This is a genomic window from Pseudomonas gorinensis (assembly GCF_042015035.1).
Lineage (GTDB): Bacteria > Pseudomonadota > Gammaproteobacteria > Pseudomonadales > Pseudomonadaceae > Aquipseudomonas > Aquipseudomonas gorinensis.
On sequence record NZ_CP167125.1, the window covers coordinates 6,231,589 to 6,289,259 of the forward strand.

Sequence of the window (57,671 nt, forward strand, 5' to 3'; positions counted from 1 at the left end):
GCAGCGCTTCAGCCGCCGACAACGCCGCACTGAAGAAATGCATGGACAGCGCCAATACGACCGCAGACATGGTCAATTGCAACGCCAAGGAAGCCAAGGTGCAGGATGAGCGCCTGAACCGCGCCTACAAGACCGCCCTCGCCGCCCAGGAAGGCGCGCGTAAGCAACAATTGCAGGACGTGCAGCGCCTGTGGATCAAATACCGCGACGCCAATTGCGCCTTTGCGGGCAGCGCCACTGGCGGCACCATTGACCAGGTCAATGGCTCCGGCTGTGTGCTGGACATGACCCAGACCCGCGCCCAGGAATTGGAAGACCTGGTCGGGCCGTAATACACACCCGACCTCTGTAGGAGCGAGCTTGCTCGCGAAAAACTCACAGGCGCCGCGTTGATTCAGGAAACACGCGTTATCGTTGACGTTTTTCGCGAGCAAGCTCGCTCCTACAGGTGTGTGTGATCAATCGTGGTGAACCCTGGCACGCTTGAGCAGCTTCTTGCAGCGCTCGGACAAATGCAGCACCCGCAGATGCTTGCCGGCCTTGCTGTAGCGCTCGCGCAGGGTCATCAGCGCGGCAATCGCCGAGTAGTCGACAACGCTCAGGTGGCGGCAATCCAGGGTCACGTGCGCCGGGTCGTTGGCGGGGTCGAACTGGTTCAGGAACGGCGTGGTCGAGGCAAAGAACAACGTGCCATGCAGGCGGTAGAGCTTGCTGCCGTCGTTTTCCAGGTGTTCATCCGCATACAACTCCCGCGCCTGTTGCCAGGCGAAGTTCAGCGCTGCGATCAGAATGCCGCAGAGCACCGCCGTGGCCAGGTCGGTGAACACGGTGATCACGGTCACCGCGAGAATCACCAGCACATCATTGAGCGGCACCTTGTTGATCACCCGCAGCGACGCCCAGGCAAAGGTCTGCTGCGACACCACGAACATCACGCCCACCAGCGCCGCCAGCGGGATGCGTTCAATCAGCGGTGACAGAAACAGAATGAACAACAGGATCATTACCCCGGCAAACACGCCGGAGAAACGCCCGCGCCCGCCGGAACTGAGGTTGATCACGGTTTGCCCGATCATCGCGCAACCGCCCATGCCGCCGAACAGGCCCGAGACCATATTCGCCGCGCCCAGGGCCACGCTTTCGCGGTCCGGGTAGCCACGGGTCTCGGTGATTTCGTCGGTAAGGTTGAGGGTCAGCAGGGTTTCCAGCAGGCCGACCATGGCCATCAGGAACGCGTAAGGCGCGATGATGCCGAGGGTGTCCAGCGACCAGGGTATCTGCGGCAGCGCGAAGGTGGGCAGGCCACCGGCGATGTGGGCCATGTCGCCCAGCGTGCGTGTTGGCAAGCCCAGCAGGTACACCGCCAGGCCCACGCCAAGAATCGCCACCAGCGCAGGCGGCACGGCACGGGTGACGCGCGGCAGCAGGTAGACGATGGCCATGGTCACCAGCACCAGGCCGGTCATCACATACAGCGGCGTGCCGCTGAGCCAGCGTTCACCGCTCTTGAAATGCTCCAGTTGCGCCAAGGCAATGATGATCGCCAAACCGTTGACGAACCCCAACATCACCGGGTAGGGCACCATGCGCACCAGTTTGCCCAGGCGTAGCAGGCCGAACGCAACCATGATCAGCCCGCCCAACAACACCGTCGCCAGCAAATACTCCACGCCGTGTTGCACCACCAGCGCGACGATCACCACCGCCATCGACCCCGCCGCCCCGGAGACCATGCCCGGCCGGCCGCCGAACAACGCGGTGAGGGTGCAGATGATGAAAGCGCCGTAGAGTCCCATCAGCGGGTTGAGGTGAGCCACCAAGGCAAAGGCGATGCATTCGGGCAGCAACGCGAAAGACGTGGTGAGGCCGGCCAGTGCATCGGCGCGCAGTCGGGTGAGGTTCATGAGGTACCAGGGCATTGCGGGAGATAAGGCGGGGAATGGTACGGAATTGAGCGCGACGGGACCAGATTTTTAAGGCAGGCAACTCCCTGCGTTAAGTGGGCTTGTTGCAATGCCAGTCAGTTAAGGAGCAACACTGTCACTGTGGCGAGCGGGCTTGTTGTGGCGAGCGGGCTTGCCCCGCGTTGGGCTGCGAAGCAGCCCCTGTACATCCAGACAGAAATGCGGTGAATGGTTTTGGGGCTGCTGCGCAGCCCAACGCGGGGCAAGCCTAATGCCGTTCAGTTAAGGCTTTTTTGTAGGAGCGAGCTTGCTCGCGAAGAACTCACAGGCGCCGCGTTCACTCAGGAAACACGCGTTATCGTTGACGTTTTTCGCGAGCAAGCTCGCTCCTACAGAAGGCGATGTACGCTTAACTGAACGGCATTAGGGCTTGCCCGCTCGCCACAACAAGCCCACTGCCACAGTAAGCCTGCTGCCACAACAAGCCTGCTGCCACAGTAAGCCCGCGGCCACAACAAGCCCGCTTGCCATCAGTCAATGGCAGAAAACTCAGACCATCTCGTGGCGAATCCACTCCACCACCGACGTGCGCTTCGGTGCCCAGCCCAGCAACTCGCGGGCATGCTTGCCGCGCACGCGGCTGTTGGAGCCCAGGCCATAGTTGGCCATTTCATAGCCCCATTCGGCTTCAGCCTCGGCCAGTGGCCAATCCTGCGGCTTACCCAGGTTCAGGGCTTGGGCGATCGCGGTGGTCATGTCGATAAACGAGGCCTCGCCGCTTTCCACAAAGTAGAACGTCCCCGGCACATTCTTCGTCAGCGCCAGCAGGTACAGCGCCACCACGTCTTCAATGTGCACGTTGGACCAAATGTTTTGCCCCGTCCCCACATGGCGCACCACCCCACTCTTGCGCGCCTGCTTGAGCAAGCGCGGCAATTGCACACTGTCACGCTTCACGCCCAGGCTGTGGCCGTAGATCAGGGTGTTGCAGATCACGGCCGAATTCACGCCGTCGCGGGCAGCCGCCAGGACCAGGTTGTCGATGGCCACGCGTGCAGCCTTGTCGACGGTCGGCTCCGGCAGGTTGTCTTCGAAATAGATGACATCACTGGCCTTGCCGCCCGACGCATCGCCCACAATGCTCGAACCGCTGGTATGCAGGAATGGCTTGTTCGAGCCTTTCAGCGCAGCCAGCAGGGTTTCCACCGCGGCACGGTGGTCGCTGCTCGCGGCATTGATCACCGCATCGGCTTTGTGCGCCTGCGCGGTCAATACGGCGGCGTCATCGAGGGTACCGATCACCGGGTTGATGCCCAGGGCGGTCATTTCAGCCGCTTGCCCGGCGCTGCGTACCAGACCGGTAACCGTGTGGCCGGCCTTGACCAGGCCAGTGGCGATGGAACCGCCGATAAAACCGGCTGCGCCGGTAATGAATACGTTCATGGAGAGTGCTCCTGACGGGGTAAGTGATGGGTCCATTGTTACGGACTCATCCCTGCCGAATAAGCCCGCACCGCCCAATTCACTCTTGCGTGACGGTCACGAATCAGCAGGCATACCGCGCCAGCTTGGCTTGGATGAAGTCCAGGAAGCACTGGATGCGTAAGGCCAACTGCGAATTGCGGTAGAACACCGCATGGATCGGCTGGCGATAGCCACTGTTGAACGACTCCAGCACCGGCACCAGGCGCCCGGCATTGATGTCGTCGACGGTCATGAAGTTGGACAGGCAGCAAATGCCCTGTCCTTCCAGCGCCAGCTGCCGCAAGGTTTCACCGCTGGACGCCGCAATGCCGGGCTGGATCAGCCAGCGGTCACCTTCCACATGGCGCAGGGGCCAATGGTTGAGGGTTTCGGTCTGGGTGAAGCCGAGCAAGGTGTGGTCGGCCAGTTCGGCGACCGTCGTCGGCGCACCATGCTGCTTGAGGTAGGCGGGGCTGGCGAGGATATGCAGCGGCGACCAGCCGAGGGAGCGCGCATGCAGGGTGGAGTCGGCCAGGGCGCCAATGCGAATGGCGATGTCGGTGCTTTGCTCCAGCAGGTCGATGATCAAATCATCGCTGTTCAGCTCCAGCTGGATGTCCGGGTACAGGCTGCGAAACTCAGCGATGTACGGCACGATCCCATGCAGCATGAACGGCACGGCGGCGTTGATACGCAGGCGCCCGGCCGGATTTTTCTGGCGGGACGACAGGCGCTCCTCCAGCTCGTCCATCTGCGCCAGGATCAGCTTGGCCTGCTCGAAGAAGTACTTGCCCTCCTCGGTCAGGTCCATGCGCCGCGTGGTGCGGTTGATCAGCGTGGTCTCAAGCTTGGCTTCCAGGCGCGACAGCGTGCGGCTGACCGCTGACGGCGTCTGCCCGACCTGTTCCGCCGCCGCGGAAATCGAGCCGCACTCAATCACGCTGACGAAGATCTGTAGCTCATCGGATCGGGCTTTCACAGGCGGTCCTCATTATCGGTTCAGCGCAGCTTACACCGGGAGGTTGAACACCTGCGCCAGATGCTGCTCGTAGCGCGCCACATCGGCTTCGATGGCCGGGCGTTTCATCACGTCCACGCAGAGGAAGGTCGGCAGCCCGGTCATGCCGAGGAACTCGTTGGCTTTGTGGAACGGGAAGTACACCGCGTCCACGCCCTTGGCTTCGAAGAAGTCAGTCGGGTCGTCAAAGGCTTGCTGCGGGGCGTTCCAGGTCAGCGACAGCATGTACTGCTTGCCCTGGATGAGGCCACCGCTGCCGTATTTCTGCGAGGCGTCGGAGCGGGTGCGACCATCGCTGGCGTACAGGCTACCGTGGCCTTCGGTGAAGACTTCGTCGATGTACTTCTTGACGATCCACGGCGCGCCCATCCACCAGCCAGGCATCTGGTAAATGATCACGTCGGCCCAGAGGAATTTGGCGACCTCTTCGGCCACGTCGTAGCCGGCATCGATATGGGTGACTTTGACGTCGATACCGCCTCGGTCCAACACCGCCAAGGCGGTGTCATGCAGGGTGGTGTTGTAGCGGCCATCGGAGTGGGCGAACTTTTTGCCGCCATTGAGCAGGAGTACTTTTTTCATGGGAAGCGTCCAGAAGGTTGAAAATGTCTGGACGCAGACTATCGGCCTCGGCCCCTTGGAATAAGCCACCACTGAGCAAAATACTTTTGACCAGAAATCACGAATACCTCAATCATTGTTAACCGCTGATCAGCAGATGCCCGCCCAACAAGGCCATACCGATAAAAAACACGCGTTTGAACAACAGCGCACTGATGCGCTGGCGCACCACCTGGCCCAGCCACATACCCAGCAGCGCCGGCGCCAGCGCCAGCAACGAGGCACTGACTTCTCCACCGCCCAAGGTGCCACGCCAGGCCAATCCCGCGGCCAACGCGAGGGTCGACACGCTGAACGACAGCCCCAACGCCTGCACCAACTGATCGCGATTCAACCCCAACGCTTGCAGGTACGGCACCGCAGGGATCACGAATACGCCGGTCGCCGAGGTGATCACGCCGGTGACCAGCCCACACAGCGGGCCCAGCCAGCGCTCGGTTGGAGCGTTGACCTTGAACGTGGGCAGGAACAGTCCGCTCAGTGCATACGCCAGCAACGCCGCGCCCAACGCGCGCACCACCCATTGCCCGCCGTCCATTCCCAGCCACACCGTGCCCAGCCCGGTACCGAGGAAAATCAGCAGCAACATCGGCCACAGGCGCTTGAGCAAAGCACTCAGGTGCCCGCCGCATGCCAATTGCCACAGGTTGGTGACGGTCGAAGGGATGATCAGCAACGCCGCAGCCTGCGCCGGCAACATAGCCAGGCCGAGCATGCCCATGGCCACGGTGGGCAGGCCGAGACCGATCACGCCCTTGACGGTGCCAGCCAGCAGGAAGGTGCCGATCACCAGCAAGGTAAGGGCGGGGCCGAGGTTTTGGTAAAACGCGAGGAGGGTATTCATGGGCCGATTGTGCGACTTTTCGATAAGCTCGGAAATTCGCCATATACTGAGGCAGCCTCTTGTTTTGCATGAGGCTGAGGCCTCATCGGGAGCAAGCTCCCTCCCACACTTGGGCTGCATTTCAAATGAGGGAGGGGCGGTGCGAGGAGTCGACTTGCTCCCGATGAGGCCAGTCCTATCACCCGAGCAATCAGCCATGCACTTTGACCTGATCGACCTGCGCCTCTACCTGCACGTCCTCGACACCGGCAATATCACCGCCGGCGCGGCCCGCAGTCATTTATCCCTGGCCGCCGCCAGCGCGCGCATCCGGGCGATGGAGGCCTCGTTGGGCATCGAGTTTCTCGACCGTGGGCGTCGAGGCGTCACCCCTACGCCTGCGGGAAAAGCCTTGGCCCGTCACGCCCGCCTGCTACTGCAACAGGCCGAGCACCTGCAACAGGACCTCGCGGAATACGCCAACGGCGTCAAAGGCCAGGTGCGCCTGCTGTGCAACACCACCGCGCTCAGCGAATACCTGCCGGAACTGCTCGCGGACTTTCTGCGCGAACACCCCAACCTCGATATCGACCTGCAGGAACTGCCAAGCCTGCGCATCACCCAGGCCTTGCGCCAGGGCACGGCGGACCTGGGGATCATCTCCGACGCCGTGGACGCCCACGGCTTGCAGACCCTCGCGTTTCGCGACGATCCACTGGTGCTGATCATGCCGCTGGAGCATCCGTTGACGGCAGCCAGTACGGTGAGTTTTATCGACAGCCTGCATTACGACTATGTGGGCCTGGCCGCCCACAGCGCGCTGGCGGTGTACCTGGAAGAACAGGCGTTGCACGCGGGGTTTCGCTTGCAAACGCGCATCCGTGCCGAGGGCTTTGACGGGGTGATGCGCATGGTTGCACGCGGCGCTGGCCTGGGGATCGTGCCCCAGGCGGCGCTGGCCCGTTGGCCGTTGGAACAGCGCTTCAAGGCCCAACCGTTGCGAGAAGATTGGGCCTGTCGAACACTGCTGTTATGCGCGCGCTCGTTCGACCACCTGCCAGGTTACGCCAGGGCCCTGTTCGACGCCTTGGCCCTGCCCTTGCGGAAAAACCCGTAATACACCGCCGACAGGATCAGCAGGAACGGCACGCCAAATACCAACGTCACCTTGAACGCCTCGGTGAAATAGGTGGTGATCATCACCGCGCCCATCAGCAGCAAGGTGATCAACGCCCCGATGGCGTAGCTCACCCGTACGCTGGGGCCGGCATAGCCGACGGCGTTGCACGGTCTAACTGTTGTCACAGATCCCCTGTGGGAGGGGGCTTGCCCCCGATGACGGTGTGTCAGTCACTTAGATGTTTGCTGATCCACCGCTATCGGGGGCAAGCCCCCCTCCCACATTTTGATCTGCGTTATCTTCAGGTGACGCTGTGGCGGACTTTGAATTGCGGTTGGTCCCAGGTGCGGTTGTCGAGGATTTCACCGAGGATTTCCACGGCATCCCACACCTCGGTAAAGCTTGTGTACAACGGCGTAAACCCAAAGCGCATGATGCGCGGCTCGCGGTAGTCACCGATCACACCACGGGCGATCAACGCCTGGATCACCGCATAGCCTTCAGGGTGCTCGAAGCTCACATGACTGCCACGCCGGGCGTGCTCACGCGGGGTGATCAGTACCAGCTCATGGGCAGCACAACGGGCCTCCACCAACGCGATAAACAGGTCGGTCAACGCCAGGGACTTGCTGCGCAGGCTGGCCATATCGGTCTGTTCGAAAATCTCCAGCCCACACTCCACCATCGCCAGCGAGGTGATCGGCTGGGTGCCACACAGGTAGCGGGCGATGCCAGCACTCGGCGCATAGGTGGACTCCATGGCGAACTGCCGGGTATGCCCGAACCAGCCCGACAACGGCTGCCGCACCACATCCACCAACGCCGGGTTGACCCACACGAATGCCTGGGAGCCCGGGCCGCCGTTGAGGTATTTGTAGGTGCAGCCAATCGCATAATCGGCACCGGCCTGATGCAGGTCGATGGGCACCGCGCCCGCCGAATGGGCCAGGTCCCAGAGGCTCAGCGCGCCGCACTCGTGGCTCAGGGCGGTCAGCGCCTGCATGTCGTACATGTAGCCGGTCTTGTAGTTGACGTGGGTGAGCATCACCACCGCCACGTCCTGGTCGATGGCCTGGGGCAATTCGTCCGGGCTGTTCACCAGGCGCAGGGAATAGCCCTGTTGCAGCAGCTCGGCCAGACCCTCGGCGATATACAGGTCGGTCGGAAAGTTGCTCGCCTCGCTGACGATCACCTTGCGCGCAGGCGCGCGTTGACGCTGCACGGTCAACGCGGCGCTGAGCACCTTGAACAGGTTGATCGAGGTGGTATCGGTGATCACCACCTCACCGTCGCGCGCGCCGATCAGCGGTGCCAGGCGATTGCCCAGGCGCTGGGACAAATCCGCCCAGCCGGCGCTGTTCCAGCTGCGAATCAGGCCATTGCCCCACTCTTCGGCAATCACCGCCTGCGCCCGCGCCAAGGCCGCCACCGGGCGCGCGCCGAGAGAGTTACCGTCGAGATAGATCACGCCCTCCGGCAAGGCGAACTGACGACGCAGCGGCGCCAGCGGGTCCTGGGCGTCGAGGGCTTGGCAATGGCTTCGGGGGGTCATGGGCTGTCCTGGCTTTTAGGCTGAAGATGCTGCAAATAATGAACGAAGCTTTAGAGAATTTTCGTGCAAAGTGGTGGGTAACACGCTAATTAAGCTGTAGGAAATTCGAATTTAAACCGAAAATACGCGGATTTATGCCAACCATGATTCTCGACGCCACCGACCTGCGCCTCCTGCATTTCCTGCAACAGGATGGCCGTATCAGCAACCAGGAACTGGCGGAAAAAGTCGCGCTGTCACCCTCCGCCTGCCTGCGCCGCCTGCGCTTGCTGGAGAGCGAAGGCATCATCAGCGGCTATCGCGCGGTGCTGAATGCCGAGCAGTTGGGGATCGAGTTGGAGGCCATCGTCCACCTCTCCTTGCGCCAGGATGTGGAGGATTGGCATGAGACGTTTATCAAGAAGGTGCAAGGCTGGCCGGAAGTGGCCAGCGCCTACGTGATCACCGGCGCCAGCAACTACGTGCTACGGGTGCAGGCGCGCAACCTCAAGCACTTTTCGGACTTTATCGTGAACCACCTGAACCGCACGGCGGGGGTGATGGATATTCGCTCGGAGATCGTGTTGCAGAAGATCAAGGATCGGGATGAGGTGTTGGATCTGGTTGTGCGTAAGTAGGCCGACGATGCCTTTTGTAGGAGCGAGCTTGCTCGCGAAACAGGTACATCCAGCGCAGCGATGCGCCTGAAATACCTTCGCGAGCAAGCTCGCTCCTACAGGGGGCGTCTACTACGGCGTACGCGGCGTCGAAGACTTGTGCGAAGCGGCGCGCCTCCAGGCCTACGCCTCCAGGCTCGCCCACTTTCGCTACACCGAAGTCCTGAGCAACCCTTCGCCCGCATGGTCCGGCAAGCGTGGCTACCTCACCGAGCATTTTGACCTGGCCGAATTACGCGACAGATCGGCCGATATGTACGTGTGCGGCCCCCCCGCCAATGGTCGAATCCATCCAGCAATGGCTGGTGGATCAGGCACTTGATGGCGTTCAGCTGTATTACGAAAAGTTCACGCAGAGTAATATCTGACCCCTCAGCACTTCTGAGGGGCGGGTTCGGCGTGTAATCAACCCCGAGAAAAACAAGTAGAAGGGAATGTTAATGGCGGATGACATGGTTAACCCGGTAGGCCTCAAGCGTGGCCTGAAGAACCGGCATATTCAGCTGATTGCCTTGGGAGGGGCCATCGGCACGGGGCTGTTCCTCGGTTCGGCCGGGGTGCTCAAGTCGGCGGGGCCGTCGATGATCCTGGGCTACGCGATTGCCGGTTTCATCGCGTTCCTGATCATGCGCCAGCTGGGCGAGATGATCGTTGAAGAACCGGTGGCGGGTTCATTCAGCCACTTCGCGCACAAATACTGGGGCGGTTACGCGGGCTTCCTGGCGGGCTGGAACTACTGGGTGCTGTACGTGCTGGTGGGCATGGCCGAACTGACGGCCGTGGGCAAGTACATCCAGTTCTGGTGGCCAGAGATCCCAACCTGGGTCAGCGCACTGGTGTTCTTTGTCGCGGTGAACCTGATCAACACCCTGAACGTGAAGTTCTTCGGTGAGGCTGAGTTCTGGTTCGCGATCATCAAGGTGGTGGCGATTGTCGGCATGATCGTGCTCGGCTGCTACCTGCTGTTCAGCGGCACCGGCGGCCCGCAAGCCTCGATCAGCAACCTGTGGAGCCACGGCGGGTTCTTCCCCAACGGCGGCATGGGGCTGTTGATGTCCATGGCGTTCATCATGTTCTCGTTCGGTGGCCTGGAGCTGGTGGGCATCACTGCCGCCGAGGCCAGCGAACCGCGCAAGGTGATCCCGAAGGCGATCAACCAGGTGGTGTACCGCATCCTGATTTTCTATGTCGGTGCCCTGACCGTGCTGCTGTCGCTGTACCCGTGGGATCAACTGCTGCAAACCCTCGGCGCGTCGGGCGATGCCTACAGCGGCAGCCCGTTTGTGCAGATCTTCTCGCTGATCGGGAACGACACCGCCGCGCATATCCTCAACTTCGTGGTACTGACCGCGGCGCTGTCGGTGTACAACAGCGGCGTGTACTGCAACAGCCGCATGCTGTTCGGCCTGGCCGAGCAAGGCGATGCACCCAAGTCGCTGATGAAACTCAACAAGCAAGGCGTACCGTTGCGGGCCCTGGGTATTTCGGCGCTGGTGACGATGCTGTGCGTGGTGGTCAACTACGTGGCACCGAAAAGTGCCCTGGAGTTGCTGTTTGCGCTGGTGGTTGCCTCGCTGATGATCAACTGGGCGCTGATCAGCATCACGCACATCAAGTTCCGCAAAGCCATGGGTGAGCAAGGCGTGGTGCCGTCGTTCAAGACCTTCTGGTTCCCGTTCAGCAACTACCTGTGCCTGGCGTTCATGCTGATGATCATCAGCGTGATGCTGGCGATTCCTGGGATTCGGGAGTCGGTGTATGCGATGCCGGTGTGGGTGGGGGTTATCTATGTGGCCTACCGGTTGCGAGTGAGTAAGACGAAAGCGGTCGCCGCTGCGCAGTAATATCCATGTGGGAGGGGGCAAGCCCCCTCCCACATTTGATTGCGTTTACAGCGTGGAGCGTACCCGCCACAGCTCGGGGAACAGCACCGTGTCGAGCATCTTGCGCAGGTAACCCACGCCTTCGGTGCCGCCAGTACCCGGCTGGAAGCCGATAATCCGCTCCACCGTGGTCACATGCCGGAAGCGCCATTGGCGGAACGAGTCCTCCAGGTCGATAAACTTTTCCGCCAACTGATACAGGTCCCAGTACCGGCTTGGGTTGCGATAGACCTCACGCCATGCCGCCTCCACGGAGTCATCATGCACCGTGGCCGCCGTCGGGTCGCGCTCGGCACGTTGGGGATCAATCGCCAGGCCCGCCTTGGCCATCAGGTTGATCGCCTCGTCGTACAGCGACGGCGTGGCAATCGCCACCTGCAACTCCTGCAACAACTCAGGCCGATGGGCATGGGGCCGCAACAGCGCCGGGCTCTTGTTGCCGAGGATGAATTCGATCTCACGGTACTGGAACGACTGGAACCCTGATGACTGCCCCAGGAACGGGCGAATCGCCTTGTACTCCGACGGCGTCATCGTCGCCAGCACCGCCCAGGCGTGCACCAGTTGATCGAAGATCCGCGACACCCGCGCCAGCATCTTGAACGCTGGCGGCAACTCGCCCAGGCGCACGTGTTCGCGGGCGGCCTTGAGTTCGTGGAGCATCAGTTTCATCCACAGCTCGGAGGTCTGGTGCTGGATGATAAAGAGCATTTCGTTGTGGTCTGGCGACAGCGGGTGCTGGGCACTGAGGACTTTGCCCAGGTCCAGGTAGTCGCCATAGCTCATGGACTCGGAAAAATTCAGTTCGGCGTTATGCCATTCTTCCGGGGGTTGGTAATCAGCTGAGAAAGGACATTGGCTCATCGCGTGGGCTCCTTGAGCGGGCGGAGAATGGCACGGACCGGGCTGGCGTCGAGATGGGCAAACCGCAGGGGCAGCGCGATGAGTTCATAGTCGCCCTCCGCTACGTCATCGAGCACGATGCCTTCGAGAATCGCCATGCCATGGCGGGCCACGGCGTTGTGAGCATCCATGGTCTTGGACTGTTGCGGGTCCAGGGACGGGGTGTCGATACCGATCAGGCGCACACCGAGGCCGGCGAGCAGCTCGATGGTTTGCGGGGCGATGGCGGTGAAATTCGAATCCCACTCGGTCAGCGGGGCTTGTGGATAAGTGCGCAGCAACACGCGCTCGGGCAAGTTATCCACACGCCCGTCCAGTTGATGCGGCTGCACCAGCGCGCCGCTGTCCAGGCAATGCAACACGCGGCACGGGCCCATGTACACGTCCAACGACACTTCGCCAATCGGTGCACCCTGCGCGCTGTAATGCAGCGGGGCATCCACGTGGGCGCCAGTGTGCGGCGACAAGGTAATGCGCCCGACATTCACCGGACACTCCGGGCCGAACTGCCATACACGCTCTTCCTGGAACGGCGTATCCCCCGGCCAGGTCGGGGTCGCCGCGCTCAAGGGTGGGCTGATGTCCCACCACGTTTTTATTGGGTTCATTTCAAGGCTCTCGGTCGGTACTAAGGTGAATGATACGAGGGCCAGCTGTGAATTTTCTTGCGATTTCCTGCGCCAAGCCGGAAATATTTCGCACTTACTGCGAAGAAACGGCTTATTTACGCTCAGAAGTATCGCCTGGCCACAGAGGAGCGGCCACCAAGGATTAATGCCGGTCAGTTAAGCGTACATAGCCTCCTGTAGGAGCGAGGGTGGACGCCTAGTTCTTGCTCGCGAAAAACCTCAACGATAACGCGTGTTTCCTGAATGAACGCCGCGTCTGTGAGTTCTTCGCGAGCAAGCTCGCTCCTACAAAAAAGCCTTCCACACTGACTTCGCGATGCCTCAACCATCGGACTCCCTGCGCTTCTGGGCATCCCGATGTCGAGTTCAGACCACTGGCGCAACGCCCAAGGCCTTAGGGTGCATCTTTCCATTCCCCGCCTCGGAGTCATCCATGTCCAAGCCCATCACCGTACTGCGCGACACCCACCCACTGCCCGTCCTGGATGCCTGCAAATGGGAAAAGCTCGAAGGTGACCCGCACACCGTCAACCTCAACGCCTACACCAGCGAAGACGGCAGCAAGATCATGGGCACCTGGATCTGCACACCGGGCAAGTGGTATGTGGAATACGTGAAGTGGGAATACTGCCACTTCCAAGAGGGCTACTGCGTGATCACCCCGGAAGGCATGGAGCCGATCCACTTGCGCGCTGGGGATATCTTTGTGGTGGAACCGGGGATGAAGGGCACGTGGGAAGTGGTCGAGACGGTGCGTAAGTATTTTGTGTTTGCTTGATTCACTTCTACCGTGAACTGCTTTGCGTTGTGGCGAGCCGGTTTACTGTGGCGAGCGGGCTTGCCCTAATGCCGTTCAGTTAAGCGTACATCGCCTTTTGTAGGAGCGAGCTTGCTCGCGAAAAACTCACAGGCGCCGCGTTCATTCAGGAGACACGCGTTATCGTTGACGTTTTTCGCGAGCAAGCTCGCTCCTACAAAAAAGCCTTAACTGAATGGCATTAGGGCTTGCCCGCGTTGGGCTGCGCAGCAGCCCTAAAACCATCCCCCCCGATCCTTCTGAACGATCGCAGTGATTGGATTGGGGCTGCTGCGCAGCCCAACGCGGGGCAAGCCCTAGGGCTTGCCACAGTCAGTCTACTTACCACAGTAAGCGCAGCCCACACTACTTGGGTTTGCGGTAGCTGTTGATGATCGCCGAGAAGTCCTTGCCCCCTTCCCCACGCTGGCTCATCGATTGATACAACTGCTGGGCCACGGCGCCGAGGATCACCGGCTGGTGTGCCTGGCGCGCGGCTTCGGTGGCTAGGCCGAGGTCCTTGAGCATCAGGTCGGCACCAAAACCACCGGTATAACCACGGGATGACGGCGCCGTTTCGATCACGCCCGGCCAAGGGTTGTAGGTGTCGGAACTCCAGCAGCGGCCGGTGGAGCTGTTGATGATCCCCGCCAGCACTTGGGTGTCGATGCCCAGCGCATCGCCCAGGGCCATGGCTTCGCTGACGCCGACCATGCTGATGCCCAGCAGCAGGTTGTTGCAGATCTTGGCGATCTGGCCGGTGCCGACGTCGCCGCAACGCACAATGTTGCGGCCCATCCGCGCCAGCACCGGTTGCAGGGTGGCAAACAGTTCCGCGCTGGCGCCGACCATGAAGGTCAGGGTACCGGCTTGCGCGCCGCCAGTGCCACCGGAGACCGGTGCATCGGCGACAGCCACACCTTGCTTGGCCGCCGCAGCCGCAACATCGCGGATGGTCTGCGGGTCGATGGTGCTGCAATCCACCGCCGGCACGCCTTGGCCGATACCGGCTAAAACACCGTCTTCACCCAGCCAGACACTGCGCACATGGGCGGCGGCCGGCAGCATGGTAATCACCAACTCGGCGCCGGTAGCGGCATCCCGCGGTGAAGCGCTGATGCTGCCACCCAGCTCGGCCAATTCCTTGAGTACCGCCTGGTTCAGGTCGAACAGGTTCAGCCCATGGCCGGCCTTGATCAGGTTGCGGGCCATGGGCGCGCCCATGTTGCCCAAGCCGATAAATGCAATCTTCATGGTCGTCTCCCGAATCAGCGCAGGTTGATGGTGGTGTTGACGCCATCATTGACCGTGTCGTCGTCGAACCAGCGGCTGGTGACGGTTTTGGTCTGGGTGTAGAACTGCACCACTTGCTTGCCGTAAGGGCCCAGGTCACCCAGTTTGGAGCCACGGGAACCGGTGAAGCTGAAGAACGGCACCGGCACCGGGATCGGGATGTTGATACCGACCTGGCCCACATCGATTTCGCTCTGGAATTTACGCGCCGCCGCACCGCTCTGGGTGAACAGGCCGGTGCCGTTGCCGAACGGGTTGGCGTTGACCAGGGCGATGGCTTCATCGAGGGTGTCGACTTCCAGCACCACCAGTACCGGGCCGAAGATTTCCTGGGTGTAGATCTGCATATCGGTGGTCACGCCGGAGAAAAGGGTCGGGCCGACAAAGTTGCCTTGCTCGAAGCCCGGCACCTGGATGTCGCGGCCATCCAACTCCAGCTTGGCGCCTTCTTTCACGCCGCTTTCGATCAGTTCCAGGATGCGCGCCTTGGCGCGCTTGGAGATCACCGGGCCGACATCGGTTCCAGCTTCGCTGCCGGCATTGACCTTGAGCTTTTGCGCCAGCGCCTTGAGGTCTGGCAGCCACTGCCTGGACGCACCCACCAGCACCACCACCGAAGTGGCCATGCAACGCTGGCCCGCCGCACCGAAACCGGCACCGACCAGGGCATTGAGGGTGTGTTCGCGGTTGGCATCGGGCAGCACCACCGCATGGTTCTTCGCGCCCATCATCGACTGCACGCGCTTGCCGTGCTTGCCGGCCAGGTCGTACACATGCGTCCCCACGGCGGTCGAGCCGACGAAGGACACCGCCTTGATGTCTTTATGGGTGCACAGCGCATCTACCACATCCTTGCCACCGTGCACGACGTTGAGCACGCCGGCCGGCACACCGGCTTCCAGCGCCAGTTCCACCAGCAGCATCGTTGACAGCGGGTCTTGCTCGGAAGGCTTAAGGACGAAGGTGTTACCGCAGGCAATGGCCATGGGGAACATCCACAGCGGAATCATCGCCGGGAAGTTGAACGGGGTAATGCCGGCGCACACGCCGATGGGTTGGCGCAGGGTATAGGTGTCCACCCCCCCTGCGACGTTTTCAGCGAACTCGCCCATTTGCAGGGTGCCGATGGAACAGGCGTGCTCCACCACTTCCAGGCCACGGAAAATATCGCCTTCGGCATCGGCAATGGTCTTGCCCTGCTCGGCGCTGAGGACCCCGGCGATGCGCTTGGAATGTTCGCGGATCAAGGCTTGCAGCTTGAGCATGATGCGCATGCGCGCGCCGATGGGCGTCAGCTTCCAGGTTTGGAACGCTTGATGGGCGGCGTCAATGGCTGCGTTGACTTCATCGGCGGTGGCAAACGGGACTTTGGCCAGCACTTGCTGGGTGGCCGGGTTGACGATGTCTTGCCAGTGGGTGGTCTTGGACTCGACCCATTCACCATTGATCAGCAACTTGACCTGTTGCACGGAAATATCGGCAGATGCGTTCATGTGGTCTCCAATCTTGTAGTTATGCAGAGACAAGGCGCGTGAATCGCCTTGGTAATGAGGCGTTCGGACTGTTTTTGGAGTATAGATGTGCAAATCTCTAATAAGAACGCACATAAAAGCCGGTCCAATATGCAAAAAAACATCACATCACTGGGCTCCCTGAACTGGGATGACCTGAAGTTTTTTCTCGAGGTGGCCCGCACCCGCAAGGCCAGCGTCGCCGCCAAGCGCCTGGCGGTGGACTACACCACCGTGTCGCGGCGCATCAGCTCATTGGAAGTGTCGCTCGGCACCCTGCTGTTCGAAAAATCCCGGACCAGCGGTTTCGTACTCACCCCCGAAGGCCAGCGTTTGCTGGGCTACGCCGAGTCCATCGAAAGTACCCTGCACATGGCCTGCGAGCAGGTATCCGGCTCCGGCGTGGCGTTGTCCGGCCATGTGCGCATGGGCTGCACCGAAGGCTTCGGCAGCTTTTTCGTCACCCCGCAGTTGAGCCACTTCGTCGACACGTATCCGGCGATTTCGGTGGACATCCTGCCCCTGCCCCACTTCATCAGCCTGTCCAAGCGCGAAGCCGACATCGTCATCGCCCTGGAACGCCCGGAACATGGGCCGTACGTGTGTTGCAAGTTGTGCGACTACAAACTGCAGCTGTACGCGACCCAGGAATACCTCGACCAACACCCGCCCATCCAACGCCCGGCAGATTTGGCCGAGCATCCGTTTATCAGCTATGTGGATGACCTGGCGTTCAGCTCAGAGCTGCTCTACCTGGCAAACGTCGTACCGGGCGCCAGCGCCAGCTTGCGCAGTACCAGCGTGATCGCTCAGTACGTGGCGGCGCAGCAAGGGCGATCGATGGCAATATTGCCGTGTTTCCTGGCGGCACAGGACCCGCGCTTACTGCCGGTGCTGGGGGAGCAGATTGCGATTACGCGGCAGTTTTGGATGTATTGCCGTGAGGATCTGCGCAAGTTGAAGCGGATTACCTTGTTGTGGGATTACATCAGGCAAGTGACGGAGCAGAACCAGGGGTTGTTGATGGGAGAGACGCGGGAGATGCGGTTTGCCAGTCAGTAAGTCTGCAAGGACTCAGGTGGGCAAATCCTAACGAGGTCTGGGAGGGTTGCTCTCGATAGCCATGTGTCAGCCCGTCCCTCGGGTTCTGTCACTCCGCTATCGGGGGCAAGCCCCCTCCCACAGGTTGATTGCATTTCAGATTAACGCGGGTGAAGCCATTCAATCCGCGATCACCACGATCGACACCCGCCGATTTTCAGTGCGTCCCGCCGCCGTGTCGTTGGACGCCACCGGCTCGCTGCTGCCCAGGCCGCGCAATTGGATGTTTTGTTCTTTCATGCCCACGCCGGTCAGCACGGTCGCCACGCTTTTGGCACGGCGCAGGGACAGTTGCTGGTTGTAGGTTTCCTTGCCCGAGGCGTCGGTATGGCCGTCGATGCGCACACGTTCGATGCCGACGCCCAGCAGGGCCTTGCCGATGCGTTGGACGATCTCAGTGCTGGCGGGGTTGAGGCTCTCGACGTCGCTGCCAAACAGGACTTTGCCGGACAGGCCAAACGCCCAGCCTTCGTCGGTCAGTGCGAAACCTTGTTGCTTGAGCACGGCGATCTGCGCCGGGGTCAGCCCTTTGGGCGGGGCTGTCTGGCACCCACTCAGGGCCAGCAGCGCCACGAACAAGGTGATAAACAGAACGCGTACAGTCGAGAACAAGGGACTAACTCCTGTGATGAACATTGACGGCGGGGCGCTCCGGCTCCGCTGTTTGCTGGCCGCCCTGGGACAAGCGCTTGGCCTGGTACATCGCCGCGTCGGCGGCGTTGAGCAGGGCACCTGGGGTGGCGCCATGCTCGGGATAAATGGCGATGCCGATACTGAGTGAGGTCAAGACCTGGGTATTGCCCGGTACCGGGATCGGTATGTCCATGCTGGCAATGATTTTATCGGCGATGCGCTCGGCGTCTTCCAGCTTGTGCAGCGGCGAGAGCAGGATAGCGAACTCATCGCCGCCCAGGCGTGCCACCAGGTCGTCCTCACGCAATTGCGCACGCACACGCTTGGCGACGGCCACAAGCACGGCATCCCCTGCGGCATGCCCAAAGCTGTCATTGATCTCTTTGAAGCGGTCACTGTCGAGGTAAAGCACTGCCACCTGCTCCTTGCTCTTGGCCGCACTGCGCAGCGCACGAATCAGGCGGCCCTCAAAGAATGCCCGGTTGGGCAAGCCGGTCAGGCTGTCGTGGTTGGCCTGGTGGGCAAGGGTTTCGTTTTCGCTTTGCAGGTGGGACTGCCAGGCCTCCATCTCGCCGAGCAGGGCGTTGAAGTCGTTGCCCAAACTGTCAAGTTCGGCGATTTGTGCCGGTGGTACGCGGCGGTCGAAGTCGCGCTCCATACGGGCGGCGTGTGCCACTGCCGCGAGGCTGTGCAATGGACCGGTAATGCCCCGTAACAGGCGCCGTGCCAAATGCAGGGCGACCCAAGCGCTCAGCACGGTGCAAATCAAGATCCCGGCCAGACCGCTGAGCAGGAAACGCAACAGGCTACCGCCATGACCCGTCAGGTGAATGCTGCCAACGGTTCGCCCCTGGTGGATGATGGGTTGGCTGATGGGCTGTTCAAGCAGGGCGTGGGCCAGTTGCAGCTCGACCTTGGACAACATCCCTGTTTCCGGGCGTACCCATTGCGCCAACAGCCTGCCGTTGGCGTTGAAGACTTCAGCCTGGGCCACCTCTTCGGTGGACGCGATCAGGCTAAGGGCTTCGGTCGCCGCCGCGCTGTCGTTGAACACCACTGCGGCTTCTACGGTGTAGTTGATCGAGCGCGCGATCAAATGCAGGTTGTGCTCAGCGTACACTCGCAGCGCCAGCACACCGAGCAGGGTCAGCGACACACTGGCCAGGATCACCGCCACCAATGCCAGGATCAAGTGCCCCCTGCCGATCACGGAGCGCAGGGTCGGGCGTACTTTGACGGCTGTCATGGCGCGGCTGCTCGGCGGCGGGACAGTTGCAGCACACTGGGGTGAATGCGCACGCCGCTGCGTGCAACGGAGTCGAGGTTGACCTCGAACGACACCTGCTCGTCCTCCACTCGCAAACAGAACAGGCTGCCCACGGTGCACTGGTCGCCACCCTCGCTGATGCTGAGCACCGGGTGGCCGCTGAGCGAGGCAAACAATTGGCTGCGTTCATCGGCGCTGAGTTTGCCGATGTACACGGCGTCGCAGGCATTGACGATATCGGGATGGTCGGCCAACAGCCGCCGCACCACTACCGGACGGCCGGTGGCCTGGGTGGTGCCCTTGACCAGGTCGTCGGTGTATTGGGTCGGCCCGACGATGCACAGGCGCAGTTGCGCGGGCTCCACCGGCCAGCGTGCGTAACTGAGGATGCCGAGCACCACCTGGGTGACCGCCTCGGCGCGTTGATCCGCCGGACTGGGAGCCTGGGCAAAGGCCTGCGGGGCGAGCACGCACAGAAGCGCCACAAGTAACAGGCGTCTCCAGTTGAAACGACGCTCTGTGGGCGAGACGGCCACGTTCATGCAGCGATTCTCTAAGGTGTTTTCGGGGTGATGCCGCAACGATAGCACAGCGGCGGAAAATCCCGCGAAGAGGGGCCTTCGCGGGGGTGGCTATTTTTTCAGAAAACTCAAACGTCTGAATCAGAAATATTGCATGACCTATCAGTCAGTTTTTTCAGCCTCGTGCCCCAGTTCCAGCATCAACCCACTCAAGCGCTTGACCTTGCGTCGCACGGCTTCCTCAAACACGCCGCCGCGGGGTTCGATCAAGCTGAACCAACGCTTGGCGCGGGTGATGCCGGTGTAGATCAGCTCTTTGGTGAGCACCGGGTTGAGTGCCTCGGGCAGGATCAAGGCGGTGTGAGTGAATTCAGAGCCCTGGGATTTGTGCACGGTCATGGCATACACGGTTTCCACATCGTTCAGGCGGCTGGGTAGTACAAAACGCACACCGCCCTGGCCATCGTTCCGTGGGAAGGCGACACGCAGTACCTGAGGGCCACCGTCGCTTTCGGGCAGTTTCAGGGCAATGCCAATATCGCCGTTCATCAGGCCCAGGCCATAGTCATTACGGGTCATCAGTACCGGGCGGCCTTCGTACCATTGCTCGTCACCTTCGATCAGCCGCACTTTGCGCAAGGCGGCGGTGATGCGCAGGTTCAGCCCCTCCACTCCCCAGGGGCCTTTACGCACGGCACATAGCAACTGGAAGGCGTCGAAGGCTTGCAGCAGTTGCTGCGCCCAGTGGGTCCAGGCGTGATCTTCCCGCGGGGTGTCGAAGGACGGGCGCGCCGATTGCAGCAGGTTCAGATAATAGCGATAGCCTTCGGCGCCATCGCCCTGCCCGTCCAGCACCAGCCGCTCCAGAGCGTGGTCGTGCTCACCTTTGAGGCTGACGCAGAACAGGTCGCTGTGGCTGCGGGCGGCCAACAGCTGGCGGGCCTCTTCGGCGTTTTGCTGGTTGACCCAGCGCGCCAGTTGGCCAATACCGCTGCCTTCGCCAAAGCGTCGCGAGTAACGCAGCATCACCACTTGCTGGGCCAGGGGATGGTCGCCATCGAGGTCTTCCTGCAGGCCACTGGCGCTGAGGTCCTCGCCGCTGACGGCTTGCAGCCATTGGCGGGTTTCTGGGCTGTACCAGCCAGCCTCGGCGTCGCGGCACAGGTCACCGAGGACGGCGCCGGCCTCCACCGAGGCGAGCTGGTCCTTGTCGCCCAACAACACCAGGCGCGCATGGGGCGGCAATGCGTCGAGCAGGTTGGCCATCATTTCCAGGTCGATCATCGAGGCCTCGTCCACCACCAATACATCAAGCGGCAGCGGGTTGCCCTGGTGATGACGGAAATGCCGCGTGCCCGGTCGACTGCCGAGCAAGCGGTGAACCGTGGTGACCTGGGTCGGGATTTTTTCCCGCACGCTGTCAGGCACTTTCAGTGACAGCACTTGTTGGCTGATCGATTCGGTCAAACGTGCGGCCGCCTTGCCGGTAGGCGCAGCCAAGCGAATGCGCAGGGGCGTGCCGCTTTCCACGGCCGGCGCCTGCAACAAGGCCAGCAGACGCACCACGGTGGTGGTCTTGCCAGTGCCGGGGCCACCGGTAACGATGCTGAATGCACCACGGGTGGCCAGGGCGCAGGCAAGCTTTTGCCAGTCGATCATACCTTCCGGCACGGGTTGGTCGAACAGGCCATTCAAGCGCTGGGGCAAATCGGCGGCAACGGTTTCTGCGGTCGCCAGACGCAGGCGCAGGGCCGTATCGATGCGCCGCTCGTAGGCCCAGTAGCGCCGCAGGTACAGGCGCTTGCCGGACAGCACCAACGGACGACTCTGTGCTGCCTCGCTGCCATCCACCGCGAGGGCGACCAGTGGACTCGCGGCCAGGGTATGGCACCAATCGGCACCGTCCAGGCCGTCGAGCAGTTGCGAAGGCAGCAACATGGCGCCGGCTTGCAGGTCGCCTTCGGGCGGCAATGACAGGGCGAAGTCCGGTGCCTTGAGGGTTTCGAACAGGTCCAGGCACACGTGACCATGGCCCAGTTGGTGGCTGGTCAGCGCCGCCGCCAGCAACACCAGGGGATCGGCGTGCGGGTCGAGCTCGTACAGGAAACCGACAAAGGCTTTGTCCAACGCACGCAGCCAGCCGCGGTCAACCCAACGCTCCAGCAGTTGCACCAAGTCAGCGGCGCGGTTGAGGGGGGCCAAGGCCTCCAGCGGTAACGACGACAGGCTCATAGCAACACTCCTTGTTCCCAGGCGGGTTCGGCCTTGGGCGGTATCGATTGACCTTGGAAGAGCAAATCCAGGCCCTCGATCAGCTCCCGTGGAGGGCGGGTGAAATACGCCCCCTGGCTGGCGGCCTGACTGCCGCGCAAGAACAGGTAGAGCGCGCCACCGACATGGCGGTCGTAGTCGTAGCCCGGCAGGCGCGCCTTGAGCTGGCGGTGCAGGGCCAGCAGGTACAGTACGTACTGCAAGTCATACCGATGTTCGAGGATCGACAGCTCCATGGCCGCGTGGGTGTAGGCTGAGTCGTCGGGGCCGAGCCAGTTGGATTTGTAATCCGCCACGTAGTAGCGGCCGTCATGCTCGAACGTCAGGTCGATAAAGCCTTTGAACATGCCATTGAGCAGGACCGGCTCGGCGGCAACCCGCGAGACACCGTTGTGGGTGTACTGGCACACCAGCTTATCGAGGGCGAGCACGTCGACTTTATGACTGGCGAACCAGAACTCCATTTCGACCTGGTATTGCTGCAGGCCGCTGAGCGTGACCTGGTCGTTGTGCAACGGCAGCGCTGTTTGCAACAGGTGGCTCAGCCAACCGCTGAGGGTGACGATCCAGCCTTCCCAGTTACGTCGATTGCAACGCGCGCCCACGGCTTTTTCGATCGCCTCCGACGTCACGTTGAAGCCCTCCTCGCCCGCCCACTCCAACAGGCCATGGAGGAAGGTCCCTGGATTCGGGCCACGTGGGAAACGGTGAATGTCGCCGCCGGACGCCGCCACTTCACGCGGTGCATCAGGGTCGAGACGTTCGTCGTCGAACAGCTTCTGGGCTTGTGGGCTTTCCGGCGCTTCGAGGCTGGCGGCGCTCATGCTGTCACCGATGCGCAAGGCGCTGTAGGACGCGATCCACCAGCTTTCCGCCGCCTTGCGTTTGGGTAACAAGGGGGGGAGCAGCGTGGCTTCGTTGCGCGGCGGATGAAACACGCTGTCTTGCGCTTCGGGTACGTGGGTGTAGTGGATGGCGGGGCAGCCTTCCTGCAGATCCAGCAGCCAGCGCGCCAGGCCAGCAGATTCGCCCAGGGACGCGCCCGCGCCCAGCAAATAACCCAGCGCCGAAAGGTGCAGCACAGAGCTGCTGCTATTGCCGCGCTTGAGGTCGGCAATGCCCAGCCAGCAGGCGTGTTTGGCCCGGGTCAGGGCCACGTAGAACAAGCGCAGGTCTTCGGCCAGGCGCTCGTCATCGGCTTGGGCGATCAACGCGGCCGTCGGGCGCAGGCTGACCTGGGACTTGCCGTTTTCATCGTGGTAATGCAGCGGCAAGCGACTGCCATCCACCGGTTTGGCCGAACAGATAAATGGCAGGAATACCAGGTCGTATTCCAGCCCCTTGGACTTGTGGATGGTCACCACTTTGACCAGTTGCTCATCGCTTTCCAGGCGCAGGATCTGTTCTTCACCTGCTTGGCCGGAGAGCGCCAGGTGTTCGGCCAGATGGCGGATCAGGGCCTGTTCGCCGTCCAATTCAGACGCCGCTTGTTGCAGCAACTCACTGAGGTGCAACAGGTTGGTCAGTACTCGCTCGCCATCGCTGCGGGCCATCAGGGTTTGCGGCAATTTGAAGTCATGGAGCAGGCGCCGCAGCATCGGCAGCACGCCCTGGGTACGCCAGATCGTACGGTAGCCGCGGAACTGCATGACGCGGCTTTCCCACGCCAGCTCGTCCTGGTTCAGACGTTCCAGTTCAGGCAGTGACAGGTTCAAGGTGACGCAGGCCAGCGCTGCGCGCAACGGACGCTCGACGTCGGGCTCGGCACAGGCCTTGAGCCAGGCCAACAGATCATGGGCTTCCTGGGCGGCGAACACGGAGTCCTTGTCGGACAGGTAGACACTGCGCACACCACGGGCGGCTAATTCGCCGCGCACGGCTTGGGCCTCCTTGCCGTCGCGCACCAGGATGGCGATAGCTGAAGGCAGCACGCCGTTAACGCTGCCGTCTTCTTGCAGGAAACCCGCGTGACCTTGCTGCCCAGCGTTGAGCAGTTCAACAATCTGCGTGGCGCAGGCAGCGGCAAGTTGCTGGCGATAAACCACATTGGAAATCGGCTGATCGGTGGGCAGGTGCCAGAGCGTCATCGCCGGCAGCGTTTGGCCATCGACCTGCAATTGCTCCTTGCGCCCCTGGGACAACACCGGCTGGAACGGCACCGGGTTTTCGCCATCCGGCCCGCGGAACAGGAACGCGCCGCGGCCTTTTTCGGCACGCTGGAACACATGGTTCACCGCCTCGACCATCGCATGGCTGGAGCGGAAGTTGGTGCCCAGGGTGTGGTGACGACCAGTGGTGGATTGGCGGGCGCGCAGGTACGTGTAGATATCCGCGCCACGGAACGCGTAGATCGCCTGCTTGGGGTCGCCGATCAGGAACAGGCCACTGTCGAGGTGGTTTTCTTCGATGCGGTAGATGCTGTCGAAGATGCTGTATTGCACCGGGTCGGTGTCCTGGAACTCATCGATCAGGGCGACCGGAAACTGCTCGCGGATCACACTGGCAAGACGCTCGCCACCGTCTGATTGCAAGGCGGCATTGAGGCGGATCAGCATGTCGTCGAAGCCCATTTCGGCACGGCGGCGTTTTTCGTCTTCGAAGCGCTTGCCGACCCAGCCAGCGGCGTGTTGCAACACGGCGGCATCGGGGATTGGCAACGCATCGAGGGCGGCTTTGAGGCCGACCATGGCGTCGATACCCGGGTGGTGCGGCGGATCCCCCTTCCAGGCTTCGGCCATGCCATCGGGGGTCAGACGCGTGAACCCGGTGCCGATATCCAGTTGTTCGAGGGTTTCATCCGCGGCCCAGGCGCTGATTTTTTCGAACCAGGGTTCGAAGTAGCGGGCTTGCATCTTGCGACCATCGACGGCTTTGGCGGCGACGGCTTGCAGGCAGATGTCGCGCAACTCGGCGGCCCATTGTGGCCAGGGCGCTTTAAGCGCAACGAGGGCTGCTCGACGCTCTTGCAGGCAGGCGTTGATCAGTTCGGCGGGCTCACGATGCTCATCAGTGGGCCGCTCGCTGCCGAACAACGCACGTACTCGCGGCATCAGCGCGGCCGGCCCGCCCCAGTTGTTGCGCACCCAGTTGAGCGCATCGTCGTGCATCGGGTAGCAGAACAGCCGCCAATAGTCGCGCAGCACTTCGCCGAGCAGGTCACTATGGTCGGTTTCCAGGGTCTGGGTGAACAGGCTGCCACTGTCGAACGCATGTTCGCGCAGCATGCGCTGGCACCAACTGTGGATGGTCGAGACCGCCGCTTCGTCCATCCATTGCGCGGCGATATCCAGGCGATTGGCACACGCGGGCCATTGTTCGGGCAGATAGTGCTCGCGCAGCTCAGCGATCAGCGCATCCGGTTGTTTGATTTCATCGCGGAAGAACCGCGCAGCTTCGGCCAGGCGGATACGGATGCGTTCGCGCAGCTCCTTGGTGGCGGCGTCGGTGAAGGTCACAACGAGGATTTGCGGGGGCAGCAGTTCGCGGCCGAAGCCTGACTCGTCACCACCGTGGCCGAGTACCAGGCGCAGGTACAGGGCGGAGATGGTGAAGGTCTTGCCGGTACCGGCACTGGCTTCGATCAACTGGCTGCCTTTTAGCGGGAATGCCAAGGCCAAGGGTTTGCTGCTCATGCGCCGACCTCCTCGCTGTTCAGGGATCGCCAAGGGGCGTTGAGCAAGGGCCGATACAAGGTTTCACACCACCCTTCGAACTCTTCGCTGGCCATCAGGGCGGCGTAGTCGGGGAATTGGCGGGTGAGTGCCGGGGTTTCGCGACGTTCGCCATCGGTGGTCAGGCCGTCACCTTCGTAGGCTTTGCTGGCGGCAGCGTGAGCTTTGACCGGGTCGGTTTGGCCAAGCCAGGCGAAGGCGGTTTTGACCGCGATGGGCAAGGGTTTGCTCATGCCGATATGCCAGGCGAGCAACAGGTCGCCGAGGATGCCCTGGGCGCTGGATTTTTCCAGCGGAGCCAGCAGCAGGGTGTCATCACTGGCCACCAACCCGGTGCTCAATGGCAGACCGCAGGCGCAGGCGACCACGTGATTGACCCATGGGCGAATCAGGCGGTGCCACTTGCGCGTCTTGATCGAACCGATGCTGTTGGGGATGGTGGTGACGCTTAACAACCCGCCATCACTGCGTCGATGCAGGCCGCTGATCCAGCCTTCCAGCTGAATACCCTGATGCTCGAAACTGATCGGTTCAGCACCGGTGTGCGGGGTTGGCCAGAGGGCTAGAAGCTGTTGGTAGCGGCGTAACAAGTCAGGCAAAGGTTCGATCAGTTCGTTACGCAGACGCTCGCCGAACCCGACCATCGGCAGCAGGCCACTGCCTTGCAGGCGCAGGGCCTGGGCGTTGAGGGCCTGGTCGAAGTGATCGGGCTGGCTTAATGCGGCATTGAGCAGGCTGTCGCTCAGACTGTAGCGTTGCAGTGCGTCGAGGACGAAGGGTTCTTCATCGGCCAGCGGGACTTCGGCGGCTTCGAAAAAAACTTTCAGCCGTTGGCTGAAGAAATGTTTGACCGGGTTGCGAAGGAAGTCCTGCAGTTGGCCCAGGCTCAGGGGCTCTTCCTGCCGATGGGCCGCCAATGCCGCCGTGTCAGGGGTGGCCTCCGCGGCCTCGTGCAGCAGCTGCCACTCACGGGCGTAGCTGAACAACGGGTCTCCTTCGTGAAAATACCGGGCGCTAAAGGGCTGGAGCGGATGTTCCTGGGTCATCGCCTCAATAAGTGGCTGTGCAATATTGGCGTTATGCCAGCCATTGGCGATGTGGTCGCGCAGTTGGCCAATCAACACCGATGCAGGGCGATCGCTATTGTCGCGGATGCTGCGCCCGACCCAACTGATGTAGAGCTGGTCGCGCGCGGACAGCAGGGCTTCAAGCAGCAGGTAGCGGTCATCTTCGCGGCGTGAACGGTCGCCAGGGCGATAATCGCTGCCCATCAGGTCGAAATCCAATGGCGGTTGCGCGCGCGGATAATCACCGTCGTTCATACCGAGCAGGCAGACGAGCTTGAATGGGATCGCGCGCATGGGCATCAGGGTACAAAAATTGACAGCTCCGGCGAGAAAGCGCTGTGAGAGGCGGCCCTGGTCCAGACCGGCCAGCCATGCCTCACGAACGACAGTGAGCGGTAACTCGTCCTGCAGGCCCACGGACTCACAGGTTTCCAGCCAGGTTTCCCGCAGCTGTTCGAGCTGGCCCAGCAGGTAGTCGTCGTGCTCGCTGCCAGGCAGGAAGAATAGTTGCATCAAGCGTTGTAGACGCTCGCCCCATGCTTGAGGAGCAGCAGGTTGAGACAAGGCTTGATGGGCATCGCTCAGGGCATCGAGCAAGGCCACCAGTGGGCCAATCAAGGCAGCGTCGAGACCGCCGATTTCGTCATAAGGCTCGATACCGTCGCAAGCGGTGCCGGTGCCGACGGCGTAGCCCAGGAGCATGCGGCGCAGGCCGAAGCGCCAACTGTTTTGCTCCAGCTCATGGGGTAGACCCAGGCCGGCGCGTTGCTCGGCGTTGAGTCCCCAACGGATACCGGCCCCTTCGATCCAGCGGTGCAATGTGGGCAGGTCGCGTTCTTTGATAGCGAAACGTTCACGCAGGGCCGGGACGTCGAGCAGGTCGAGAATCTCGCTGACGGGGAAGCGGCTGTCTGGCAACTTGAGCAGATGCTCGACGGCGATCAACAACGGGTCGCGGCCGCGTTGTCCTTGGTCGGTGAGGGTGAAGGGGATGAAGCGTGGATCACTTCGTTCCAACTGGCCGAATACGGCGCGAATGTGCGGCGCATAGCTGTCGACGTCGGGGACCATGACGATGATGTCCCGAGGACGTAGGGTGGGATCGGCGCTGAAGCGTTGAAGCAGTTGGTCGTGGAGAATTTCCACTTCGCGCTGGGCGCTATGGGCGATATGGAAGCGGATTGACGTGTCGCGCTGCAGGTCGACGGCGGGCCAGAGATCGCGGGTTTCATTGAGCGGGCGCAGTTCGAGAATGTCGTCCTGGAGCTGGTTGAGCAATGTGGTGGGCTCGGTCTCGCTGAACAGGTCGATTCGGCCATCGCGGAAGGCGGCTCGGTAACTGTTGGGATCATCGTAACTGTCCAACAGGCTGATGTAGTCGCGGCCTTGTTTGCCCCATGCGGCCAGTAATGGATGGGCATGTTGGTGCAGGGACTGCGGGTCGATGGTCACCGGCATACCGGCCTTGCGCGCCTGGCGTTTGTATTCGTTACGCAGCAAGTCTTTGTCAGCGACGATGTCAGACCAATGATGGCGGCAGGGGTTATGCACGCACAGCAGGACCTGGCTGAAGCGGGCCAGGCCGGCAAGGGCTTCCAGTGCCTGCGCAGGCAAGGATGAAATGCCGAAAACAATGACTCGGGAAGGCAGGCCTGGGGGGGCTTGTTTCAGGCTATTGATGCGCTCGATAAATCGCTGGTGGACGCCGGCACGGCTTTGGGCCATGCCCTCCTCCCCGACATCCAACAGCAGCGCGCGCCATAATTCGGCTTGCCAGCAGTTGGCCGGATTCAGGGGTTTGGTTTCACCGCGACCATTACGTAACTGATGACGGCCCGCGGCCCAATCTTCCAGCCAGTCAGCACGGTAGACCTGATACTGGTCGAACAGGTCGGCCAGACGTTCGGCGAGTTGGTAGCGTTTACGTAGGTCCGTGTCGTGAGTCAGGAAGCGTTGCAGGGGCTCGAAGTGCGGTTGATCAATGAGCTCCGGGAGCAGGCGCATCAGGCGCCAGGTCAACGGGGCTTTGTCGAGCAGGGACTTGGGCGGAATTTCGTCACGGCCAAGGACCATCCGATAAAGTTGCCACATGAAGCTACCCGGCAGTTGCACATCAATGGCCGCCGCGATGCCGCAGCCCCCCATATCGTCATCTTCCGGATCTTCAGCCAGGGCCAATTTGAGCCATTGGGCGATGCCATTGCTTTGCACCAAGGCGATTTCGTTTTCCAAGGGTGCCAGTGGATATCGTCGCATCCAACTGACCACCAGGCTGCGCAGTTCGTCCAGGCGGTTGCCGTGAACCACCATGAATCCAGCGCTGAGGGACGTCGAGTCCGGCATAACGGCTTCCTTGGGAAAAGCAAAAATCGAGGGAGGGACTTTAGCACTGTGGGCAAATATTGGCGGTATCGGGATGCAAGAAGCGGGGGGTTTGGAGTGGGTGCGGTGTGCCCGAGGGTGCGCGTCAGCGTTGTCGTCCTGCATGAGCACGCTTGCGCCTGCGCTTTTCGATCGCCCAAAACAAAACCCCATCTGCTTTCGCAAATGGGGTTTCGGAATTTAATCTTGACGATGACCTACTCTCACATGGGGAAACCCCACACTACCATCGGCGATGCATCGTTTCACTACTGAGTTCGGGATGGGATCAGGTGGTTCCAATGCTCTATGGTCGTCAAGAAATTCGGGTACTGAGTCGTGGCCAGTTGGCCTCGCTTCAGCAAATTGGGTATGTGATAGCTTTCGGTGTTTTGTGAACTTCGAACTTTCGGTTCGTTTCGTCTTCACACACCGCAATCTGGTGCCTTTTCAGGTCAGCAAATTGCTTGGGTGTTATATGGTCAAGCCTCACGGGCAATTAGTATTGGTTAGCTCAACGCCTCACAGCGCTTACACACCCAACCTATCAACGTCGTAGTCTTCGACGGCCCTTCAGGGGACTCAAGGTCCCAGTGAGATCTCATCTTGAGGCTAGTTTCCCGCTTAGATGCTTTCAGCGGTTATCTATTCCGAACATAGCTACCCGGCAATGCCACTGGCGTGACAACCGGAACACCAGAGGTTCGTCCACTCCGGTCCTCTCGTACTAGGAGCAGCCCCTCTCAAATCTCAAACGTCCACGGCAGATAGGGACCGAACTGTCTCACGACGTTCTAAACCCAGCTCGCGTACCACTTTAAATGGCGAACAGCCATACCCTTGGGACCGGCTTCAGCCCCAGGATGTGATGAGCCGACATCGAGGTGCCAAACACCGCCGTCGATATGAACTCTTGGGCGGTATCAGCCTGTTATCCCCGGAGTACCTTTTATCCGTTGAGCGATGGCCCTTCCATACAGAACCACCGGATCACTAAGACCTACTTTCGTACCTGCTCGACGTGTCTGTCTCGCAGTCAAGCGCGCTTTTGCCTTTATACTCTACGACCGATTTCCGACCGGTCTGAGCGCACCTTCGTACTCCTCCGTTACTCTTTAGGAGGAGACCGCCCCAGTCAAACTACCCACCATACACTGTCCTCGATCCGGATAACGGACCTGAGTTAGAACCTCAAAGTTGCCAGGGTGGTATTTCAAGGTTGGCTCCACGCGAACTGGCGTCCACGCTTCAAAGCCTCCCACCTATCCTACACAAGCAAATTCAAAGTCCAGTGCAAAGCTATAGTAAAGGTTCACGGGGTCTTTCCGTCTAGCCGCGGATACACTGCATCTTCACAGCGATTTCAATTTCACTGAGTCTCGGGTGGAGACAGCGCCGCCATCGTTACGCCATTCGTGCAGGTCGGAACTTACCCGACAAGGAATTTCGCTACCTTAGGACCGTTATAGTTACGGCCGCCGTTTACCGGGGCTTCGATCAAGAGCTTCGCGTTAGCTAACCCCATCAATTAACCTTCCGGCACCGGGCAGGCGTCACACCCTATACGTCCACTTTCGTGTTTGCAGAGTGCTGTGTTTTTAATAAACAGTCGCAGCGGCCTGGTATCTTCGACCGGCATGGGCTTACGGAGCAAGTCCTTCACCCTCACCGGCGCACCTTCTCCCGAAGTTACGGTGCCATTTTGCCTAGTTCCTTCACCCGAGTTCTCTCAAGCGCCTTGGTATTCTCTACCCAACCACCTGTGTCGGTTTGGGGTACGGTTCCTGGTTACCTGAAGCTTAGAAGCTTTTCTTGGAAGCATGGCATCAACCACTTCGTCATCTAAAAGACAACTCGTCATCAGCTCTCGGCCTTAAGATCCCGGATTTACCTAAGATCTCAGCCTACCACCTTAAACTTGGACAACCAACGCCAAGCTGGCCTAGCCTTCTCCGTCCCTCCATCGCAATAACCAGAAGTACAGGAATATTAACCTGTTTTCCATCGACTACGCTTTTCAGCCTCGCCTTAGGGACCGACTAACCCTGCGTCGATTAACGTTGCGCAGGAAACCTTGGTCTTTCGGCGTGGGTGTTTTTCACACCCATTGTCGTTACTCATGTCAGCATTCGCACTTCTGATACCTCCAGCAAGCTTCTCAACTCACCTTCACAGGCTTACAGAACGCTCCTCTACCGCATCACTTACGTGATACCCGTAGCTTCGGTGTATGGTTTGAGCCCCGTTACATCTTCCGCGCAGGCCGACTCGACTAGTGAGCTATTACGCTTTCTTTAAAGGGTGGCTGCTTCTAAGCCAACCTCCTAGCTGTCTAAGCCTTCCCACATCGTTTCCCACTTAACCATAACTTTGGGACCTTAGCTGACGGTCTGGGTTGTTTCCCTTTTCACGACGGACGTTAGCACCCGCCGTGTGTCTCCCATGCTCGGCACTTGTAGGTATTCGGAGTTTGCATCGGTTTGGTAAGTCGGGATGACCCCCTAGCCGAAACAGTGCTCTACCCCCTACAGTGATACATGAGGCGCTACCTAAATAGCTTTCGAGGAGAACCAGCTATCTCCGAGCTTGATTAGCCTTTCACTCCGATCCACAGGTCATCCGCTAACTTTTCAACGGTAGTCGGTTCGGTCCTCCAGTTAGTGTTACCCAACCTTCAACCTGCCCATGGATAGATCGCCCGGTTTCGGGTCTATTCCCAGCGACTAGACGCCCTATTAAGACTCGCTTTCGCTACGCCTCCCCTATTCGGTTAAGCTCGCCACTGAAAATAAGTCGCTGACCCATTATACAAAAGGTACGCAGTCACCCAACAAAGTGGGCTCCCACTGCTTGTACGCATACGGTTTCAGGATCTATTTCACTCCCCTCTCCGGGGTTCTTTTCGCCTTTCCCTCACGGTACTAGTTCACTATCGGTCAGTCAGTAGTATTTAGCCTTGGAGGATGGTCCCCCCATATTCAGACAAAGTTTCTCGTGCTCCGTCCTACTCGATTTCATGACTAAGAGATTTTCGCGTACAGGGCTATCACCCACTATGGCCGCACTTTCCAGAGCGTTCCGCTAATCTCAAAGCCACTTAAGGGCTAGTCCCCGTTCGCTCGCCACTACTAAGGGAATCTCGGTTGATTTCTTTTCCTCAGGGTACTTAGATGTTTCAGTTCCCCTGGTTCGCCCCTTACACCTATGTATTCAGTGTAAGGTAACCATCTTATGATGGCTGGGTTCCCCCATTCAGACATCTCCGGATCAAAGTCTGTTTGCCGACTCCCCGAAGCTTTTCGCAGGCTACCACGTCTTTCATCGCCTCTGACTGCCAAGGCATCCACCGTATGCGCTTCTTCACTTGACCATATAACCCCAAGCAATCTGGTTATACTGTGAAGACGACATTCGCCGAAAATTCGAATTTCTCAATTAAGAGAACTCACAAATTTTACCTTAGCCTGATCCGTTACCAGTGAAAGTAACGTTCAGTCTATCTTTCTATCACATACCCAAATTTTTAAAGAACGATCTAATCAAAGACTAGAAATCAACATTCACCATCGCAGTGATGGAATGCTCATTTCTAAGCTTTCAACGTCTAGAAGCAGTAGTGGTGGAGCCAAACGGGATCGAACCGTTGACCTCCTGCGTGCAAGGCAGGCGCTCTCCCAGCTGAGCTATGGCCCCGTATTTCTACAGGCGTTTCCCACACAAAATTGGTGGGTCTGGGCAGATTCGAACTGCCGACCTCACCCTTATCAGGGGTGCGCTCTAACCAACTGAGCTACAGACCCAATTTCGGGCTGCTTCTTTATCGTCTTCTTCAATGAATCAAGCAATTCGTGTGGGAACTTATGGAGCAGCTGATGTCGTCGATTAAGGAGGTGATCCAGCCGCAGGTTCCCCTACGGCTACCTTGTTACGACTTCACCCCAGTCATGAATCACACCGTGGTAACCGTCCCCCCGAAGGTTAGACTAGCTACTTCTGGTGCAACCCACTCCCATGGTGTGACGGGCGGTGTGTACAAGGCCCGGGAACGTATTCACCGCGACATTCTGATTCGCGATTACTAGCGATTCCGACTTCACGCAGTCGAGTTGCAGACTGCGATCCGGACTACGATCGGTTTTGTGGGATTAGCTCCACCTCGCGGCTTGGCAACCCTCTGTACCGACCATTGTAGCACGTGTGTAGCCCAGGCCGTAAGGGCCATGATGACTTGACGTCATCCCCACCTTCCTCCGGTTTGTCACCGGCAGTCTCCTTAGAGTGCCCACCATAACGTGCTGGTAACTAAGGACAAGGGTTGCGCTCGTTACGGGACTTAACCCAACATCTCACGACACGAGCTGACGACAGCCATGCAGCACCTGTCTCAATGTTCCCGAAGGCACCAATCTATCTCTAGAAAGTTCATTGGATGTCAAGGCCTGGTAAGGTTCTTCGCGTTGCTTCGAATTAAACCACATGCTCCACCGCTTGTGCGGGCCCCCGTCAATTCATTTGAGTTTTAACCTTGCGGCCGTACTCCCCAGGCGGTCAACTTAATGCGTTAGCTGCGCCACTAAGAGCTCAAGGCTCCCAACGGCTAGTTGACATCGTTTACGGCGTGGACTACCAGGGTATCTAATCCTGTTTGCTCCCCACGCTTTCGCACCTCAGTGTCAGTATCAGTCCAGGTGGTCGCCTTCGCCACTGGTGTTCCTTCCTATATCTACGCATTTCACCGCTACACAGGAAATTCCACCACCCTCTACCATACTCTAGTCAGTCAGTTTTGAATGCAGTTCCCAGGTTGAGCCCGGGGATTTCACATCCAACTTAACTAACCACCTACGCGCGCTTTACGCCCAGTAATTCCGATTAACGCTTGCACCCTCTGTATTACCGCGGCTGCTGGCACAGAGTTAGCCGGTGCTTATTCTGTCGGTAACGTCAAAACAATCACGTATTAGGTAACTGCCCTTCCTCCCAACTTAAAGTGCTTTACAATCCGAAGACCTTCTTCACACACGCGGCATGGCTGGATCAGGCTTTCGCCCATTGTCCAATATTCCCCACTGCTGCCTCCCGTAGGAGTCTGGACCGTGTCTCAGTTCCAGTGTGACTGATCATCCTCTCAGACCAGTTACGGATCGTCGCCTTGGTGAGCCATTACCTCACCAACTAGCTAATCCGACCTAGGCTCATCTGATAGCGCAAGGCCCGAAGGTCCCCTGCTTTCTCCCGTAGGACGTATGCGGTATTAGCGTCCGTTTCCGAACGTTATCCCCCACTACCAGGCAGATTCCTAGGCATTACTCACCCGTCCGCCGCTCTCAAGAGAAGCAAGCTTCTCTCTACCGCTCGACTTGCATGTGTTAGGCCTGCCGCCAGCGTTCAATCTGAGCCATGATCAAACTCTTCAGTTCAAACATCTTTGGGTTTTTAAGAAACCCTAAACTTGGCTCAGCAATCGTTGGTTACATCTTTGATTTCTCGCGGAGTAACTTGTGATGCTGATAATCTTGTTGACTATCAGTCTGACTCCACAAGCACCCACACGAATTGCTTGATTCAGTTGTTAAAGAGCGGTTGGTTAAGATCTTTCGTCTCAACCGAGGCGCGCATTCTACAGCAGCCTCATTTGCTGTCAAGTGATTATTTTCAGAAGTTTTCAAAGTTTCCTTTGTAACTTCAACCACTTGCGCTTCCGATCTCTCGTTAGCGGGAGGCGAATTCTACAGCGTTACACGCTGCTGTCAACACCTCTTTTTCTCCGCTTTCGACCGAGAGGATCGAAACGTTAATAGAGCCAAACGACACTGCTCTACCAACTCCTTCTGGGCTTCGATGAACTGAAGCAGGTCGCTGTCGAATCTTGCGTAACTCTTTGTTTACCAAGGAGTTTTCCGTTTCGACTGCGCCGGAAGTGGGGCGAATTATAGACTTCCAGAATCTGCCGTCAAGCGTTAATTACGCTTTTGTCGCAGAAGGTGCTTTTTTCGCAATAAGGCGGGGAATTCGACGGGCTACTGGCGGTATCCGCAATACGAGAAGCAACGCGCCAATAGCCGCATAGATAGACCACTCTTTCAGATCGGCCCGTACAATCCACAGCATGTGCAGTAAGCCGAGCCCGAGAATCACGTACACAAGGCGATGCAGCTTCTTCCAACGACTACCTAGCCGGCGTTGACTATAGCGATTCGAAGTAACTGCCAGCATCAGCAGAGAGAGGAACCCCAACGCACCTACAATAATGTAAGGCCGCTTGCGCAACTCCACACCCAACTGCGACCAATCAAGGCCCAGGACAAATACGCAATACGCTGCCAGGTGCAGCACTACATAAGCAAAACACCACAACCCCAGCTGGCGGCGTACGACTATCCATCCCGCCCAACCGCTCAACTTCTGCAGCGGCGTCATTGCGAGCGTGATCAGCAGCAGGATCAAGGTCCCTAACCCCAACCGATCAACCAGCACCTTCCCTGGATCCGGCCCCAGAGCAAAGCTCCATGCTTCATATAGCCAGAACAGGGGCCACACCATGATGGACAGGAATACGCCGATGCGCCAAATCGGATAACGCATCAGTAGTTCTTCCGTAAATCGAGGCCGGTATATAAAGAGGCGACTTCATCCGAGTAACCATTGAACATCTGCGTCTCGCGCACATTCGGACTGAACAAGCCACTCGGCAGACGACGCTCCCGCGCTTGCGTCCACCGAGGATGGTCGACTGTAGGGTTCACATTCGCATAGAACCCATATTCGTCTGACGCAATGCTCTGCCACGTGGTATTGGGCTGCTCGCTCACCAGGCTGATTCGCACAATGGACTTCACACTCTTGAATCCATATTTCCACGGCACCACCAGACGCAAGGGCGCGCCATTCTGATTGGGTAGTTCTCGTCCATACATCCCCACCGCAAGGATCGCCAACGGATTCATTGCCTCATCCAGGCGCAGCCCTTCGACATAGGGCCAGTCGATCAAGGCGAAACTTGAACGCTGCCCCGGCATGCTCTTGGGGTCCTGGAGCGTTTCAAAGCGGATGTACTTGGCCCTGGAGGTTGGCTCAACCTGTTTGAGCAAAGCAGATATAGGAAAGCCAATCCATGGAATGACCATCGACCACGCCTCGACACAGCGCAGACGATAGATACGCTCTTCCAACAGGTAAGGCTTCATGAAGTCTTCCAGGGCATAACGCCCAGGCTTCGCGACCTCGCCATCAATCACAACACTCCAAGGCTCAGTCTTGAGTGACCCCGCATTGGATGCTGGATCCCCCTTATCCGTACCGAACTCATAGAAGTTGTTGTAGTGGGTCGCATCCTTGAACGGGGTGATAGCCTCGTCCTTTACCGTCACCGCCTGCCATTTCGTAGCAGTCAGTTTCTCGGCAAACCAACCTGGAGCCTTACCCGGCTCGACATCGGCATAACGCGCGGGTTCGCCAGCACTCGCCCAACGCGGCAGGCTACTGGCAGCAACACCCGCCAGCGCACCACCGAGCAAGCTGCGACGGGACAGGTAGAAGGACTCAGGTGTGACATCCGATTCGTGGCAATCGGACGCTTTAGGCAATTTGATTAACATGGCAACTCCGCAGCATTGGAGAACTGATGCACCAATAGACTGCGGAGTATGGGGGAAATTACATTAAGGCAACGTTTTGTCCCGACGCAGATGCAGCAGATACTGAATCGGGCCGGAGGCCGCATAGACAAGGAACGCCAGCAGCAGGATACGCGGCGGATCACTGAAGACGACCGCAAACACCAGCACCACCACCAGAATCGCAACGAAAGGCACCCTCCCCTTCAGGTCGAATTCCTTGAAGCTGTTGTACTTGATGTTACTGACCATCAGCATGCCGGCCGCCGCAACCATCAAGGCCACCAGGAACGACATCTTCGACCCCTGGATACCGTAGTCACTGAACGCCCAGACGATACCCGCCACGACACCGGCAGCAGCAGGGCTGGCCAGCCCAATGAAGTAACGCTTGTCAGCCTTACCGACCTGGGTATTGAAACGCGCCAGACGCAACGCAGCCCCAGCAACATAGATGAAAGCAACCATCCAGCCGACCTTGCCCATATCGCCCAGCGCCCAAGCGAACGCCAGCAACGCCGGAGCGACGCCAAAGGCCACCATGTCCGACAGCGAGTCATACTCGGCACCGAAGGCACTTTGGGTATTGGTCATACGGGCCACGCGCCCATCCAGGCCGTCGAGCACCATGGCCACGAAGATTGCGATGGCGGCAAAACCGAAGTATTTGCTCGCACTTGCGGCATCACCAGCAGCCAGGGCGCTTTGGGCACTCATGGAGTTGATGATGGAATAGAAACCGGCAAACAGGTTCGCCGTGGTGAACAGATTGGGCAGAAGATAGATGCCACGATGCCGGACCTTGCGGCCTTCAGCGTCATGCCCTTCTTCGACATGCTCATCGATCGGTAGCAGGCTTTCGGCGTCAGAAGCCTGGCTTGGCTCTTCGGGACGTTCGCTCATGGACTTTACCTTGCAACGGTGTGAAAAAATTCGACAAATACTTGCGGCGAGTGTTCGCCCGCAAACGATGCAGCTTTATACCAGAACCAGGCTCCCAAACGAAAAAACGCGGCCTAAGCCGCGTTTTCCCTTGATGCGTACGACTTAGTTCTTGGCTTTGTCGACGATCTTGTTGGCACCGATCCACGGCATCATGGAGCGCAGTTGCTCGCCGATGACTTCAATACCGTGAGCGGCATTGTTACGACGCTTGGCGGTCATCGAAGGGTAGCCGGTGGCACCTTCGCTGATGAACATTTTGGCGTATTCGCCGTCCTGAATACGTTTCAGGGCGTTACGCATAGCCTGACGGGACTCGGCGTTAATCACTTCCGGGCCAGTCACGTATTCGCCGTACTCAGCGTTGTTGGAGATCGAGTAGTTCATGTTGGCGATACCGCCTTCGTACATGAGGTCAACGATCAGCTTCAGTTCGTGCAGGCATTCGAAGTAGGCCATTTCCGGCGCGTAGCCAGCTTCAACCAGCGTCTCGAAACCGGCCTTGACCAGCTCAACGGTACCGCCGCACAGAACGGCTTGTTCGCCGAACAGGTCGGTTTCAGTCTCGTCCTTGAAAGTGGTTTCGATGATGCCGGTACGACCGCCACCCACGCCAGCAGCGTAGGACAGCGCAACGTTTTTGGCGTTGCCCGAGGCGTCCTGGTAGATAGCGATCAGGTCAGGGATACCGCCACCTTTGACGAACTCGGAACGCACAGTGTGACCCGGTGCTTTCGGCGCGATCATGATCACGTCCAGGTCGGCGCGTGGCACGACTTGGTTGTAGTGAATCGCGAAGCCGTGGGAGAAGGCCAGGGTGGCGCCCTTCTTGATGTTCGGCTCGATTTCGTTCTTGTACAGCGCGGACTGGAACTCGTCCGGGGTCAGGATCATGACCAGGTCGGCAGCCGCAACAGCGGAAGCAACGTCGGTCACTTTCAGGCCGTGGGCTTCAGCCTTGGCAACAGTGGCCGAGCCTTTACGCAGGCCAACAGTCACGTCAACGCCGGAATCTTTCAGGTTGCACGCCTGGGCGTGACCTTGGGAACCGTAGCCAATGATGGCGACTTTCTTGCCCTGGATGATCGACAGGTCACAATCTTTATCGTAATAAACTTTCATGAGGTTCCTCTATATATCCAGGCCGTGAGGCCATTCACTAATTTGGGTTAGATGCTGAGTACTTTGTCGCCACGGGCAATCCCGGTGACACCACTGCGTACGGTTTCCAGAATCGAGGCCGTCCCGATCGACTGGATGAAGCTATCCAGTTTGTCGCTCGTACCGGTCAGTTGAACGGTATAAACGCTGGCGCTCACATCGACGATCTGCCCGCGATAAATATCGGTAGTCCGCTTGATCTCGGCACGTTGAGCACCCGTAGCCTTGACTTTAACCAGCATCAGCTCGCGCTCGATGTGGGCACTTTCCGACAGGTCGACCAGCTTGACCACTTCGATCAGCTTGTTGAGGTTCTTGGTGATCTGCTCGATCACCTCATCGTGGCCAACGGTGGTCAACGTCAGGCGCGACAGGGTCGGGTCCTCGGTCGGCGCCACGGTCAGGCTTTCGATGTTGTAGTTGCGTTGCGAAAACAGACCGACAACACGAGACAGAGCGCCGGGTTCGTTCTCCAGAAGCAGGGAGATAATATGCCGCATGATTAAGTACGCTCCGTCTTGTTCAGCCACATGTCGCGCATAGAGCCGTCTTTGATCTGCATCGGGTAGACGTGCTCACTGGTATCCACCTGAATATCGATGAACACCAGACGATCTTTCATGGCGAACGCCTCTTCCATTTTCGGCTTCAGATCTTTCAAGTCAGTGATGCGCATGCCGACGTGGCCATAGGCTTCAACCAATTTGACAAAATCCGGCAGCGATTCCATGTAGGAATGGGAGTGACGGCTGTTGTAACTCATGTCCTGCCACTGACGAACCATGCCCAGCACGCCGTTGTTCAGGCAGACAATCTTCACCGGAAGACCATACTGCAGGCACGTCGACAGTTCCTGAATGTTCATCTGGATACTGCCTTCACCGGTGACGCACGCGACGTCAGTCTCCGGGAAGCTCAATTTCACACCCATGGCCGCAGGAAAACCAAAGCCCATCGTGCCCAGGCCACCGGAGTTGATCCAACGATTGGGCTTGTCGAACTTGTAGTACTGCGCGGCGAACATCTGGTGCTGGCCCACATCGGAGGTCACAAAGGCGTCGCCCTTGGTCACTTCGCACAGGGTCTCGATCACGGTTTGTGGCTTGATGATGCTGCCGTCGCCCTTGTCGTAAGGGAACAAGCCGCGATCACCGCGCCATTCGTCGATCTGCTTCCACCAGCTGGCAACCGACTCCTTGTTTGGCGTTTCGCCGATGTCCTTGAGCGCGGCGACCATTTCGGTCAACACGCTCTCTACAGGTCCCACAATCGGCACGTCGGCCTTGATGGTCTTGGAGATGGACGCCGGATCGATGTCGATATGGATGATCTTGGCGTTCGGGCAAAATTTGCTCGCGCCATTGATCACACGGTCATCAAACCGCGCGCCCACGGCCAGGATCACGTCGGCGTGGTGCATGGCAAGGTTGGCGGTGTAGCTGCCGTGCATGCCGAGCATACCGACGAACTGACGGTCCGTTCCCGGGAATGCGCCGAGGCCCATCAGGGTGTTGGTGACCGGCAGGTTAAGCAGCTTGGCCAGTTCGGTCAGCGGTGCAGAACCGCCGCCCAGGATCACGCCACCGCCCGAGTAAAGCACAGGGCGCTTGGCCGCCAGGAGCATTTCTGCCGCCTTGCGAATTTGCCCCGAGTGCCCACGAACAGCCGGGCTGTAGGAGCGCAGCTTGGCTTTCTTGGGGAATACGTATTCGAATTTCTCAGCCGGGTTGGTCATGTCTTTCGGGATATCGACCACCACAGGACCCGGGCGACCGGACTGCGCGAGGTAGAAGGCCTTCTTCATGACTTCCGGGATTTCCGAGGCATGCTTGATCATGAAGCTGTGTTTCACGATCGGCCGGGAGATACCGATCATGTCGGTTTCCTGGAATGCATCGGTACCAACCATGGTGCTAGCGACCTGGCCGGAAATGATCACCATCGGGATGGAGTCCATATAAGCAGTCGCAATGCCGGTAATGGCATTGGTTGCGCCTGGGCCGGACGTGACCAGTACCACGCCGGCTTTACCGGTGGCACGGGCATAACCGTCAGCCATATGGGTCGCAGCCTGTTCGTGGCGGACCAGGATGTGGGTAACAGCCGGCTCCTTGAACAGTGCGTCGTAGACATGCAGCAGAGCACCACCTGGGTACCCGTAGATATAGTCGACGCCTTCGTCACGCAAAAAGCGGACGAGCATCTCACCGCCAGATAAAAGCTCCACGTTGTTCACCTCTAAAACGCCAGAATACCGTCCGTTGAAAACCGACGGGTCTTAATAGGTTTACTTCTCAACAGAGCATGAGCGACGGTGGTCGCCGACTACGTCAGCACTGACTGAGCAAGTATTGGGATCGTCCCAAGTGTTGCGGGCTTTTCCCACCCAGCGCGAGGTAACGCGTTGCGGGTGTAACAGGTCGGCGCGGATGTGCGCCTCATGATCTGCTGAGCGGGCCTGCTTCTGGCAGTCCCGATACAGCGGACTTTGGATTCTTCTGTTTCAGGCCCTTCAAGTCAAGCAATAATTGCGCTTTTTTCCAACTAAGCGCATGAGAACGCAGAAGAAAGGCCTTTGAGGAGGGATAAAACTCGCCTGAATGTCGTCAAGCGGTAGAAATGTGCGCAAGACTGCCGGAAAAGCCGGCAGCCATGCAATTAACGAGCGTCGACGATCAATTGGTCGAACTTTTTCAGCGCATTGCGCAAGCCAAGGCTCTCAAGCGGGCGATCGGCGTAAACCATCTCCGCCATCTCCAGGATCCCTGATGCATTGGGCAATGGCAGATCCTGCTCGAGGATCTGCTTCATGCGCACCAGGAAGATCCATTGCAGCCACTGGTGAAAGTCCAGCGTATCCACCGAAAAGGGCTCGACACTGCTCAGAGCCTCAGCACTGGGGGACTTTTCGTCCCACCATCCCTGCGTGCGCAATTCGCGCTCAATCAGCAATAACTGTTCGGCAATTGCTGGAAAACGCGCATCCATCAGAGGCTGACCTTGGCTTTTTGCCGAGCCTGCGCAGCGCCGGCAGCATCACCTTGTGCGGCACGAGCATCACCGATCAAGGCCCACAGGCTGGCTTGCAGGTCAGGACGACCGTTCGCCAGGGTGAGGCCACGACGGGCGAACTGCTCGGCTTGCGGTGCATCGCCCTGGGCCATGCGTACCTGGGCCAGGCGATACAGCACTTGCGGTTCGCGTGGCGCTACGCGCTGGGCACGCTCGAGGCTCGACGATGCGCCATTCAGGTCGCCACCGGCCTGTTGCTGTTGCGCGGTGGTCAGCAACGCCAGCACCGGGCCATCCAGTTGCTCGTCAGCGGACAGGCCGCCGGCGCTCGAGGACGACGGAATACCGCTTGGCGTCGAAGGCATGTTGTAGGTGCCTTGGTTGATCGGTGCCGTTTGGATCGGCGTGGAATCAATCGGCCCCGACGTACTTGGGCCAGGCGTCCAAGGTTCCGCGCTGATCGGTGCCGCCGTTGCCGCGCCGGCACCTGGCACCATCACCACCACGCCCGAATCCTGTGGGACGGCCTGGGTTGCGGCTTGTACCGGGCGCTTGGTCACGGTCTGACGGAACCCGCCATTGGCCGAGATCCGGTCGTTATTGGAAACGGCCGTGCTCGAGTCCACCACGGGAATGGAACCGCGCTGCACGCTGGAGCAGCCGCCGAGCAAAGCCAGAGCTGTAATAGCTGGAATCCACCACTTGTTCACTTGAAACCCTCTTTGCTTAATTCATCCAGCCCTTGACCCAATCCATCACCGATTCCGCGTCAGCAGGGGCACTGCCACCGCACGCAGCACCGGGTGGTGGTTCGCTGCCGCGAATATACGGCATCTGCACCGCGCCCGGACAGTTGGCATCGGAGCCCTGGCCGGTATGCGGATCAATCCAGGCCTGCACGATATTGTCCGGCTGCGGCATATTCAGCGGCAGCGGATCAGCCTTGCGCATGAAACTGGTCCAGACTTGCAGCGCACCGGTCGCACCAGTAAACGGCGTCTTGCCATTATCATCACGCCCCAGCCACACCACGGCCAGCACATCCTGGCCAAAACCGGCGAACCAGCTGTCACGGGAGTCGTTACTGGTACCGGTCTTGCCGGCCAGCGTCAGGTTCGACGGCAGCACTTTATAGACAGAGCTGCCGGTACCTTCACGCATCACACGTTGCATACCGTTCTGGATCAGGTAGATGGAGCCCGCATCGAAACGCTGCTGTATCTGGAATGGATAGCGCTTGAGCGGCTCGCCTTCGGCTGTCAGCACACTGCGAATGCCGCGCATCGGCGTATTGAAACCACCGTTGGCGAGGGTCTGGTACATGGTCGCCACTTCCATCGGCGTCATCGCACCGGCCCCCAGCAGCATCGACGGGAAGGCCGGGAATTCACGGGTAATGCCCAGGCGTGCCAGTGTCTTGAGAACATTCGGCACCCCCACTTCAAGACCCAGCCGCGACGTGGAAATGTTGTAGGAATGCGCCAAGCCCTGGTACAGGAAGATCGTGCCATGGGAGCGGCGATCGAAGTTCTGCGGCGTCCACACCTGGCCATCGGCACCTTTGACAGACAGCGGGTCATCCGACAGCCAACTGGTCAGCGTGTATTTGCTCGGTTTTTCCAACGCCGTCAGGTAGACCGCCGGCTTGACCAGCGAGCCGATGGGGCGCACGGCATCGAGGGCGCGGTTGAAACCAGCGAAACTGGCCTGGCGACTGCCGATCATCGCCTGGACTTCGCCGGTTTCCGGGTTAGTCACGACCATGGCCGCTTCGACTTCGTCGGAGCCTTTACGGCCTGTCAGGCGTTTGAAGGTGTCGTTGACCGACGCTTCGGCCTTCATCTGCAGGATCGGATCGAAACTGGTGAAGATCCGCAGGCCCTCTTCGGTCAAGTCTTCGTCGCGGTAGTCTTCACGCAGTTGACGCTTGACCAGGTCGATAAAGCCAGGGAAGGAGCTGTCGGCCAGCTTGCCGCGAGTGGTCACACCCAGTGGCATTTTCTTCGCTGCGGCGACTTGTTCGGCCGTGGCCACGCCCTGCTGCTCCAATACATCGAGCACCAGGTTGCGGCGTTCGAGCGCACGCTCAGGATTACGACGCGGGTTGTAGTAGGAAGGCCCCTTGACCATCCCCACCAACAACGCAACCTGATGCAGCTTCAGCTCGGAGAGTGGCTGGCCGAAAAAGAACTGGCTGGCCAGACCGAAACCGTGCACCGCGCGCTGACCATCCTGGCCGACGAATACCTCGTTGAGGTAAGCCTCGAGGATTTCCTGCTTGCTGTAGTGCAGCTCCAGCAGCATCGCCATCATGGCTTCGGTCAGTTTGCGGGTAAGGCTGCGCTCGTTGGTCAGGTAGAAGTTCTTCACCAACTGCTGGGTCAGCGTACTGCCGCCCTGGGTCATTTTGCCGCCGGAGGTGTTGACCCAGATGGCACGGGCAATCGACTTCGGCGAGACGCCCCAGTGGCTGTAGAAATCGCGGTCCTCCACAGCGACCAGGGTTTCCAGCAGGTACGGCGGCACCTGATCAAGCTTGATCAGGATACGATCTTCAAGGTTCTTCGGGTAAATCCCGCCGATCATCAGGGGTTCCAGGCGAACCACCGGCAGTTTGGAGCCATTGAGTGACGACAGCTCGGCCACATAGTCGCCGGAAAAACGCACCCGCACCGGCTGGGCTTTTTCCAGGCCCTCATAGAACTGGAAGCCACGGGTATTCAAATCGACAGTGTTACCGCTGACGGCTGCCGCGCCAGGCCCGTTACTCACGGGTTCGCGGCGGTAGCCCAAGGCGTCGAGTTCGGTAAGGAAGTCATCCTTGCTCAGCTTCTGGCCGGTGAACAGCTCCAAGGGGCGGGCATACACCTTGGCCGGGATAGTCCAACGCTTGCCGGAGAATTTCTCCTGGACCACAGCGTCGAGATATACCGCGAAGCCGGCGAGCACGACGAGGCCCACAAGGCTGAGCTTGAGCGCCCAGCCCAGCCATGGGCGCAGGCCGCGGGAAGGAGGTTTTTTACGGGAACGGGGAGATCGGGATCGAGTCATGGCGGCGGATTATACGCACTTTATTGATGATCAACATGAGCCGGACAGCGGTTTGCACGACCGTGCGTAGCGGCCATAATGCCTGCCATGAATTTCCCAAGACTCTGAAGGATCGCCCGTGAGCCAGTCCCTGATCACCGCCCTGCAAAACCCGGCCCTATACCCCCATCCAGTCGAAGCGTTTCAAGTCATCGAGACCCATATTTCATGGGTGATACTGACCGGCCCCTACGCCTACAAACTGAAGAAGCCAATGAACTTCGGCTTTCTGGACTTCACCGACCTGAAGGATCGCGGTCATTTCTGCCGGGAAGAGCTGCGCCTCAACCAGCGCCTTACCCAAGATTTGTATCTTGAAGTGTTGCCAATTACCGGCACTGCCGAAGCACCGCAATTGGGCGGTGAAGGCCCGGTGATCGAATACGCGCTGAAAATGCGCCAGTTCCCACAGAGCCAGCTGCTCAGCACCCTGCAAGCCAATGGCGAGTTGACCAGCGCGCACATCGATGAAATGGCCAAGCAAATCGCGCACTTTCATCTCACGGCCCCCAAAGTCCCCCAAGATCACCCGGCCGGCACCCAAGACGAAGTGATGGCGCCCGTACGGCAAAACTTTGAACAGATCCGCCCATTCCTCAGCGACAAGGCCGACCTGGTGCAACTTGAAGCCCTTCAAGCCTGGGCCGAAAGCAGCTTCGAGCGCCTCAAGCCACTACTTGCACAACGCAAGCTCGATGGTTTCACCCGCGAGTGCCACGGTGATATCCACCTCGGCAACGCCACCTTGATCGATGGCCATGTGGTGATCTTCGACTGCATCGAGTTCAACGAGCCGTTCCGCTTCACCGATGTGTATGCCGACACCGCCTTCCTGGCCATGGACTTGGAAGACCGCGGCCTCAAATCCCTGGCGCGCCGTTTTATCAGCCAGTATCTGGAACTGACCGGCGACTATCGCGGCCTTGAAGTGCTGAACTTCTATAAAGCGTACCGCGCACTGGTACGCGCCAAGGTTTCGCTGTTCAGCATGCCAAGCGAAGCAGACCCGGTGCGCCGCGCCACCACCCTGCGCCAGTACCGCAACTATGCCAACCTGGCAGAAAGCTATAGCACCATTCCCTCACGTTTCCTGGCCATTACCCATGGCGTGTCAGCGGTCGGCAAAAGCCATGTAGCAATGCGCCTGGTGGAAGCGCTGGGTGCCATTCGCCTGCGCTCGGACGTGGAACGCAAGCGCTTGTTTGGCGAGCAACAAGTGGAAAACACCCCACAGGCCGGCATCTATGCCGCCGATGCGAGTGCAAAAACCTACGCGCGCCTGAACGAGATGGCCGATACCATCCTGCGGGCCGGCTTCCCGGTGGTGCTGGATGCCACCTTCTTGAAGCGCGACCAGCGCGACGCCGCGGCCAAGGTCGCCGAAGCGACCGGCGCGCCCTTCCTGATCCTGGACTGCAACGCACCACAAGCCGTCATCACCAGTTGGCTGGCTCAACGTCAGGCCGATAAAAACGACCCTTCCGACGCCACCCTGGCTGTTATCGAAGAACAGCAAGCCCATCGCGACCCACTCACGGCCGAGGAGCTACTCCTGAGCAAGCGCGTCGAAACCAATGAAAGTGGGACACTGGACGCATTGGTAGCGCACATCCGTCAGCGCCTGCCGGGTTTGTAAGAAAAAATTCTTGGCTGCGTCGTCGTCTTCGGCGCGCAACCAGGGAATAGTGGCACTATAATGGCGTCATAAATCCAACAGGTATCGACATCATGAGTCAGCCGAAGCTTCTCGATACACCGCTCTACTCGCTCCTGCATAAAGACGATATCCGAGGCTTCAATCAGGAACGTCCCAAAGACGGCGTTATCGACATGCGTGGTGGCGACTTCCGAGGTTTGGACCTGCGTGACCTGAACGCCGCAGGGGTAGATTTCACCGACGCGTACTTCCGATCTGCCGACTTGCGCGGCCTGGACTTGCGCGACTGCTCACTGGAGGGCGCCAGCCTGGCCCATGCGCAGATTTCGGGGACCTACTTTCCGCCTGAATTGACTGCCGATGAGATCCTCATGTCGGTCAACTTTGGCACGCGCCTGCGCTACCGCACCAAGTAATCCCCTGCCCCAACCCCGGCTGCGCATACAGCGTGCCGGGGCTTCACGCCTGCCCGCCGTCAAAAACCTCGCCCCATTCTTATAAGCTTTTGCGCCGTTCCTGGCCAAAGAACTACGCTTTTCCTACTGAACGCTACACTCCTTTCAGACTTGCCTGGTCACGATACCCACCGCACCATTCGGCCGTCGCAAGGAGGCTTGATGAACGATGAGCTGCAACACCTTAAAAACCTTGGCAAGACGTCGGCGCAGTGGCTACATGCGGTGGGTATCCACAGCGCATCCGATTTGCGCCGCCTGGGAGCTGTGGATGCTTATCGAGCGGTACGCACCCGAGGGTTCCGCGCATCCAAAGTATTGCTGTATGCAATCGAAGGGGCATTGATGGATGTGCACTGGAACGACCTCCCTGCCGAGCGCAAGGAAGCGTTGAACCGTCAATTGGACGCTATTTCCACACGCCAGAAAAATTAGACCGGCAAGCCCATACAGTGTCTACAGGCTTTTCGAACGCGTGTTTGAGAAAAGCACGAGAGCCAGCAAAAACAAATGTTGACTCTTAAATGAGAATCGTTATGATTATCACAACTGGTCGCGAGATCAGCCGATAACTGAAAGACCATTGGTTCGGACTCTCAGATTATCTCCTCATCAGGCTAATCACGGTTATTTGACCCGGCTTTTGCCGGGTCTTTTTTTGCCTGCGAAAAGGCGCTGACAACCACCCGGACTTCAACGCGCGATAATCAACGGATGCCCACGCTCCGGGTGGAGCTGCACCAATACATCCAAACCGAATACCGCTTTAAGCGGCTCAGGTCGCATCACCCGTGCCGGCGTGTCCAGTGCATGCGGACGTCCTTGGGACAGCAACAAGATCCGGTCACAGTAACGCGCCGCCAGATTCAGATCATGGAGAATCACCAGCACAGCCGCGCCCCGATCGGCGAATGTCCGTATCGCCTGCAAGGTGGTGTGTTGGTGCAAGGGGTCCAGCATCGACGTCGGCTCATCCAACAACAACGTCTGCCCCTCCTCGCCCGGCCATAATTGCGCCATGACTCGCGCCAAATGCACACGCTGGCGTTCGCCGCCCGACAAGGCCAGGTAGCTGCGGCCGCTCAAATGCCCGACATCCGCGGCCAGCAGCGCTGCCTGGATAATCTCCTCATCACGCACCCGTCCGGTCTGATGGGGCAAGCGCCCCATGCCTACCACCTCTTCGACGCGGAAGGCGAAGTCCAAGGTCGAACTTTGCGGCAATACCGCCAGGCGCTGGGCGCGCTGCGATCCGCTCCAGCCCTTCAGCTCCTGCTGATCCAGCCATACCTTGCCCTGGTCCGGCGGCAGTTCACCACACAACGCCCCCAGCAATGTGCTCTTGCCAGCACCATTAGGCCCCAGCACACCGAGCACCTGACCCGGCAACAGGTCCAGGCTGACGTCCGCCAGCACGATTTTGCGACCACGCCGTATCTGCAGCGCCTCCACCCGCAACATCAGGCGCGCCCTCGCAATAACAGATAAAGAAAGAACGGCGCGCCAATAAACGCCGTCACGATGCCGATCGGCAATTCAGCCGGCGCCAACGCCAAGCGGGCGACCAGATCCGCCAACAGCAGCAGGCTCGCACCTGCCAATATCGAGGCTGGCAACAACACCCGATGATCCGGCCCCGCCAGCAATCGCACCAAGTGCGGCACGACCAGCCCGACAAACCCAATCATTCCCGCTGCCGCCACGGCCGCTCCCACGCCGAGGGCCGTGCAAAACACCAATTCGCGCTTGAGGCGCTCTACATCAACGCCCAAGTGACTGGCTTCGGACTCACCAAGCAGCAGCGCATTCAACGCCTTCGCCCGGCGCGGCAACCACAGCGCCACACCGGCGCTCACCAGCAGCAACGGCCACAGGCGCGAGTAGCTGGCGCCATTGAGACTGCCGAGGTTCCAGAAGGTCAGGGTCCGCAGGGTGGCGTCATCCGCCAGGTAGGTGAACAAACCCACCGCCGAGCTGGCGAGGGCTGTCAGCGCGATGCCGGCGAGCAGCATCGTCGCGACGTTAGTCTGGCCGTTGCGCCGCCCCAGCCGGTAGACCAGCGCCGTGACGCCAAGCCCACCGAGAAATGCACACAGCGATAATAGATAGGGGCCGAACGCGTCCGGCAAACCGCCGAAGAACGAACCACCGACAATGGCGATGGCCGCCCCCAGCGCCGCACCGCTGGAGACCCCGACCAAACCCGGATCCGCCAACGGGTTGCGAAACAAGCCCTGCATCGCCACGCCTGACAATGCCAGCACGCCCCCCACTGCCAGGCCCAGCAACGTCCGCGGCAAGCGAATTTGCCCCAGAATCAACTCCGCCTGCTCCAATCCCTGTGCCTCGATCGGCACGCCTACCAAGCGCAACGCCGCCTTGAGCGTATCCAACAGGGGCAAGCTGACCGGCCCCAGGGCCAATGAAAGCCAGATCGCCAGTGCACACAGCAGCGCCAGCCCGATAAACAGGGCTCGCGGCTTGACCAGGGTGGTCATGGGGCCGGTTTAGCCTGGGATGGATAGAAGCCGGCGGACAACGCCGACAGGCTTTGCGGTAAACGCGGCCCGAGCCCGCCCACCAGCAGCGTCGGGTCCAGCTCAATTACCCGCCCATTCCTGGCCGCCGGGGTGGAAGCCAGTATCGGGTTCTCCTTGAACAGCGCAGCCCGTGCCGCATCGCCGCTGAGGGCGCGATCAGCGAACACCAGCACTTGCGGGCTCAGCCCCGCCAGCGACTCCACGGAAAACGGCTTATAGCCAATATGGGTTGCCAGGTTGCGCCCACCGGCCTGCCGCAGCATCCAATCAGCGGCAGTGTCCTTGCCGGCGATCAACGGCTTGCCACCCGCATTACCGAGCAGCAGCAACACACCCGGCGCCTTTTGCGTGGCCTGCGCCTTGGCAACCCAACTTTTCTGCCGACCAAGGGCCTGCTCGTATGCGACAAACAACTCGCGGCCCTTGGCCTCAGTGCCCAGCAACGTGCCCAGGTGCTCAAGGTTAGCCTTCAAGGCAGGCAAATCCGGTTGCGCCGAGAACATCTCCACCTGCACACCCGCACCGCGAATCTGCGCCAGAACCGGCGGCGGCCCCATCTCTTCAGTGCCCACCAGGATCTGCGGACGCAGGCTGAGAATGCCTTCAGCCGACAATTGCCGCTGATAGCCGATGCTTGGCAATGCCTTGAGGGACGCCGGATGCTGGCTGGTCGTATCGACGCCCACCAACTTCGATTCACCGCCCAGGGCCACGACCCACTCAGACAAGGCCCCACCGGCACTCACCCAGCGCTGGGGCAGTTCAACGGCGCATGCCACGTGATTGACCAGCAGTCCGACAACAAGCGCAATAGCGCTGGCACTCAGTCGCATAACAGGGTTTCCTTCCAAGGGCGCGGCCACTGAGCCACTCATCGATGTGACAGGTCATCTCTGCCAGGCATCGTACTGAGCGCCCAGCCAGTCATCGTGCGAAGCTGGCATTTGATAATTGTTTGCATTTGAACGTCAAGGCACTTAAGGATTGAAATGAAGTTTCTCTGCCCTTCCGACACCCTCGCCCCCAACAGCAGCCTCGGTTTTGATATCGACGGCTGCAAGCTGCTGGCCGTGCGTCGGGACGGCGTTGCCTACTTCTACGTCAACCGCTGCCCCCATCGCGGCATTCCACTGGAATGGCAGCCCGACCATTTCCTCGACGCCAGCGCCAGCCTGATCCAGTGCGCTACCCACGGCGCGCTGTTCCTGATCGAGAGCGGCGAGTGCATCGCCGGCCCCTGCGCCGGTCAAAGCCTCAAGGCTCTGGCCGGTCGAGAGGACGCACAAGGTTTGTGGGTAGAACTCTAGTCGCCAAGCAGCACGTCCAGCCGGCGGTCCACGCAAATTTCCTCGGATGTAACACGTACGCCATACGCCAGCACCTCCACGCCCGCCGCCTTGGCTTCTCGCAGGGCGGCAGCATAGGCGGCGTCGATTTCCGCGGCCGGGCGCACGGCCTCAATGCCCGAGAGATTGACGCAATACAACTGCACCGCGCGTACACCGTCCCGGGCCAAGTAGGCCAACTCCCGCAGGTGTTTCGCGCCACGCTGGGTCACTGCATCGGGAAAAGCCGCAATCGCCGAGCCGTCAAAACCCAGCGTCACGCTTTTGACTTCGACATAGGCCGCGCCATCGGGGTAATCCAGGCGAAAGTCGATACGGCTATTCTCCTGACCGTAAGGCACCTCACGCTTCAACGCAGTAAAGCCGTTCAGTTCAGTAATTACCCCCGCACGCAGCGCCTCCTCGACCAACTGGTTGGCGCGGGCGGTATTGACGCAGGCCAGGCGGCCCTGTGGCGTTTCGGCGATTTCCCAAGTCCCGGGCAGCTTGCGCTTCGGATCATTGGAACGACTGAACCAAACCTGCCCGCCTTCCACCATGCAATTGAGCATCGAACCGGTATTGGGGCAGTGAATGGTGAGCAACTCACCGGTAACGGTTTCGATATCGGTTAGGAAACGTTTGTAACGCCGGATCAACCGAGCTTCTTCGAGGGGAGGATGAAAGCGCATCAGCCTTGCCAACTCTGCAAGCCGCGGGCGATCCGTTCGACAGCTTCCTGTAGTCGATCAAGATTTTGCGTGTAGGCAAAGCGCACATGATGGCTGGCTTTATACCGGCCGAAATCCAAACCGGGCGTAAACGCGACATGCTGGGTTTCCAGGAAATGACGGCAGAACGCGAAGGCATCGCCGCCGAACGCGCTGATATCCGCGTACAAATAGAACGCACCTTCCGGCTCTATCGCAATGCCGAACCCCAACTCACGCAGTGCCGGCAGCAGGAAGTCCCGACGTCGACCGAATTCGGCGCGCCGCGCTTCCAGAATGCTCAGGGTTTGCGGGGTGAAACAAGCCAAGGCAGCATACTGCGCCATGCTCGGCGCACTGATGTAGAGGTTCTGCGCCAGCTTCTCCAACTCGCCCACCGCATCGGGCGGCGCCACCAGCCACCCCAGGCGCCACCCGGTCATGCCGAAGTACTTCGAAAAACTATTGAGGACGAAGGCATCGTCGTCGACCTCCAGCACGCTGGCGGCATCGGTGCCATAGGTGAGGCCATGGTAGATCTCGTCCACTACCAGGTGGCCGTTACGTGCCTTGATCGCATTCGACAACCCGGACAATTCGTCACGCGTGAGGAGAGTGCCTGTCGGGTTGGCCGGAGACGCGACCAGTGCACCCACGCTGTCCTCGCTCCAGTGCCTGGCCACCAACTCGGCGGTCAATTGATAGCGAACATCGGGGCCCACCGGTACCAACTGCGCCGCGCCCTCGACCAGGCGCAGGAAGTGCCGGTTGCATGGATAGCCGGGGTCTGCCAACAGCCAGTGCTTGCCTGGATCCACCAGCAGGCTGCTGGCCAGCAACAATGCGCCGGAGCCACCAGGCGTGATCAGGATGCGCTCGGGATCGACGCTCAAGCCATAGCGTTGCTGGTAGAAGCCACTGATGGCCTGGCGCAGTTCCGGCAGGCCACGGGCGGCGGTGTAGCGGGTCTTGCCACTGGCCAGTGCGGCTTGGCCAGCCTGGATGATCGGTTCGGCAGTGGTGAAGTCCGGCTCGCCGATTTCCAGGTGGATCACATCATGGCCAGCCGCCTGCAACTCGTTGGCTCGCGCCAGCAACGCCATGACATGAAAAGGTTCGATGGCGCGACTGCGCGCACTGTAGGGCTGAGCCATTAGCCTTCCTTAACGTTAAGAACAAAATCAGGATTCTACCGAACCCCCACGCTAAAACATGCTCTATTGCCTGCTCGGCCATTCAAGAAGAGCCCGGCAAGCGCTTGCAGAACGACTAAAATCAATATCCGAGGCGATGCACACCCAACCATGGCGGGCTGCTGCAATTTGCAACCCCTGCGCGATGGGCCTCGACAACCGGGAGTGGCGCACCCTGAATCTATCTGGTAAGTTCGCCCGCTTGCAGCCGCAGGGCCGGCAGGTGTCGGTGACGTTGCAATCCTGCGCAATGGATTAGAAGAGTGAGAGGCGGTCTATTCATGTCCACCCAAGCAAAGCAACAGAGCATCAGCGGCTTCGAACCATACGTAGAGAAGAAAGGTGAAGAGTACATGGGCGAGCCCATGCGCGAGCATTTCACCAAGATCCTTAACAAGTGGAAACAGGACTTGATGCAAGAGGTCGACCGCACCGTCGACCATATGAAGGACGAAGCAGCCAACTTCCCTGATCCGGCCGACCGTGCGAGCCAGGAAGAAGAGTTCGCCCTTGAACTGCGCGCCCGGGATCGTGAGCGCAAGCTGATCAAGAAGATCGACAAGACCCTGCAGTTGATCAAGGACGAAGAATACGGCTGGTGCGAATCCTGCGGCGTCGAGATCGGAATTCGCCGCCTGGAAGCTCGTCCAACCGCGGACCTGTGCGTAGACTGCAAGACCTTGGCTGAAATCAAGGAGAAACAGGTCGGCAAGTAATCCCTGCCGAACTGGACGAATGGGGCGTACAAACGCCCCATTTTTGTTTCTGGCGTTTACCGGTTTTCCAGTAGTATCCGGCCCATGACAGCCTCTACCTATATTGGGCGTTTCGCCCCTACGCCCAGCGGCCATTTGCACTTCGGCTCGCTGGTCGCCGCCCTCGCTTCCTACCTCGACGCTCGCGCCAATCACGGCCGTTGGCTGATGCGCATGGAAGACCTCGACCCTCCCCGCGAAGAGCCCGGCGCCCAGGCGGCCATTCTCCAGGCCCTTGAAAGCTATGGTTTCGAGTGGGACGGCGAACTGGTCCGACAAAGCGATCGACATGATGCCTACGCCAAAGTGCTGAACGATCTGTTCAACCATGGCCTGGCCTACGCCTGCACCTGCTCGCGCAAACAACTGGAACCTTACAACGGCATTTACCCCGGCCTCTGCCGCAATGCCGGGCACGACCAGCAAGATGCCGCCATTCGGTTGCGCGTCCCCGAGTTGGAATACCACTTTATCGACCGAGTACAGGGCGAATTCCGACAACACCTGGGCCGCGATGTAGGCGATTTCGTCATCCGCCGCCGCGACGGCCTCTACGCCTATCAGCTGGCGGTTGTCCTCGACGATGCCTGGCAGGGTGTTACCGATATCGTGCGCGGCGCCGACCTGCTGGACTCCACGCCGCGCCAGTTGTACCTGCAAGAGTTGCTGGGCCTGCGCCAGCCGCGCTATCTGCATGTACCGCTGGTCGTCCAGCCGGACGGTAACAAGCTGGGCAAGTCCTACCGTTCCCCGCCATTGACGAAAGACCAGGCCACGCCTTTGCTGTTAAGAGCCTTGCGTGCCCTCGGCCAGCAACCCGGCGACGAACTGCTCCACGCCAGCCCACGGGAGCTGCTGGATTGGGGCATTCAACAGTGGGATGCCTCGCTGATTCCACGCACACTCACGCTGGCAGAATCGCAGTTGCGCTGAAGGCGCTTGCAGCTTGCCAGCCATCCGTTACCATCGCCGCAGTTTTTCAATCAGAGGCCAACATGTACATCTATCGATTGGTCCTGCTGCTGGTCGTCGGGATCTACCTGTTTTCCCCCGCCATCATGGATTGGTGGATCGACGCCACGGGCGCCTGGTATCGGCCTTATCTACTGTGGCTGATCCTGATCGTCGTGACCTTTATCCTGCAGAGCCAAAAAGATGCCGATGAGCTTTAGCCTCACCCAGATGCTGCTGATCAGCGCCGCCTACCTGGCTGCCTTGTTCGCAGTGGCCTGGATCAGTGAGCGCGGAATGATTCCGCGGGCGATCATTCGCCATCCATTGACCTACACCTTGTCCTTGGGCGTCTACGCCAGCGCCTGGGCGTTCTATGGCACCGTGGGCCTGGCCTATCAGTACGGCTATGGCTTCCTCTCCAGCTACCTCGGGGTGTCCGGGGCATTTCTGCTGGCGCCGGTGCTGCTGTACCCGATCCTGAAGATCACCCGCACCTACCAGTTGTCATCCCTGGCCGATCTCTTCGCCTTCCGCTTTCGCAGTACCTGGGCCGGCGCACTGACCACCATTTTCATGCTGATCGGCGTGTTGCCCCTATTGGCCCTGCAGATGCAAGCAGTGGCCGACTCCATCAGCATCCTCACTCGCGAGCCGGTGCAACATCGCGTCGCCCTGGCGTTCTGCGCGTTGATCACACTGTTCACGATTTTCTTCGGCTCACGCCATATCGCCACCCGCGAGAAACACGAAGGCCTGGTATTTGCGATCGCCTTCGAGTCGGTGATCAAGCTGATCGCCATCGGCGGCGTTGGCCTCTACGCGCTCTACGGCGTATTCGACGGCCCGCAACAGCTGGAACTGTGGCTGCTGCAAAACCAGACCGCTCTCGCCGCCCTGCACACGCCCTTGCAGGAAGGCCCGTGGCGCACGCTATTGCTGGTGTTCTTCGCCTCCGCGATCGTGATGCCGCACATGTATCACATGACCTTCACCGAGAACCTCAACCCGCGTTCGCTGGTCAGCGCCAGCTGGGGTTTGCCACTGTTCCTGCTGTTGATGAGCCTGGCCGTGCCGCTGATCCTGTGGGCTGGCCTGAAGCTGGGGGCCACTACCAACCCTGAGTATTTCACCCTCGGTATCGGCATCGCCGCCAACAGCCCGGCCCTGGCGCTGCTGGCCTATGTCGGCGGCTTATCGGCAGCCAGCGGGCTGATCATCGTCACGACGCTGGCACTCTCCGGCATGGCGCTGAACCACCTGGTGCTACCGCTGTACCAGCCCCCCGCAGAAGGCAATATCTACCGCTGGCTGAAATGGACACGCCGCGCACTGATCGTCGCGATCATCATGGCCGGTTACGGTTTCTACCTGCTGCTGGGTGCGGGGCAAGACCTGGCCAATCTCGGCATCGTCGCGTTTGTGGCCACCTTGCAGTTCTTGCCGGGCGTGTTGTCGGTGCTGTACTGGCCGACCGCCAATCGCCGTGGGTTTATCGCCGGGCTGCTGGCGGGGATCCTGGTATGGCTCGTCACCATGCTGCTACCGCTGGTCGGCAACTTGCAGGGTTTCTACATCCCGCTGCTGAACATGATCTACGTGCTGGATGACACCAGTTGGCACATGGCGGCGATTGCCTCGCTGGCCGCCAACGTATTGATGTTCACCCTGATCTCGCTGTTCACCAACGCCAGCCCGGAAGAAACCAGCGCCGCCGAGGCCTGCGCGGTGGACAATGTGCGGCGCCCGCAACGCCGCGAGCTGCATGCGGCTTCGCCCCAGGAGTTCGCCACACAACTGGCCAAACCGCTGGGGGCCAAGGCCGCGCAGAAGGAGGTCGAACAGGCGCTGCGCGATCTTTACCTGCCGTTCGACGAACGGCGCCCCTATGCCTTGCGCCGACTGCGTGATCGCATCGAGGCCAACCTGTCCGGGTTGATGGGGCCCAGCGTATCCCAGGACATGGTGGAAACCTTCCTGCCCTACAAGGCGGGTGGCGAAAACTACGTCACCGAAGACATCCATTTCATCGAGAGCCGGCTGGAGGATTACCACTCACGCCTCACCGGCCTTGCCGCCGAACTCGATGCCCTGCGCCGCTACCACCGCCAGACCCTGCAGGAACTGCCCATGGGCGTCTGCTCCCTGGCCAAGGACCAAGAGATCCTGATGTGGAACAAGGCCATGGAAGAACTCACCGGTATCGCCGCACAACGTGTAGTAGGTTCGCGCCTCAATACCCTGGGTGATCCGTGGAAAGAACTGCTGCAGGGGTTTATCAACCTGCCCGACGAGCACCTGCACAAACAGCATCTGGCCCTCGACGGCCAGACCCGCTGGCTCAACCTGCACAAAGCCGCCATCGACGAACCCCTGGCCCCCGGCAATAGTGGCCTGGTGCTGCTGGTGGAAGACTTGACCGACACCCAGATGCTCGAAGACAAGCTGGTGCACTCCGAACGCCTGGCCAGCATTGGCCGCCTGGCTGCGGGCGTTGCCCATGAAATCGGCAACCCGATTACCGGTATCGCATGCCTCGCGCAGAACCTGCGGGAAGAGCGCGAAGAAGACGGTGAAATCATCGAGATCAGCGGGCAAATCCTCGAACAGACCAAGCGCGTATCGCGCATCGTGCAGTCGCTGATGAGCTTTGCCCATGCCGGCGCCCACCAGAACCAGGACGAGGCGGTGTGCCTGGCCGAAGTGGCGCAGGATGCCATTGGGCTGCTGGCGTTGAACCGGCGTAATTTCGAAGTACAGTTCTTCAATTTGTGCGACCCGGACCACTGGGTCGACGGTGACTCCCAGCGCCTGGCGCAGGTGTTGATCAATCTACTGTCCAACGCCCGCGATGCGTCCCCTCCCCACAGTGCGGTACGCGTCAAGAGCGAGGCTTTCGAGCACACGGTCGACCTGATCGTGGAGGACGAAGGCAGCGGCATTCCACAGAACATCATGGACCGATTGTTCGAACCCTTCTTCACCACCAAGGACCCAGGTGAAGGTACCGGTCTGGGCCTTGCACTGGTCTATTCCATCGTTGAAGAGCATTATGGACAAATCACCATCGACAGCCCGGCTGACACCGAAAGCCAACGCGGCACCCGTATTCGGGTGACCTTGCCGCGTCATGTCGAAGCGACGTCCGCTGTGAACTGAGACCGTCGAGAGAATTGAATCAATGCCGCACATTTTGATC

General features: G+C 59.8%; 45 protein-coding genes, 2 tRNA genes, 3 rRNA genes and 3 pseudogenes (2 of these 53 only partly in view). 16 read left to right on the forward strand and 37 right to left on the reverse strand.

The features are described 5' to 3' along the window. Nucleotides 1-332, forward strand: partial view of a lysozyme inhibitor LprI family protein gene (locus AB7933_RS28530; protein ID WP_024077380.1) — the 3' portion only. The gene continues 49 nt to the left of window position 1, outside the view; 332 of the gene's 381 nt are visible here — the last part of the coding sequence; its start codon lies off the left edge, out of view; the stop codon is at nt 330-332. 126 nt (nt 333-458) lie between these two features. On the opposite strand, the gene AB7933_RS28535 is transcribed toward AB7933_RS28530, so the two are convergent. The 5 genes from AB7933_RS28535 to AB7933_RS28555 all read right to left on the reverse strand — a co-directional run bounded on the left by AB7933_RS28535 (nt 459) and on the right by AB7933_RS28555 (nt 5,851). Further along, nucleotides 459-1,904, reverse strand: a complete 1,446-nt coding sequence (locus AB7933_RS28535) for a SulP family inorganic anion transporter (protein ID WP_024077381.1) — start codon at nt 1,902-1,904, stop codon at nt 459-461. 549 nt (nt 1,905-2,453) lie between these two features. Next, nucleotides 2,454-3,347: an NAD-dependent epimerase/dehydratase family protein gene (locus tag AB7933_RS28540; RefSeq protein WP_041161024.1), complete on the reverse strand. Its 894-nt coding sequence runs from the start codon at nt 3,345-3,347 to the stop codon at nt 2,454-2,456. A 103-nt stretch (nt 3,348-3,450) separates the two neighbouring features. After that, nucleotides 3,451-4,347 carry a LysR family transcriptional regulator gene (locus tag AB7933_RS28545; RefSeq protein WP_024077383.1) on the reverse strand — a complete coding sequence of 299 codons (897 nt, stop codon included), beginning with the start codon at nt 4,345-4,347 and terminating at the stop codon, nt 3,451-3,453. Between the two features lie 30 nt (nt 4,348-4,377). Further along, entirely contained in the window at nt 4,378-4,968 is a 591-nt protein-coding gene (locus AB7933_RS28550; RefSeq protein ID WP_024077384.1) for an NAD(P)H-dependent oxidoreductase, read from the reverse strand. A gap of 118 nt (nt 4,969-5,086) precedes the next feature. Next, nucleotides 5,087-5,851, reverse strand: coding sequence for a sulfite exporter TauE/SafE family protein (locus tag AB7933_RS28555; RefSeq protein WP_024077385.1), 765 nt, complete (start codon nt 5,849-5,851; stop codon nt 5,087-5,089). Between the two features lie 196 nt (nt 5,852-6,047). On the opposite strand from AB7933_RS28555, the gene AB7933_RS28560 reads away from it, so the two are divergent. Continuing rightward, nucleotides 6,048-6,947, forward strand: coding sequence for a LysR substrate-binding domain-containing protein (locus AB7933_RS28560; protein WP_024077386.1), 900 nt, complete (start codon nt 6,048-6,050; stop codon nt 6,945-6,947). Here the strand turns inward: AB7933_RS28560 and AB7933_RS28565 are convergent. The 3 genes and pseudogenes from AB7933_RS28565 to kynU form a co-directional block, all read right to left on the reverse strand. Beyond that, nucleotides 6,893-7,054, reverse strand: a pseudogene (locus AB7933_RS28565) (amino acid permease); the annotation flags it as partial. The gene AB7933_RS28560 and the pseudogene AB7933_RS28565 sit on opposite strands and share 55 nt — an antisense overlap. Next, nucleotides 7,031-7,111 (reverse strand): annotated as a pseudogene (locus AB7933_RS28570) (hypothetical protein); the annotation flags it as partial. The pseudogenes AB7933_RS28570 and AB7933_RS28565, both read right to left, overlap by 24 nt. A 140-nt stretch (nt 7,112-7,251) precedes the next feature. Continuing rightward, nucleotides 7,252-8,502 carry a kynureninase gene (gene kynU, locus AB7933_RS28575; protein ID WP_024077388.1) on the reverse strand — a complete coding sequence of 417 codons (1,251 nt, stop codon included), beginning with the start codon at nt 8,500-8,502 and terminating at the stop codon, nt 7,252-7,254. A 143-nt stretch (nt 8,503-8,645) separates the two neighbouring features. Here kynU and AB7933_RS28580 point away from each other — a divergent pair, with 143 nt between their 5' ends. The 3 genes and pseudogenes from AB7933_RS28580 (at nt 8,646) to AB7933_RS28590 (ending at nt 11,002) form a co-directional block, all read left to right on the forward strand. After that, complete coding sequence (locus AB7933_RS28580) at nt 8,646-9,119, forward strand: Lrp/AsnC family transcriptional regulator (RefSeq protein WP_003176072.1); 474 nt, start codon at nt 8,646-8,648, stop codon at nt 9,117-9,119. 106 nt (nt 9,120-9,225) lie between these two features. Next, nucleotides 9,226-9,526, forward strand: a pseudogene (gene antC / locus AB7933_RS28585) (anthranilate 1,2-dioxygenase electron transfer component AntC); the annotation flags it as partial. Nucleotides 9,527-9,598: 72 nt separating this feature from the next. Further along, on the forward strand, nt 9,599-11,002 hold the full coding sequence (locus AB7933_RS28590; RefSeq protein WP_024077391.1) for an amino acid permease: 1,404 nt from the start codon (nt 9,599-9,601) through the stop codon (nt 11,000-11,002). Nucleotides 11,003-11,047: 45 nt separating this feature from the next. Here the strand turns inward: AB7933_RS28590 and kynA are convergent, their stop codons facing one another. Together kynA and kynB are read right to left on the reverse strand one after the other, a co-directional pair. Then, complete coding sequence (gene kynA, locus AB7933_RS28595) at nt 11,048-11,905, reverse strand: tryptophan 2,3-dioxygenase (RefSeq protein WP_024077392.1); 858 nt, start codon at nt 11,903-11,905, stop codon at nt 11,048-11,050. Next, nucleotides 11,902-12,552, reverse strand: coding sequence for an arylformamidase (gene kynB, locus AB7933_RS28600; RefSeq protein WP_024077393.1), 651 nt, complete (start codon nt 12,550-12,552; stop codon nt 11,902-11,904). Before kynB ends, kynA begins: the two co-directional genes overlap by 4 nt. A gap of 454 nt (nt 12,553-13,006) precedes the next feature. On the opposite strand from kynB, the gene AB7933_RS28605 reads away from it, so the two are divergent. Continuing rightward, on the forward strand, nt 13,007-13,351 hold the full coding sequence (locus AB7933_RS28605; RefSeq protein WP_003230905.1) for a cupin domain-containing protein: 345 nt from the start codon (nt 13,007-13,009) through the stop codon (nt 13,349-13,351). A 384-nt stretch (nt 13,352-13,735) separates the two neighbouring features. Here AB7933_RS28605 and mmsB read toward each other — a convergent pair whose 3' ends face one another. Together mmsB and AB7933_RS28615 are read right to left on the reverse strand one after the other, a co-directional pair. Beyond that, on the reverse strand, nt 13,736-14,623 hold the full coding sequence (gene mmsB / locus AB7933_RS28610) for a 3-hydroxyisobutyrate dehydrogenase (protein WP_024077394.1): 888 nt from the start codon (nt 14,621-14,623) through the stop codon (nt 13,736-13,738). A 14-nt stretch (nt 14,624-14,637) separates the two neighbouring features. Beyond that, the gene (locus AB7933_RS28615; protein WP_069077011.1) at nt 14,638-16,155 is read right to left on the reverse strand and encodes a CoA-acylating methylmalonate-semialdehyde dehydrogenase; all 1,518 of its coding nucleotides are present in this window, start codon (nt 16,153-16,155) and stop codon (nt 14,638-14,640) included. 129 nt (nt 16,156-16,284) lie between these two features. On the opposite strand from AB7933_RS28615, the gene AB7933_RS28620 reads away from it, so the two are divergent. Beyond that, nucleotides 16,285-17,235 (forward strand): LysR family transcriptional regulator, encoded by a 951-nt coding sequence (locus AB7933_RS28620; RefSeq protein WP_024077396.1) that lies wholly within the window; start codon nt 16,285-16,287, stop codon nt 17,233-17,235. 159 nt (nt 17,236-17,394) lie between these two features. Here AB7933_RS28620 and AB7933_RS28625 read toward each other — a convergent pair whose 3' ends face one another. The 20 genes from AB7933_RS28625 to mrcB form a co-directional block, all read right to left on the reverse strand. Continuing rightward, nucleotides 17,395-17,886 carry an OmpA family protein gene (locus AB7933_RS28625; protein WP_024077397.1) on the reverse strand — a complete coding sequence of 164 codons (492 nt, stop codon included), beginning with the start codon at nt 17,884-17,886 and terminating at the stop codon, nt 17,395-17,397. 4 nt (nt 17,887-17,890) lie between these two features. Continuing rightward, a complete protein-coding gene (locus tag AB7933_RS28630; protein ID WP_024077398.1) occupies nt 17,891-19,153 on the reverse strand; it encodes a diguanylate cyclase domain-containing protein in 1,263 nt (420 codons plus the stop codon). Further along, complete coding sequence (locus AB7933_RS28635) at nt 19,150-19,716, reverse strand: YfiR family protein (protein ID WP_024077399.1); 567 nt, start codon at nt 19,714-19,716, stop codon at nt 19,150-19,152. Before AB7933_RS28635 ends, AB7933_RS28630 begins: the two co-directional genes overlap by 4 nt. Nucleotides 19,717-19,857: 141 nt before the next feature. Further along, nucleotides 19,858-21,927: an exodeoxyribonuclease V subunit alpha gene (recD, locus tag AB7933_RS28640; RefSeq protein WP_024077400.1), complete on the reverse strand. Its 2,070-nt coding sequence runs from the start codon at nt 21,925-21,927 to the stop codon at nt 19,858-19,860. After that, nucleotides 21,924-25,598, reverse strand: coding sequence for an exodeoxyribonuclease V subunit beta (recB, locus tag AB7933_RS28645; protein ID WP_024077401.1), 3,675 nt, complete (start codon nt 25,596-25,598; stop codon nt 21,924-21,926). The genes recD and recB overlap by 4 nt, the downstream gene beginning before the upstream one ends. Then, complete coding sequence (gene recC, locus AB7933_RS28650) at nt 25,595-29,047, reverse strand: exodeoxyribonuclease V subunit gamma (protein ID WP_024077402.1); 3,453 nt, start codon at nt 29,045-29,047, stop codon at nt 25,595-25,597. Before recC ends, recB begins: the two co-directional genes overlap by 4 nt. Nucleotides 29,048-29,270: 223 nt before the next feature. Beyond that, nucleotides 29,271-29,386 (reverse strand): 5S ribosomal RNA (gene rrf / locus AB7933_RS28655). Nucleotides 29,387-29,543: 157 nt separating this feature from the next. Beyond that, a 23S ribosomal RNA gene (locus AB7933_RS28660) occupies nt 29,544-32,435 on the reverse strand. 247 nt (nt 32,436-32,682) lie between these two features. Beyond that, nucleotides 32,683-32,758 (reverse strand) — tRNA-Ala (locus AB7933_RS28665). Nucleotides 32,759-32,788: 30 nt separating this feature from the next. Beyond that, nucleotides 32,789-32,865: transfer RNA gene (locus AB7933_RS28670), tRNA-Ile, on the reverse strand. Nucleotides 32,866-32,948: 83 nt separating this feature from the next. Continuing rightward, a 16S ribosomal RNA gene (locus AB7933_RS28675) occupies nt 32,949-34,485 on the reverse strand. The 16S, 23S and 5S rRNA genes sit together here with 2 tRNA genes alongside, the layout of an rRNA operon. 544 nt (nt 34,486-35,029) lie before the next feature. Then, nucleotides 35,030-35,650: a protein-methionine-sulfoxide reductase heme-binding subunit MsrQ gene (msrQ, locus tag AB7933_RS28680; protein ID WP_024077403.1), complete on the reverse strand. Its 621-nt coding sequence runs from the start codon at nt 35,648-35,650 to the stop codon at nt 35,030-35,032. Further along, nucleotides 35,650-36,663: a protein-methionine-sulfoxide reductase catalytic subunit MsrP gene (msrP, locus tag AB7933_RS28685; RefSeq protein ID WP_024077404.1), complete on the reverse strand. Its 1,014-nt coding sequence runs from the start codon at nt 36,661-36,663 to the stop codon at nt 35,650-35,652. The genes msrQ and msrP overlap by 1 nt, the downstream gene beginning before the upstream one ends. Before the next feature lie 63 nt (nt 36,664-36,726). After that, complete coding sequence (gene pssA, locus AB7933_RS28690) at nt 36,727-37,584, reverse strand: CDP-diacylglycerol--serine O-phosphatidyltransferase (RefSeq protein ID WP_024077405.1); 858 nt, start codon at nt 37,582-37,584, stop codon at nt 36,727-36,729. Nucleotides 37,585-37,728: 144 nt separating this feature from the next. Then, nucleotides 37,729-38,745 carry a ketol-acid reductoisomerase gene (gene ilvC / locus AB7933_RS28695; protein WP_003176099.1) on the reverse strand — a complete coding sequence of 339 codons (1,017 nt, stop codon included), beginning with the start codon at nt 38,743-38,745 and terminating at the stop codon, nt 37,729-37,731. 47 nt (nt 38,746-38,792) lie between these two features. Beyond that, nucleotides 38,793-39,284, reverse strand: coding sequence for an acetolactate synthase small subunit (gene ilvN, locus AB7933_RS28700; protein ID WP_003176102.1), 492 nt, complete (start codon nt 39,282-39,284; stop codon nt 38,793-38,795). Nucleotides 39,285-39,286: 2 nt separating this feature from the next. Continuing rightward, nucleotides 39,287-41,011, reverse strand: a complete 1,725-nt coding sequence (locus AB7933_RS28705) for an acetolactate synthase 3 large subunit (protein WP_041161297.1) — start codon at nt 41,009-41,011, stop codon at nt 39,287-39,289. A gap of 431 nt (nt 41,012-41,442) precedes the next feature. Continuing rightward, nucleotides 41,443-41,772 (reverse strand): YqcC family protein, encoded by a 330-nt coding sequence (locus tag AB7933_RS28710; protein ID WP_024077407.1) that lies wholly within the window; start codon nt 41,770-41,772, stop codon nt 41,443-41,445. Then, complete coding sequence (locus AB7933_RS28715; protein WP_024077408.1) at nt 41,772-42,506, reverse strand: tetratricopeptide repeat protein; 735 nt, start codon at nt 42,504-42,506, stop codon at nt 41,772-41,774. Before AB7933_RS28715 ends, AB7933_RS28710 begins: the two co-directional genes overlap by 1 nt. A gap of 16 nt (nt 42,507-42,522) precedes the next feature. After that, entirely contained in the window at nt 42,523-44,847 is a 2,325-nt protein-coding gene (gene mrcB, locus AB7933_RS28720) for a penicillin-binding protein 1B (protein ID WP_024077409.1), read from the reverse strand. Between the two features lie 118 nt (nt 44,848-44,965). Between mrcB and AB7933_RS28725 the strand changes: the two genes are divergently transcribed. The 3 genes from AB7933_RS28725 (at nt 44,966) to AB7933_RS28735 (ending at nt 47,433) form a co-directional block, all read left to right on the forward strand. Beyond that, complete coding sequence (locus AB7933_RS28725) at nt 44,966-46,522, forward strand: AAA family ATPase (RefSeq protein ID WP_024077410.1); 1,557 nt, start codon at nt 44,966-44,968, stop codon at nt 46,520-46,522. A 92-nt stretch (nt 46,523-46,614) separates the two neighbouring features. Continuing rightward, a complete protein-coding gene (locus AB7933_RS28730; RefSeq protein WP_024077411.1) occupies nt 46,615-46,959 on the forward strand; it encodes a pentapeptide repeat-containing protein in 345 nt (114 codons plus the stop codon). A gap of 201 nt (nt 46,960-47,160) precedes the next feature. Next, on the forward strand, nt 47,161-47,433 hold the full coding sequence (locus tag AB7933_RS28735) for a TfoX/Sxy family protein (RefSeq protein WP_024077412.1): 273 nt from the start codon (nt 47,161-47,163) through the stop codon (nt 47,431-47,433). 258 nt (nt 47,434-47,691) lie between these two features. On the opposite strand, the gene AB7933_RS28740 is transcribed toward AB7933_RS28735, so the two are convergent. From AB7933_RS28740 to AB7933_RS28750, 3 genes are read right to left on the reverse strand one after another with little or no spacing between them, the layout of a single operon-like run. Continuing rightward, nucleotides 47,692-48,459, reverse strand: a complete 768-nt coding sequence (locus tag AB7933_RS28740) for a heme ABC transporter ATP-binding protein (RefSeq protein ID WP_024077413.1) — start codon at nt 48,457-48,459, stop codon at nt 47,692-47,694. After that, nucleotides 48,459-49,496: a FecCD family ABC transporter permease gene (locus AB7933_RS28745; RefSeq protein WP_024077414.1), complete on the reverse strand. Its 1,038-nt coding sequence runs from the start codon at nt 49,494-49,496 to the stop codon at nt 48,459-48,461. Before AB7933_RS28745 ends, AB7933_RS28740 begins: the two co-directional genes overlap by 1 nt. Beyond that, nucleotides 49,493-50,371 carry a heme/hemin ABC transporter substrate-binding protein gene (locus AB7933_RS28750; RefSeq protein ID WP_024077415.1) on the reverse strand — a complete coding sequence of 293 codons (879 nt, stop codon included), beginning with the start codon at nt 50,369-50,371 and terminating at the stop codon, nt 49,493-49,495. The genes AB7933_RS28745 and AB7933_RS28750 overlap by 4 nt, the downstream gene beginning before the upstream one ends. 156 nt (nt 50,372-50,527) lie before the next feature. Here AB7933_RS28750 and AB7933_RS28755 point away from each other — a divergent pair, with 156 nt between their 5' ends. After that, nucleotides 50,528-50,845 (forward strand): Rieske (2Fe-2S) protein, encoded by a 318-nt coding sequence (locus tag AB7933_RS28755; RefSeq protein WP_024077416.1) that lies wholly within the window; start codon nt 50,528-50,530, stop codon nt 50,843-50,845. Here AB7933_RS28755 and sfsA read toward each other — a convergent pair. Both sfsA and AB7933_RS28765 read right to left on the reverse strand, forming a co-directional pair. Then, nucleotides 50,842-51,555 carry a DNA/RNA nuclease SfsA gene (gene sfsA / locus AB7933_RS28760; protein WP_024077417.1) on the reverse strand — a complete coding sequence of 238 codons (714 nt, stop codon included), beginning with the start codon at nt 51,553-51,555 and terminating at the stop codon, nt 50,842-50,844. The genes AB7933_RS28755 and sfsA overlap by 4 nt on opposite strands. Then, nucleotides 51,555-52,727 (reverse strand): pyridoxal phosphate-dependent aminotransferase, encoded by a 1,173-nt coding sequence (locus AB7933_RS28765; protein WP_024077418.1) that lies wholly within the window; start codon nt 52,725-52,727, stop codon nt 51,555-51,557. Before AB7933_RS28765 ends, sfsA begins: the two co-directional genes overlap by 1 nt. A gap of 320 nt (nt 52,728-53,047) precedes the next feature. Here AB7933_RS28765 and dksA point away from each other — a divergent pair, with 320 nt between their 5' ends. The 5 genes from dksA to AB7933_RS28790 form a co-directional block, all read left to right on the forward strand. Continuing rightward, nucleotides 53,048-53,482 carry an RNA polymerase-binding protein DksA gene (dksA, locus tag AB7933_RS28770; RefSeq protein ID WP_041161025.1) on the forward strand — a complete coding sequence of 145 codons (435 nt, stop codon included), beginning with the start codon at nt 53,048-53,050 and terminating at the stop codon, nt 53,480-53,482. An 84-nt stretch (nt 53,483-53,566) separates the two neighbouring features. Next, complete coding sequence (gene gluQRS / locus AB7933_RS28775) at nt 53,567-54,454, forward strand: tRNA glutamyl-Q(34) synthetase GluQRS (protein WP_024077420.1); 888 nt, start codon at nt 53,567-53,569, stop codon at nt 54,452-54,454. Between the two features lie 62 nt (nt 54,455-54,516). Next, nucleotides 54,517-54,693: a hypothetical protein gene (locus AB7933_RS28780; protein ID WP_003176118.1), complete on the forward strand. Its 177-nt coding sequence runs from the start codon at nt 54,517-54,519 to the stop codon at nt 54,691-54,693. After that, on the forward strand, nt 54,677-57,631 hold the full coding sequence (locus AB7933_RS28785) for a sensor histidine kinase (protein WP_024077421.1): 2,955 nt from the start codon (nt 54,677-54,679) through the stop codon (nt 57,629-57,631). The genes AB7933_RS28780 and AB7933_RS28785 overlap by 17 nt, the downstream gene beginning before the upstream one ends. Before the next feature lie 22 nt (nt 57,632-57,653). Next, nucleotides 57,654-57,671, forward strand: partial view of a sigma-54-dependent transcriptional regulator gene (locus AB7933_RS28790; RefSeq protein ID WP_024077422.1) — the 5' end (the start) only. Its footprint extends 1,422 nt past the window's final position; the window shows 18 of its 1,440 coding nt (coding positions 1-18); the start codon lies at nt 57,654-57,656; its stop codon lies beyond the right edge, outside the window.

Excerpts from the sequence above, each read along its gene's own strand:
- AB7933_RS28535 (WP_024077381.1), bottom strand. The coding sequence starts at position 1,904 with ATGAACCTCACCCGACTGCGCGCCGATGCACTGGCCGGCCTCACCACG.
- AB7933_RS28540 (WP_041161024.1), bottom strand. The coding sequence starts at position 3,347 with ATGAACGTATTCATTACCGGCGCAGCCGGTTTTATCGGCGGTTCCATC.
- AB7933_RS28550 (WP_024077384.1), bottom strand. The coding sequence starts at position 4,968 with ATGAAAAAAGTACTCCTGCTCAATGGCGGCAAAAAGTTCGCCCACTCC.
- AB7933_RS28555 (WP_024077385.1), bottom strand. The coding sequence starts at position 5,851 with ATGAATACCCTCCTCGCGTTTTACCAAAACCTCGGCCCCGCCCTTACC.
- AB7933_RS28560 (WP_024077386.1), top strand. The coding sequence starts at position 6,048 with ATGCACTTTGACCTGATCGACCTGCGCCTCTACCTGCACGTCCTCGAC.
- kynU (WP_024077388.1), bottom strand. The coding sequence starts at position 8,502 with ATGACCCCCCGAAGCCATTGCCAAGCCCTCGACGCCCAGGACCCGCTG.
- AB7933_RS28580 (WP_003176072.1), top strand. The coding sequence starts at position 8,646 with ATGATTCTCGACGCCACCGACCTGCGCCTCCTGCATTTCCTGCAACAG.
- AB7933_RS28590 (WP_024077391.1), top strand. The coding sequence starts at position 9,599 with ATGGCGGATGACATGGTTAACCCGGTAGGCCTCAAGCGTGGCCTGAAG.
- kynA (WP_024077392.1), bottom strand. The coding sequence starts at position 11,905 with ATGAGCCAATGTCCTTTCTCAGCTGATTACCAACCCCCGGAAGAATGG.
- kynB (WP_024077393.1), bottom strand. The coding sequence starts at position 12,552 with ATGAACCCAATAAAAACGTGGTGGGACATCAGCCCACCCTTGAGCGCG.
- AB7933_RS28605 (WP_003230905.1), top strand. The coding sequence starts at position 13,007 with ATGTCCAAGCCCATCACCGTACTGCGCGACACCCACCCACTGCCCGTC.
- mmsB (WP_024077394.1), bottom strand. The coding sequence starts at position 14,623 with ATGAAGATTGCATTTATCGGCTTGGGCAACATGGGCGCGCCCATGGCC.
- AB7933_RS28615 (WP_069077011.1), bottom strand. The coding sequence starts at position 16,155 with ATGAACGCATCTGCCGATATTTCCGTGCAACAGGTCAAGTTGCTGATC.
- AB7933_RS28620 (WP_024077396.1), top strand. The coding sequence starts at position 16,285 with ATGCAAAAAAACATCACATCACTGGGCTCCCTGAACTGGGATGACCTG.
- AB7933_RS28630 (WP_024077398.1), bottom strand. The coding sequence starts at position 19,153 with ATGACAGCCGTCAAAGTACGCCCGACCCTGCGCTCCGTGATCGGCAGG.
- AB7933_RS28635 (WP_024077399.1), bottom strand. The coding sequence starts at position 19,716 with ATGAACGTGGCCGTCTCGCCCACAGAGCGTCGTTTCAACTGGAGACGC.
- recD (WP_024077400.1), bottom strand. The coding sequence starts at position 21,927 with ATGAGCCTGTCGTCGTTACCGCTGGAGGCCTTGGCCCCCCTCAACCGC.
- recB (WP_024077401.1), bottom strand. The coding sequence starts at position 25,598 with ATGAGCAGCAAACCCTTGGCCTTGGCATTCCCGCTAAAAGGCAGCCAG.
- recC (WP_024077402.1), bottom strand. The coding sequence starts at position 29,047 with ATGCCGGACTCGACGTCCCTCAGCGCTGGATTCATGGTGGTTCACGGC.
- msrQ (WP_024077403.1), bottom strand. The coding sequence starts at position 35,650 with ATGCGTTATCCGATTTGGCGCATCGGCGTATTCCTGTCCATCATGGTG.
- msrP (WP_024077404.1), bottom strand. The coding sequence starts at position 36,663 with ATGTTAATCAAATTGCCTAAAGCGTCCGATTGCCACGAATCGGATGTC.
- pssA (WP_024077405.1), bottom strand. The coding sequence starts at position 37,584 with ATGAGCGAACGTCCCGAAGAGCCAAGCCAGGCTTCTGACGCCGAAAGC.
- ilvC (WP_003176099.1), bottom strand. The coding sequence starts at position 38,745 with ATGAAAGTTTATTACGATAAAGATTGTGACCTGTCGATCATCCAGGGC.
- ilvN (WP_003176102.1), bottom strand. The coding sequence starts at position 39,284 with ATGCGGCATATTATCTCCCTGCTTCTGGAGAACGAACCCGGCGCTCTG.
- AB7933_RS28710 (WP_024077407.1), bottom strand. The coding sequence starts at position 41,772 with ATGGATGCGCGTTTTCCAGCAATTGCCGAACAGTTATTGCTGATTGAG.
- mrcB (WP_024077409.1), bottom strand. The coding sequence starts at position 44,847 with ATGACTCGATCCCGATCTCCCCGTTCCCGTAAAAAACCTCCTTCCCGC.
- AB7933_RS28730 (WP_024077411.1), top strand. The coding sequence starts at position 46,615 with ATGAGTCAGCCGAAGCTTCTCGATACACCGCTCTACTCGCTCCTGCAT.
- AB7933_RS28735 (WP_024077412.1), top strand. The coding sequence starts at position 47,161 with ATGAACGATGAGCTGCAACACCTTAAAAACCTTGGCAAGACGTCGGCG.
- AB7933_RS28740 (WP_024077413.1), bottom strand. The coding sequence starts at position 48,459 with ATGTTGCGGGTGGAGGCGCTGCAGATACGGCGTGGTCGCAAAATCGTG.
- AB7933_RS28745 (WP_024077414.1), bottom strand. The coding sequence starts at position 49,496 with ATGACCACCCTGGTCAAGCCGCGAGCCCTGTTTATCGGGCTGGCGCTG.
- AB7933_RS28750 (WP_024077415.1), bottom strand. The coding sequence starts at position 50,371 with ATGCGACTGAGTGCCAGCGCTATTGCGCTTGTTGTCGGACTGCTGGTC.
- AB7933_RS28755 (WP_024077416.1), top strand. The coding sequence starts at position 50,528 with ATGAAGTTTCTCTGCCCTTCCGACACCCTCGCCCCCAACAGCAGCCTC.
- sfsA (WP_024077417.1), bottom strand. The coding sequence starts at position 51,555 with ATGCGCTTTCATCCTCCCCTCGAAGAAGCTCGGTTGATCCGGCGTTAC.
- AB7933_RS28765 (WP_024077418.1), bottom strand. The coding sequence starts at position 52,727 with ATGGCTCAGCCCTACAGTGCGCGCAGTCGCGCCATCGAACCTTTTCAT.
- dksA (WP_041161025.1), top strand. The coding sequence starts at position 53,048 with ATGTCCACCCAAGCAAAGCAACAGAGCATCAGCGGCTTCGAACCATAC.
- gluQRS (WP_024077420.1), top strand. The coding sequence starts at position 53,567 with ATGACAGCCTCTACCTATATTGGGCGTTTCGCCCCTACGCCCAGCGGC.
- AB7933_RS28780 (WP_003176118.1), top strand. The coding sequence starts at position 54,517 with ATGTACATCTATCGATTGGTCCTGCTGCTGGTCGTCGGGATCTACCTG.
- AB7933_RS28785 (WP_024077421.1), top strand. The coding sequence starts at position 54,677 with ATGCCGATGAGCTTTAGCCTCACCCAGATGCTGCTGATCAGCGCCGCC.